Here is a 43,507-nt window from a genome sequence, read left to right on the forward strand (position 1 = left end):
GTGCTGGGGTTCGCGGGGGTGGCGCTGCTCAACCTGGGCGGTGACATGAGCGGCGGAGGCGTGGCGGCGCTGGCGGTGGTGGTGGCGCCGGCGGCGTGGGCCTTCGGGTCGGTGTGGAGCCGGCGGTTGCCGATGCCCGCGGGGTTGATGACGCCAGCGACACAGATGTTGAGCGCGGGCGTGATGATGATGGCACTGAGCCTCGCGTTGGGGGAGCGGATGGCGGACGCGGTGCCCCCGCGAGCGATGGTGTCGTTCGTGTATCTGGTGGTGTTCGGTTCGCTGGTGGCGTTCAGCGCGTATGGCTATCTGCTGAAGCACGCGAGGCCGGCGCTCGCGACGAGCTATGCGTACGTGAACCCGGCGGTGGCGGTGTTGCTGGGCGTGGTGTTCGCGGGAGAGACGCTGGGCCCCATGACCTGGGGCGCGATGAGCGCCATCCTGGTCGCGGTGATGCTGCTGGCCCGCGGGAAGCGGTGAGCCGGTTCAGCGTCCACAGCGGCTGATCTTGGAGATGCACATCGTCAGGGCATTGGCGAAGCCGTGGGCGTAACAGCTCTCGTGCCACGACTGGGCGATGAGCGGATCATTGACCTGGGTGGGCACGCGGGTCATCTGGAAGAACGAGCGGAGCTCGCCGCCATGGAGCTGGGGACCGTTGCGATCCTCGTAGTTGCGGGCGTAGTTCTCGAAGGTGATGCGGTCCGCTCCGCTCTCCGCGACCACTCCGCCCCAGTGATACTCCCACACCGGTTCGCAATAGACAGGCGGAGGAACGAGCGCCACCGGGCGGGGAGCCACCTCGTCCCGCATCCGCATCCAGTTGCGATTCTGGGCGTCCTGATAGCGCTCCATCGCGCCCACGGAGTACGTCTGGAACGCATCGCCCACCCGCGGGTCCGCATAGGCATTGAGGCCCAGACGGAAGAGGACCTGCTCGTAACGTGTGCGGAGCGTGAGCCCGTTGAGGGTGACGCCGTTGAGCGTCATCGCGGCATTGGCGCGGACCCGGTTCACCAGCCGGCCATAGTTGCGGCCAATGGGGCCGTTGAAGCCCGCGAGCGCCGCCATCTGGGCAACAGGGGTATTGGCGCCCGCCAGCGCGTGCTGCAATCCGACCTGGTAATCGTTGACCGCGCGTTGCCGGGCCGCGGCGGCGTTGGGGCCCTCTGCCTGTCCATGGAAGAGGAACGTGGTGAGGAGCTCCGCCAGCCGGAAGGGGATGTCGCCATGGGCCGGGAAGGCAGGGGCCCATCCTCCGAGCTGCCAGCGCGGTAGATTGAGGAAGAGCTGATTGCCGGACTGCGTGAGCCTCACGGTGCGCTGCGAGTCCTGCTGCTCCCCCATGACCTTGCCGGAGATTTCGTTGCAGTTCTGCGACACGGCGGGCTCGAGGTGCCCGTTCTCGGACATCGCCACCTGGAACAGACGCTTGGGTCCGGGGCCGCTCAGGAAGGGCAGACAGCCCGGCTGCGCGGGGGGCCCGATTTCAAGGTAGCGAGGCCCGGGGACCTTGGCGATGCGATAGCTGGAGCCCACGGACTTCAACGCGCGGTTGCACCGGGTGATGGCGCGCTCCGTGGCGAAGAAGTGCTTGGCCTGCTCGTGGCGGGGGTCGGTGTCCTCGATGGCGAGTTCGTTGTCATCCGAAACCCGGAGCGCGATCTGGTTGTGCGCCCGCACCATGACGTTCACCGTCCCCGAGTTGATGAGGAAGCTGTCCCCGTGCGTCTTCGGGTGGGGGTGGGGGCGCACGCCATCCCGCTGGGTCTCGAAGGTGGCGTTGTGGAGGTTGACGTCCTGGGCGACGAACTGGGCGTTCTGGATGACGTGGTACGCCTGAAGCGCGGGAGTGGGACAAGTCCCCGCCCAGGAAGCCGCGAGTTGCGCACGCCCACCCGAAAGGGCCTGTGCGGCCAGGGCCTCAGCCTCTGCTTCGAGGGCCTCATCCACGAGCAGCCCGGTCCCGCCGTTCCCATGAGGGACGCGTCCCGAGCGCTGTTGCAGCACATGCACCAGCTCATGCGCGAGGATCCGGGTCCCGCGAGACAGGTCGAGCTCCAGCGCGCCCGGAGCGAAGAGAATCTGCTCTCCCCAGCAGAGGGCCTTGGCCCCCAGCCTCGCGACCAGGGGATGCTCGTGCAGGCGCACAGCGCTCAGGTCGGCCCCGAAGGCGCGCTCGAACCGGACGCGCAACCGCCATGGGAGTGCCTGGCCCCGAGCGCAGGCCTGCGCCAGGAGCGAGGGGGTGATCCAACGGTGCCGAGCATCCAAGTTCCGTGCTCCCAATGTATCGGGGCGTGTCCCGTGAAGGGTCTATTAGACCAGGGCTCCCCCGCACACGCGAGCCGCTGACGACATCGCCAGAGGAGGCAATAGAGTCCGGCACGTGCGTCCCGTGACGAATCTCTGGATTGTCTGCGTCCTGCTGACGGCGTGTGCTGGCGGTTCCCGGCATTCCCGGCACGGAGAACTGGGATTCGTGGATTCGGAGACCGCTGGGAAGGCACGGCACGCGGCGTATGTGGCGGAGCAGGCCTCCGCGCGGGCCGCGACCCAAGCCATCGCCTCACCGTTGGTCAAGGCCATTCCTCCGGCCGTGCTCGCGCTGATGCAGCAGGACCATGACGCGGATGAGCTAGAGAAGCAGCTCGCCGAGTGCGCGGTCCAGGCGGAGCAGCTGGGGAACGTGCGCTACTTCCGCGACAGGCCTCCGACGCGCCAGGAGTGCGCCGAGGTAGTGGAGCAGGACCGCTGCGGCAAACCCGTGACGCGGGCCATGCAACTCGGCAAGCAGAAGCACGTGCTCGCCCTCCAGTGCGCTGAAGCGGTGTTGAAGGAATTGTGGCCCGCGCCCTACAGCATTGAGCAGCGCTACCGCTACTACCCGAACGCACGCTTCCTGGAGACCATCAGCCGGGAGAAGGAAGCACGACTCATCGCCGAAGGTTGCACCGAGGAACTCCGAGGCACCATCAAGCCGGACATCGTCCTGCACGGAGACCGCAACCTGCTCAAGTCCGCGCTCACCCTGGACTTCAAGTTCCCGTGTCCGGACACAAATGAGCCAGCCTGGGCAAGGTATGGCACGGGCACCTACGCCGGCATGTCTCAGCGGACCGTCTATGAGGAAGCCCTGGGAGGGCAGGCCTTGCTCATTTCGCCCCGCGCAGGAGTCAAAGAGGTGAAGCCATGACAAGGGAGTACCCTGCCATCCGCCTGTGGTCGAAAGGTTCACCTCCGATCGCCGCTGCCCGCGATGGCATCGGCCTCAGCTTCTTCATCCATCGCGACCACAAGGAGATTGCACCTGCGGTGTGGCGTGCCCTGCAAACCTATCTCCGCGCCATTCCTCCGGGCTCGCTGGGTTGGTACGGCACGGATGACGGAGACATCCTGGAACTTGATGACAAGGGCTGGGGGGTGGTTCGTCAGCAGATGCTTGAGCGCCCCTGGGGCTACAGCGGGAACGCGAACCTGTCGGAAAGCCCTGGTGGAGAAGAGATCTCCAGCGGCTACATTTTTGAGTACGAAGGCTGGTCTCCCGACAACCCTTTCGGGAATGCCCCCATCAACGCGGTGTCCTTCACCTTTCCCACAGACTACTTCCAGGAAAACGGTGCGGCCCACCTGCGCACACTGGCACTGGAGCTCGCTCGGGAGCTGCCCTTCAACTTCGGATACGCCAGCTTCGCCATCATTTCGTCCCACGGTATGTCGAGCGCGGCGAAGTGGTCCCTCATCGAATCACTCCTCGCGCGATATCCCGGCCTGGACCTCCATCACGGCACGGGTTTCAGCTCCAGATTGGGGACCCGCGCGCTGGGCCCCTACTGGCTCACCTTCCTGGGACAGCCTCTGCTCGGACAGATGGGCGGCATCGACGCGCTCCGGAACGCGCTCCCCTTCCCGGAGGTCTCCCTGCTCCCCATTGACGGAGACCGCGTCCTCGTCACCCTGGACGAATGGCCAGACCCCATCGACACACAGACGAAGGCCATCCCCCCCCAGTACCGCGCACTGGCCCGGCTGATGGAGCCCTTCCTCTTCCAGTACGAAGGAGAAGGGCTCCCTCTCTACCAACACGACACGAACCAGTGGCTCCGCCGGTTCCTCTAACCCTGCGGCCAGGGTGACAGCTTCTCCGCCTCGTACCGCCCCAGCAGCGCATGCGTCGCGCGCGCCGCCTCTTCCACCTCCACGCGGGACAGCCCTCGCGGCAGTGACGGAATCAGCGTCGGGAACGGCTGGTCGAAGACGAGCAGGTTCTCCATCTCCAGCGGATCCGTCTCCAGGGCATAGAGCTCCCACTGGTCCGCGTGCTCTCCGGATGGGTCAAACGTCCTCGCCAGCTTCCAGCGGGGCGTGCGCACGCAGCGGACGTGGTTGGGCTGGCACACCGCTCCAGGCTTCAACCCGGGCACCTTGCCCTGCTCCCTCAGCCGCTCCACCGCTCGCGTGTACACGGTGAACAGCGCGTCATCATGCATCTGGTGCGGGTCGCCCGTGCGCGGCAGCGGCTCTGTGATTTCGTCGTCCGTGATGAAGAGCACGCCTTCTCGCGGCATGCCGTTGGGCTCCATCACCGTGGAGGACTCTCCCCTCGCCAGCGGGCTCAGGTCCGCGCCCACGAACGGCGGCACCGGACGGTGGAGCCTCAGGTCCGTGCGGATCACCGCCTGCTCCTCGCGGGTAATCCCCGCCAGCCCCAGCACCGTGGGCACGATGTCCGCGTGACTCGTCAGCGCGTCGATGTATCGCGTCTTCTGCTCCTCGGAGAACTGCACCACCAGCGGCACGTGCAGCGCCTCCTGGTAGGACGTGTGCCACTTCTCCATCAGGTAGCCGTGCGCCGCGCCGTACTCGCCGTGGTCGGAGAGGAACACCACCACCGTGTTCTCCCGCAGCCCCGTCTCGTCCAGCGTCCGCAGCACCCGCTCGATGTGCCCGTCCACCAGGTGGATGAGCCACGCGTAGTACTGCTGGAAGCGCAGCGCCGCCTTCTCCGGGTCGTGCGTCAGCTGGAACGGGATGCCCGCGTTCAACGTCACCGTCACCGGGTCGATGTTCTCGTTCGCCTGGTGCATCGTCAGGCCCGTCTTCGACGACAGCGCGAGCCCCACCTTGTACGCATAGTCCCGCTGGCAGGCCGGCTTGTTCTCCAACGTGTCGTGCAGGTTCGACGGCACGCTCGCGTTGTCCTGCGGGAACCCCAGCGGGTTCAGCGGCACCGTGAACGTCCCCCCCGTGGGCGCCACCGACCGTCCCCCCGTAGGCACCATCAACGGCCCCACCTTGGGCCCCGCCGGATCCAACTGCCGCGGCAGGATGGGATACGTCGCGATGTCGTGCGGATTGGTGAACGACGCCACCGCCAGCCACGGCTGGGGCTCGCTCCCCGGCGCGGCGGCCCGGGGCGCCTCGTACGACTGCTCCGCCAGCGCCCGGTTGTACGGCTCACCCAATGCCATCCGCCGCAGGAAGCCGCACGCCAGGTCCGCGAAGCCTTCGTCACGGAACGCGCCCAGGTTGTTGATGGAGGCCCCGTGCGGCTCCGGATACGACAACTCCCAGTCGTCAAAGCCATACTGTTTCAGCGAGTGGTCCGGAGGATTGCTCACATGCCACTTGCCGAAATAGTGCGTGTGGTAGCCCGCCTTCTGGAACCAGTGCCCCAGCGTCGGAATCCCATCCGCTGACAGCCACGGGAAGGCCGCCGCGTCACCGCTCTTGAACAGGCCGTCCGTCTGCGTGACGCCCGTGCGCGTGCCGTACTGCCCCGTGTAGATGACCGCGCGGCTGGGAGTGCACGCCGACGCCGCGATGGTGTGGTTGCGGAACACCGCCGCGTTCTTCCGCAGCGCCGCGAAGCCGGGGAAGAACTTCCGGAACGGGTTGTCCTCCCCTCCCTCGTCCACGAAGCCCAGGATGTCCTTGATGGCCGGCAGGAAGCCGCCATCAGGCCCATAGGCGAACGGGGGGAACTGGAGCTGATCGACCGTCAGGATGAGGATGTTGGGCCGCGAGGGAGTGGACATGCCCCGTCCCTGAGCACGCGCCATACCAACGGCCTTCCCAGAGACACCGGCCCCACGCCCCGCGTCCCCGGGGAACGCAAGCAGCCCTCCGCCGCGTCCCCACCCGACGCGGAAGGTTCAGCTCGGCGTGCGCGAGGACTCCGTCGGCGTCGCCGCCTGGGCCTCCGTGCGCCGGGGCAGCCAGACGTTGAAGGTGGAGCCCTGGCCCACCGTGCCCGTGGACTCCGCCCAGATGCGGCCGCCGTGCTGCTCCACGATGCCCTGGCTGATGGTGAGCCCCAGCCCCAGCCCGCCGTACTTGCTGCCGTGCGCGCGGCCGAAGCGCTCGAAGATGAGGCGCTGTTTCTCGCTGGGGATGCCCACGCCCTGGTCCTTCACGGACAGGTGCACGCCGCTGTCGCCCTCCACCGCCAGGCGCACCAGCACCTGGCCGCCTTCGGGCGAGTAGCGGATGGCGTTGGACAAGAGGTTCGTCAGCACCTGGTCCAACCGCCCCCGGTCCCACGTGCCCTCCAGGCGCTCGGGGACCTCCACCTTCAGCTCGTGCGTCTGGGACAGCACCGCCATGCGGTCCCGCGTCTCCAGCACCAGCTGCGACAAATCAAACGGCTCCAGCTCCAATGACAGCCGCCCCGCCTGCAACCGGCTGATGTCCAGCAGGTCCTCCACCAGCTTCGCCATGCGGTCGATCTGCCGGTTGATGATCTGCAGCGACTTGCCGGGGCCGGCCTCCGTCTGCCCGCCCAGCTTGAGCAGCGCCAGGTGCGCGTGGCCCTTCGCCGCGGCCAGCGGCGTGCGCAATTCGTGGCTCGCGGCGGCGAGGAACGCGTCCTTCGCCTCGCTCGCCAGCCGCAGCGCCGTCTCCGCGCGCTGGCGCTCGGTGATGTCGCGCGCCACGGAGATGAAGCGGCCGGGGCCCTCCCCTTCCGCCACGTACTGGAGCACCACCTCCACCGGCACCTCCGAGCCGTCGCGGCGGCGGTGGTTGGTGGAATACGTCTGCGACGGCAGCGTGCCGGACATCAGCGGCGCCAGCAGCTTGCGGAAGCCCGTCTCGTCGAAGGCGCTCTCCACCTCCAGCACCGACAGGCCCACCAGCTCCTCCACGGAGGAGGACAGCTGCTTGGCCGCGCCCGCGTTCGCGTACGCGAGCGTGAGCGAGTCCGGGGTGAACATCAGGACGCAGTCCAGCGTGGCGTCCAGCGTCGTCTTGAAGCGCCCCAGCGCCTCCTCCGCGCGCCGCTTGTCGTCGATGTCCGTGGCGATGGCCAGCCAGCCCACCAGCTGCCCGTGCTCGTCGCGCTCCGGCACCGCGCGCGCCAGGTGCCAGCGGTAGACGCCGTCCTTGCGACGCAGCCGGAACTCCTGCGTGCTGCTCTGCACCTGCACCACCCCGTCGCTCCACACGCCGCGCATCCGCTCGCGGTCCGCCGGGTGCACGTCCAGGAGGAACGAGGAGAGCGACAGCTCATACCCCTCGTGGTGGCCGGTGTAGTCCCGCCAGGCGCGGTTGGCGTACGTCAGCGCCCCATCCGCGCGAGCCGCCCACATGGGCTCCGGCAGGGACTCCGTGAGCCGCCGGTAGCGCAGCGCGCTCTGGCGCTCCAGGGCCTCGCGGTCGCGCTGGCGCAGGAGGGCCGCCTGGCGCTGGAGCTGCTGCTCCTTGAGGAACAGGTCCACGAAGACGCTGACCTTCGAGCGGAGGATTTCCGGGTCGAAGGGCTTGAGCAGGTAGTCCACCGCGCCGTGCGCGTAGCCCTTGAAGACATGCGCCGCGTCACGGCTGAGCGCGGTGAGGAAGATGATGGGGATGGTGCGCGTGCGCTCGCGCTGCTTGATGAGCGCCGCGGTCTGGAACCCGTCCAGCCCCGGCATCTGCACGTCCATCAGGATGACCGCGAAGTCGCGCTGCAACAGCTGCTTGAGCGCCTCCTCGCCGCTGGTCGCCTTCACCAGGTCCTGGCCCAACGGCTCGAGGATGGCTTCCAGCGCCAGCAGGTTGGCCGGATGGTCGTCCACCATCAGGATGGCCGCGCGCGGGGTGGCGGCGGCTTCCTGGGGACGTTCCGGAGTGTGCTCTGTGGAGTTCATGTGCGCAGCGGGGGAGCGCGTGGGTCAGGGGACCCGATACACGGCGAACAAGGCTAGGGCTGCCCCCTTCCAGACGGAAGTGCCAAGGGGGCTCAAGGATGGATCGTCCTCGTTGAGTATCAAGCACTCACCCACAGCCGGACCAGTTCCAACAGCTTATCGGTATCCACCGGCTTGGGCAGGTAGTCACTCGCGCCGGCCGCCATGCACTTCTCCCGGTCGTCCTTCAGCGCCTTCGCGGTGACGGCGATGATGGGGAGGCTGGCGTACTTGGGGTCCTTGCGGATGGCACGCATGGTTTCATAGCCATCCATCTCCGGCATCATCACGTCCATCAGCACGACATCCACGTCGGGGTGCTGACCGAGCATCTCAATGGCAGCCCGCCCGTTCTCCGCGAAGACCACCTGCATGCTGTGATTTTCCAGCACGCTGGTGAGCGCGAAGATGTTTCGCATGTCGTCATCCACCAGGAGCACCTTCTTGCCGGCCAGCGGTGCGTCCTGGTCGTTGCGCTGCGCCAGGGCCGCGCGCGCGCGCGCCGGGAGGTTCTCGTCCAGGCGGTGCAGGAAGAGCGCTGTGTCGCTGAGCAGCTGGTCGGGGCTCTTCGCGCCGCTCTTCAGGATGACGCTGCCGGTGTAGCGCCGCAGACGGGCCTCGTCCTTGGGCGTCAATTCACGGCCGGTGTAGACGACGATGGGCAGGTCGCGGAAGCGCTGCTGCGTCTTCACCTCCTCCACCAGCTTGATGCCGTCCATGTCGGGCAACAGGAGGTCGATGACGAGGCAGTCGTACTCGTTCTCCTCCAGCTTCGCGAGGGCCTCCTGGCCGGACGCTACCGCGGTGACGACGACGTCACCGCCGTCGCTGAGCAGCTGGGTGAGGCTGTTGCGCTGCACGTCATCGTCTTCGATGACGAGCAGGCGGCGCTCGCGGCGCTCCAGGAAGCGCGACAGCTGTCCGAAGACGCGCTCCAGCCCCTCCTTGCTCACGGGCTTGGTGAGGTAGCCGAACGCGCCCTGGGTGTTGCCCAGGTGCTTGTCCATCACGCTGATGATGTGGACGGGGATGTGGCGCGTGCGCGGGTTGCGCTTGAGGCGGTCCAGCACGCTCCAGCCGTCCACCACGGGCAGCTGGATGTCCAGGGTGATGGCGTCCGGCTGGTACTCGTGCGCCATGGACAGGCCGCTGTCACCGCGCGTGGCGACCAGGGCCTTGAAGCCCTTCTCGCGCGCCATCTGCACCATGATGCGGGCGAACTTCAGGTCGTCCTCGATGATGAGCAAGGTGCGGTCGCCCTCGCGGATGAGCTCGCGGTCGTCCTCCACCACGACGGGCGTGTGCGAGCCCTCCACCTGCGGGGGCAGCGCGGCGTCCAGCACATGGGCCTGCGGCTCGGCCACCGGGGACGGCGGCGCGAGCGGCGTCGTCGCCGTGACGATGCCGGACGTGGACGGGGGGGCGTGCGTCTCCGGCAGGGCTCCCAGCGCGCGACTGGCCTCGTCGTTGCCCTGCCCGCCCTCCTCGTCCGCGCCCTGGTACTCCGGCGGCAGGTAGAGGGTGAAGGTGCTGCCCTTGCCCGGCTCGCTCTCCAGGCGGATTTCGCCGCCCAGCAGCTTGGCGATTTCGCGGCTGATGGACAGGCCCAGGCCGGTGCCACCGTACTTGCGCGCGGTGGAGCCGTCCGCCTGCTGGAACGCCTCGAAGATGATGCGCTGCTTGTCCTTGGCGATGCCGATGCCGGTGTCCTTCACGGCGAAGGCCAGCACGTGGCGCGAGCGGCGCAGCGCCTCGTGGTCGAAGCGGATGCCCTTGTCCGCCAGGCGCACGGTGAGCTTCACGCCGCCCTCGTCGGTGAACTTGAAGGCGTTGGAGAGCAGGTTCTTGAGCACCTGCTGCAGCCGCTGCGGGTCCGTGCGCACGTGGCGCGGCGTGCCCGTCAGCACCTCCACCTGGAAGGTGAGGCCCTTCTGGTCCGCCACCGGGCGGAAGCTGCGGTCGATGAACTGGTTGAGCTCCGTGAGGACGATGTCCCGGGGCTCCACCTGCATCTTGCCCGCCTCCACCTTGGACAGGTCGAGGATCTCATTGATGAGGCTGAGCAGGTCCCCGCCGGACGCGTAGATGGTGTTCGCGTACTCCACCTGCTTGTTGGAGAGGTTCCCGTCCTTGTTGTCCGACAGGAGCTTCGCGAGGATGAGCAGCGAGTTGAGCGGCGTGCGCAGCTCGTGGCTCATGTTGGCCAGGAACTCGCTCTTGTACTTGGAGATGATGGTGAGCTGCTCCGCCTTCTCCTCCAGGCTGACGCGCGCCAGCTCCACCTCGCGGTTCTTCTCCTCCACGCGGGTGTTCTGGTCCGCCAGCTCCTTCGCCTTGTCCTCCAGCTCGATGTTGGTGCGCTTCAACTCATCCTGCTGCTGGGTGAGCTCACGCGACTGGCTCTGGAGTTCCTGGGTCAGGCGCTGCGACTCGGAGAGCAGGGTCTCCGTGCGCATGTTCGCCATGATCATGTTGAGCACCACGCCGATGCTCTCCGTCAGCTGATCCAGGAAGATCTGGTGGATGGCGCTGAACGGGTGGAACGAGGCCAGCTCGATGACGGCCTTCACCTCGCCCTCGAAGAGGACGGGCAGGACGATGATGTTGAGCGGCGCGGACTCACCCAGCCCGGAGGAGATGGTGATGTAGTCCGACGGCACGCGCGTCAGCAGGATGGTCTTCTTCTCCAGCGCGCACTGGCCGACCAGTCCCTCGCCCAGGCGGAAGCGGTTCGCCAGGTGCTTGCGCTCCCGGTACGCGTAGGTGCTGGTGAGCTTGAGGGACGGCATGCCTCCCTCGGGGTCGGAGAGGAAGAAGGCGCCGTGGTGCGCGGACACCAGCGGGGTCAGCTCGCTCATGATGAGACGGCTGACGGCGTCCAGGGACTTCTGGCCCTGCATCATGCCGCTGAACTTCGCCAGGTTCGTCTTGAGCCAGTCCTGCTCCTGGTTCTTCTGCGTCGTCTCACGCAGGTTGACGATCATCTGGTTGATGTTGTCCTTCAGCGCCGCGACCTCGCCTTCGGCGACGACCGTGATGCTGCGGGTCAGGTCGCCCTTGGTCACGGCGGTGGCCACGTCGGAGATGGCGCGCAGCTGGCTGGTGAGCGTGCCGGCCAGCTGGTTCACGTTGTCCGTCAGCTGCCGCCACGTGCCGCGCGCGCCGGGCACGCGGGCCTGGCCGCCCAGCTTTCCTTCGATACCCACCTCGCGGGCCACCGTGGAGACCTGCTCCGCGAAGGTGCCCAGCGTGTCGGTCATGTTGTTGATGGTGTCCGCGAGCGCCGCCACCTCGCCCTTCGCGTCCACGATGAGCTTCTGGGTCAGGTCGCCGTTGGCCACCGCCGTCACCACGCGCACGATGCCGCGCACCTGGGTGGTGAGGTTGGAGGCCATGAAGTTCACGTTGTCCGTGAGGTCCTTCCACGTGCCGGCCACACCGGGCACGCGGGCCTGGCCGCCCAGCTTCCCTTCCACGCCCACCTCGCGGGCCACCGAGGAGACCTGCTCCGCGAAGATGCCCAGCGTGTCGGTCATGTTGTTGATGGTCTCCGCCAGGGCGGCCACTTCGCCCTTCGCGTCCACCACCAGCTTCTGCTTGAGGTCGCCGTTGGCGACGGCGGTCACCACCTTCACGATGCCGCGCACCTGCGTGGTGAGGTTGCGGGCCATGAAGTTCACGTTGTCCGTGAGGTCCTTCCACGTACCGGACACGCCCTTCACTTCCGCCTGACCGCCCAGCTTGCCTTCCGCGCCCACTTCACGCGCCACGCGGGTCACTTCGGAGGCGAAGCTGTTCAGCTGGTCCACCATCGTGTTGATGGTGTTCTTCAGCTCCAGGATTTCGCCCTTCGCGTCGACGGTGATCTTCTTGGACAGGTCACCGTTCGCGACGGCCGTGGTCACCAGCGCGATGTTGCGCACCTGGCTGGTGAGGTTGGACGCCATGCTGTTCACGTTGTCCGTGAGGTCCTTCCACGTGCCGGCGACGCCGGGCACCGCGGCCTGACCACCCAGCTTGCCGTCCGTACCCACTTCCTTCGCGACGCGGGTCACTTCGGAAGCGAAGGCGCGGAGCTGGTCCACCATCGTGTTGATGGTGCTCTTGAGCTCCAGGATTTCGCCCCTCGCCTCCACGGAGATCTTCTGCGACAGGTCGCCGTAGGCCACCGCCGTGGTGACCTTGGCGATGTTGCGCACCTGGTCCGTGAGGTTCGCGGCGAGGACGTTCACGTTGTCCGTGAGGTCCTTCCACACGCCCGCGACGCCGGGCACCGCGGCCTGGCCGCCCAGCTTGCCCTCCGTACCCACTTCCTTACCGACGCGCGTGACTTCCGAAGCGAACGCGCGGAGCTGGTCCACCATCGTGTTGATGGTGTTCTTCAGCTCCAACACCTCGCCCTTCACGCTCACGGTGATCTTCTGGGACAGGTCGCCGTTGGCCACCGCCGTGGTCACCTTGGCGATGTTTCGCACCTGGTCCGTGAGGTTGCCGGCGAGGACGTTCACGTTGTCCGTGAGGTCCTTCCACACGCCGGACACGCCCTTCACGTCGGCCTGACCGCCCAGCTTGCCTTCCGTACCGACTTCCTTCGCGACGCGCGTCACTTCCGCGGCGAACGCGCGGAGCTGGTCCACCATCGTGTTGATGGTGCTCTTGAGCTCCAGCACCTCACCCTTCGCGTCCACGGTGATCTTCTTGGACAGGTCGCCGTTCGCGACCGCCGTCGTCACCTCCGCGATGTTTCGCACCTGGGCCGTGAGGTTGTTGGCCAGCAGGTTCACGTTGTTCGTGAGGTCCTTCCACGTACCCGCGACACCCGGCACTTCCGCCTGGGCGCCCAGCTTGCCTTCCACGCCCACCGTGCGCGCGACGTCCGTCACCTGCTGCGCGAAGACGGACAGCGTCTGCGTCATCGCGTTGATGGTGTCCGCGAGCGCGGCGATTTCACCCTTGGCCTCCATCACCAGCTTCTGGGACAGGTCGCCGTCGGCGACCGCCGTCACCACCTTGACGATGCCGCGCACCTGGGTGGTGAGGTTGAAGGCCATGCTGTTCACGTTGTCCGTGAGGTCCTTCCACACGCCGGACACGCCCTTCACGTCGGCCTGACCACCCAGCTTGCCGTCCGTGCCCACTTCCTTCGCGACGCGCGTCACTTCCGAGGCGAACGCGCGGAGCTGGTCCACCATCGTGTTGATGGTGCTCTTGAGCTCCAGCACCTCGCCCTTCGCGTCGACGGTGATCTTCCGGGACAGGTCGCCCTTCGCGACCGCCGTCGTCACCTCGGCGATGTTACGGACTTGATCGGTGAGGTTGTTCGCCAACAGGTTCACGTTGTTGGTGAGGTCCTTCCACGTGCCCGCGACGCCCGGCACCACGGCCTGGGCGCCCAGCTTGCCTTCCACGCCCACCGTGCGCGCGACGTCCGTCACCTGCTGCGCGAAGATGGAGAGCGTCTGGGTCATCGCGTTGATGGTGTCCGCGAGCTCCGCCACCTCGCCCTTGGCCTCCATCTTCAGGCGCTGGGTGAGGTCGCCGTTCGCGACGGCGGTCACCACCTTGGCGATGCCTCGCACCTGGGTGGTGAGGTTGGACGCCATGAAGTTCACGTTGTCCGTGAGGTCCTTCCACGTACCGGACACGCCCTTCACTTCCGCCTGACCGCCCAGCTTGCCGTGCGTGCCCACCTCGCGGGCCACGCGCGTCACTTCGGAGGCGAAGCTGTTGAGCTGGTCCACCATCGTGTTGATGGTGTTCTTCAGCTCCAGGATTTCTCCGCGCGCGTCGACGGTGATCTTCTTGGACAGGTCACCGGTGGCCACCGCCGTCGTCACCAGGGCGATGTTGCGCACCTGGGTGGTGAGGTTGGAGGCCATGCTGTTCACGTTGTCCGTGAGGTCCTTCCACGTGCCGCCGACTCCGGGCACCGCGGCCTGACCGCCCAGCTTGCCGTCCGTACCCACTTCCTTCGCGACGCGGGTCACTTCCGCGGCGAACGCGCGGAGCTGGTCCACCATCGTGTTGATGGTGCTCTTGAGCTCCAGCACCTCGCCCTTCACGTCCACGGTGATCTTGCGCGACAGGTCGCCATTGGCGACGGCGGTGGAGACCTCCGCGATGTTGCGCACCTGGCTGGTGAGGTTGGACGCCATCAGGTTCACGTTGTCCGTGAGGTCCTTCCACGTCCCCGCGGCGCCGGGCACCTGGGCCTGGGCGCCCAGCTTGCCCTCCACGCCCACCGTGCGCGCGACGCTGGTCACCTGCTGCGCGAACACGTTGAGCGTGTCCGTCATGTTGTTCAGCGTGGCGCCCAGCGCGGCGATTTCACCCTGCGACGGCACCATCAGCTTCTGGGTGAGGTCACCGTTGGCGACCGCCGTCACCACCTTCACGATGCCGCGCACCTGCGTCGTGAGGTTGGACGCCATGAAGTTCACGTTGTCCGTGAGGTCCTTCCACGTGCCGGACACGCCGGACACCGCGGCCTGACCGCCCAGCTTTCCTTCCGTACCCACTTCGCGCGCGACGCGCGTCACTTCGGAGGCGAAGCTGTTGAGCTGGTCCACCATCGTGTTGATGGTGCTCTTGAGCTCCAACACCTCGCCCTTCACGTCCACGGTGATCTTGCGGGACAGGTCGCCGCGGGCCACCGCAGTCGTCACTTCCGCGATGTTTCGCACCTGCGCGGTGAGGTTGCCGGCGAGGACGTTCACGTTGTCCGTGAGGTCCTTCCACACGCCGGACACGCCCTTCACGTCGGCCTGGCCGCCCAGCTTTCCTTCCGTGCCGACTTCCTTCGCGACGCGCGTCACTTCGGCGGCGAAGCTGTTGAGCTGATCCACCATCGCGTTCACGGTGGTGCCGATGCGGAGGAACTCGCCCTTCACGGGCTGGCCGTCGATCTCCAGCGCCATCTTCTGGGTGAGGTCGCCTTCGGCCACCGCCACCAGCACGCGGGCGACTTCCGTGGTGGGCTGCACCAGGTCGCCGATGAGGGCGTTGATGGACTGGACGCTGGTGGCCCAGTCGCCGCGCACGTCGCCCAGGTTCACGCGCTCGCCCATGCGGCCTTCGCGGCCGACGACGCGCTCCACGCGGACGATCTCGTGGGTGAGCGTGGAGTTGAGCGTCACCACCGCGTTGAACGCGCGGGCAATCTCATCCATGACCACGTCCTGCGCGCCCGACGGCAGCCGCACGGAGAAGTCACCGCCCTGCACGGCCCGGAGCGCCGCCAGCAACTGCTGGAGCGGAGGAGGGCCACCGGGGCGCAGGCCGTCATCAGCGGCCGGGCGGCTGTTGCCGTTGCGGCTTCGCGAGGGAGCACGGCGGGCGGTCGCGGGCTCGGCACGCGTCGCCTCCACGTTGCTCAGCCGGTTGGCCGCGACGTTGCCCTGCGAGCGGGCGCCTGGAGGGCCAGCGTCCTGGCTTGCGGCGGTGGCGGCTGTCTTTCGGCCGTTGGCGCGCTTGCGGGGAGCGGAGGAGCTGGAAGCCTTGGTGTCGTCCACGAATGAAACCCCTGATCGGCGGAAGCGTTGCGACCGGTACTGCGAAACCGGCCCGCGATCCCAGGAACGTCCAATGAGTTCGCGGGTTTGTCGAATGTAAAGCTGGGGCGGAATGGCCCCAGCTGTCAGGCACTGAACGCCGTGCCTGGGCCTGAGCCCCACCAACCCCGAAAGCCCCGGGTCGCAGTCGCGGGCCCGAGGAGAAACCTCCCCATAACAGTTTCAGGGAGGCGAGGCGGTGCACGGGAAGCCATCGCACCCCTGCACATACAACGCCCGCCCCGAGAGCCTCCGGGCAGGCGCGCGAGTGCGTGCGGGCATCACTTCGCGTGCTCCCGTGCGGACATCGAAGCGCAGCGAGCCCGGCCCCGATGCGTCCGGGGAAGCAGTGGCGCCACAGGCGAGCAGGACCTGATCCGCGGTGTCGAGCCACCACAGGAACTCCACGGCGCACGGGGCTTCCGCCCGCACCAGTTCCAGGGTGCGCGCGTCGTAGACGATGACGCCGCCGCCCCACTCCACCGCCGCGAGCACGCCGCCAGGACCGATGGACAGACGGCCTCCTGGACCCGGCACCTGCGCCTGGCCCAGCACCTTGCCGTCCGGCGCCACGGAGACGAGCTGCCCGGTGGCATCCAGCGCGAGGACTCCGCCCGCGTGGCCGATCAGCCATTCCGGTGGAGTGATGTCGCCCACCGGCAGCAGCGCGCCGTCCCGCTCCCGCAGCAGGTGACCTCCGGCGGCGGCCCACAGACGGCGTGCGCCGTCGAAGGCGAGCGCGGTGGTGCCGGGGATCTCCAGCCGGGAGTGTGAACCATCCTCGCCGCAGACCGCGACGACGCGGGGCCCGAACACCGCCGCGCGCGACGCATCTGGCGCCACGGCCCAGCCCAGCCGCGTGACCCCTTCGAGCTGCCGCGCCAGACAGTCATTGAGCGCGCCCAGGTGCGCGTCTCCGGCGGGTGAGGCGATGAGGTACGGAAGGCTGGTGGTGGAGACGTAGAGCAGCAGGCCCAGGCCCGCGGCGATGACGAGCGTGAGCGGCCATGCACGGGCGCCCACGCTCCGCGCGAGGCGCGCGCTCTTGCGGCCCGCCGCCAGATGCCCTTCCCGTCCGCTCACGCACGCTCCTCCCGGGACCAGAGGACAGCACAGAAACGGGGCGGAGACTGCTCACCGCGACACGAATGCCCGCCTGCTGGACACCCCGGACGTGGCCCACGCCCTGCAATCCGTGGAGGGCATGCCTTTCTCATGGCGTTTCCGTCGGCGGATGCGGCTCGTGGGCCTCGGACTGTGCGCGTTGGGCCTCATGTTCGTGGGGCTCCTGGCCGCGATGGAGGGCATGTACCAGGTGCTGCTGCGAAGGCTTCCCTCGCTTCCCACTCCGCCAAGCGCCACCGACCGGCTGCCGGCGAACCTCGCCCGGGTGTACTGGAGCCTGTACGAGCCCGGGGGCTCGATGACGGTGAAGCCCGTGCGGCCCTGGACCGTCGCGTGGACCGTGACACGCACCATCGTGTCCAAACCTTCTCGGATGGATGTGCCTCCGGGATGGACGCTCGCGGACACGGTCGCCCGGCGTTGGCACCCGGAGGGGTCGGCTCGCCTGCTGTTGCATGAGCGATTGACGCTGGGCATCTGGCTCACGCGTCACTGGACGGCGGAGGAGCTGCTGGCCTTCGAAGCGCGGCGGATGCCGCTGGGACATGGCCTCCGCGACCTGCCCGAAGCGGCCCGGCACTACCTGGGAAAGGAGGCTTCGGACCTCACGCTGGCGGAGGCGGCGCTGCTCGTGACCATGAATGATGATCCACGGTGGCGGAAGCACCCCGAATGTTTCATCGACCGCCTTCAGCCGCGCAGGGATGGACGGCTGCGCCGCATGCGCATGGCCGGCTCGCTGACACCGGAAGAAGAGGCGGAGGCGCGTGCCTGGCCTGTCGTCCTGGATATCGCGCCCCTCGCACGACACCCCTGCCCACCGCCCTGAGCGCGCAGGGAGCGCGTGCGTGCAAGCCCTGTCCCGCGTGCTTCGTCCCATGAATGACCTGCGAGCTGGCGGCCTGCCTTGTGCCGGCTGGTCCTGACGGGTTGCCCTGTCCGGTGAAGCACACACCTTTACGCCTCAAGCGAGGGGAAAGGATTCCTGACATGCGACGCTCCATTGGCACCGCGGCACTGGCCTTCAGCTTCTTGCTCTCCACCAGCGCGCTCGCCCAGCAGGTAGGCGACGGTTCGAGCCCCGGGACGACCCCCGGCTCCTCGGGCGCTTCGCCAGAGATGATCAACAGCGGGCAGACAGGCACCGCTGGCTCGTCGGGCACGGTCACGCCCGGCACCAACAACTCCACGGGCGTGCAGACGGGCAACACCGCCACCGGCACGGGTGGCTCTGGCACCGGCGTGAACCCGACTCCGGGCACCACCGGCACCGGCACCACGGGCGGTAGCACTTCCGGTACCGGCGGCACCGGGACCAGTGGCATCGGCACGGGCACGGGCACCACCGGCTCCAGCACGGACACCTACGGCACCGGGAGCACCTCGCCGTCCACCGGCACGTACACGCCGCCCTCGACGAGCACCGGCACCTACGGCGGCGCGGGCACCAGCACCACCGGCGTCGGCAGCTCCGGTAGCAACGGCACCATTGGTGGCTCCGGCAGCACCGGCACCATTGGCGGCACGGGCACCGGCACCACCGGCGCCACCGAGCCCGGCAACGAGTCCAACGGCTCGACCGTCATCAACCCGGGCGGCACCGGTACGGGCGGCACCAGCGGCACGACTGGCACGGGCGGCGTCGGAGGCACCGGCACCAGCGGCTCCGGCGGCACCATGGGCGGCGTGGGCGGCACCGGCACCGGTGGCTCCAATGGCACCATTGGCGGCCAGTAGCCTTCAGCGAGCTGCATTTGCATGACAGCCACGGCCGCCAGCCCTTCGCTGGCGGCCGTCGCCGTGTCTGGCTTTACTTCGGCGCGTCCAGACAGGCCATGGCCCGGCCCACGTACTCCATGAGCTTCGGGTCGCGGCCCTGACGCTGGGCCATCCGCGGCTCCTGCTGGTGCATCGTCTGGAGCGACTTCTCCATGCCGGGGTTGCCGCCCGTGAAGGCGCGGACGAGCTCGCGCCAGCGCGTGGCCAGGGCCCGCACCGGCTCGGACGCGGGGTCGGCGCCCTGCTCCATCTGTTCGCGCATGCTCGCGATGAGGCGGGGCCACTCGGCCTCCACCTGCTTGATGGCGTCGTCACCCATCGCCTGGCGACGGGCCTCCAGCTCCTTCAACTGCTCCGGGGTGTAGTACTTCTCGAACATGGTCATGGCCTCGATGGTCTGTAGGAAGTCGTCGGCGGAGACCGGCTCCGCCGCGCGCAGCTGCCGTGCGAGGGAATCCAGGCGGTCGCAGAGCTGACGCTGTTCCGCCAGCTGCTCCCGGGCCCGCTGGAGCCGCAGCTCCACCACGCGCAGGGCGGAGAAGTCCGCCCGGCCCAGCGTCTCGGCAATCTCCTCCAGCGAGAACCCGAGCTGCTTGAGCGACAGGATGTGACTCAGGCGGGCAATGTCCTCCGCCGTGTAGAGCCGATGCCCCGACGCCGTGTGCGCCGAGGGCTTGAGCAACCCAATCTCGTCGTAGTGGTGCAGCGCGCGGATGGACAGCCCCGTGCGCCGGGCCAGCTCCCCGACCTTCAGCTCCGTGTGCTGCATGCCTCACCCCTTTCCAGCCACGGTCTTCGCGTGACTGGATGTCATGGGTACAACCTCACGTCGCGTGAGGTTCAAGGGGGAAAACGCACGGGGGTGGCCAGCGGCCGACAGGAATTGTTAGGGTCCCGCACGGAACGGCGATGACCGCCGGTGGTTCCACGCACCTTGAGGAGACCCGTCCTGATGACTCCGCCCCTTGTCGTCGTCGCGGCCCTGTCCGCCACGCGGGCGCCCATCCGCTGAGCCGGTCGCATCACCGTCGTCCGTCGCAGCGCGAGCCCCGCTTCCTTCACGCCCGGCGCCCCGGAGTCCTCTCCCCGCGCCCCAGGCATCGCTCTGCCCGGAGTTCCCCAAGTGTCACTTGAAACCCTCGGCTGGGGTCCCGACCTCGACCTCGCGCTGTCCAACACCGTCTCGCAGTCGTCTTCCTCCTCGTCCCTCGTCCCCGGGCGCGTCGTGCGCCAGCAGCGGGGACTGCTCACCGTGCAGACCGCCGGCGCGGCCTTCCTCGCGCGCGCCTCCGGACGCCTCCTCCATCAGGCCCAGGGCCCGGAGGCCCTGCCCACCGTGGGCGACTGGGTCCTCCTGCAACCGCCCGCGTCCGGTGACGGAGAGGCGCTGATGCACTCCGTGCTGCCCCGCCGCAGCCTCCTGAAGCGGCGCGAGGCGGGCAGCGAACACGACGGCCAGCTCATCGCCGCCAACGTGGACGTGGTGTTCCTCGTCGTGGGGTTGGACGGCAACTTCAACCCCCGCCGCATCGAACGGTCCCTCACGGTGGCCTGGAACAGCGGCGCCACGCCCGTCGTGCTCCTCAGCAAGGCGGACCTCGCGGACGACGCGGCCGGGCGCGTCCTGGAGGTGCAGGCCCTGGCCCCCGGCGTGGACGTGCTCGCGGTGAGCGCGCGAACGGGCATGGGCGTGGAGGACGTGCGCGCACGGCTTCCTCCCAGCAGGACTGGCGTGCTGCTGGGCTCGTCCGGCGTGGGCAAGTCCACGCTCGCCAACCGGCTGCTGGACGCCGCGCGACTCGTCACCCAGCCCGTGCGGCCGGAGGACGACAAGGGCCGGCACACCACCACGCACCGGGAGCTGTTCGTGCTGGAGCACGGCGGCCTCATCATCGACGGGCCCGGCATGCGCGAGCTGGGCCTGTGGGGCGACGACGAGGAGGGCCTGGCCAACGCCTTCGCGGACCTCCTCGCGCTGGCCACCGGCTGCCGCTTCAGCGACTGCGGCCACCAGGGTGAACCGGGCTGCGCGGTGAGGGCGGCGGTGGAGAACGGCACGATCCCCGAGGAGCGGCGCGCGAACTTCGCGAAGCTCCTGCGCGAGCAGGCCTTCCAGCACCGCCAGACGGACGCCACCGCGCAGCGCGAGCACAAGCGGGTGCAGCGCAACCAGTCCAACGAGGGCTGGGCCCGGACGCGCTCCAAGCGGCGCGGCGAATAGACAGACACCTCCGGGCGCGGCGCGGACACCTTCGCGCGCCGCGTCCGGATGTATTTCAGAGTCCGGGGCTCGAATCCGGCACGGAGCCGGGCGGCGGCAGCGGCGGCGGAGTCGGGGCGTCGAGCACCGGGACCTCACCCTCCTCCGGTGCGTTCACGGAGTCCGGCACGCGGGCCGGCGTCTCCGGGCCCGTGCCCAGGTCCTGCCGCGGATTGACGTTCTGGGACTCCGACGCGCAGGCGTAGGCCACGGTGCGCGAGCCCACCAGGAGCGTGGGCACCAGCAGACCAATCGCGGCGCAGTTGCCCTGTTCCTCGTCAGTGCGGTTGCCGCCAGCGCACACCGCCGACCCGATGAACGCGCCCGCCACCGCCAGGCCCGCCTGGATGAGGAAGTCGCTGGGGGTCGCGCGGCTCTGCGCCCACGCGATGCCGTTCTTGCACTCGCTGCCAGGGGGACTCGACACGGGCAACAGGCCCACCGCCGTGAACCACTGCCGGTCCTGGTGGACCTTGGGCTCCGGCCGCAGGTTCGTGACGATGCTCGTCCGATAGCAGCCCGTCTGCCCCAGCATCAGCGCCACCATCGACGCCGCCACCGCATGTGCCTTCCGCATCAATGCCCCCAATCCCGGTGAGTGACCGCATGCACCCGCGTTCAGGCCTCTGTGCCTAGCCTGAACGCGGGGGTCACCGGAAGAGGGGACGGCTCTAGCGACGGCGCTTCACCGGGGCGGGCAGATGTTCGAACGCCGTCTCCACCATGCCGCGCAGGCTGGCCTCGTCCATGCCCGCCTTGCCCACGGCCTCCAGCCCCCGGAAGACCGCGAGCAGCATGGCACCCAACCTCTGTGAGTCAGCGTGGGCGGCAAGGTCCCCATGTGCCCGGGCCTGCTCCAGGCAGCGAACGAACGCGGCCTCCAGCCCCCGGAAGGTCTCCAGTGCCCGGTCCGCCACGTGCGCGTCCTGCGCCGCCAGCTCCGACGTGCCTCGCGCCAGCAGACACCCTCGCCGGTTCGCGGGCGCCGCGGACGCGGTGGCAACGCCCAGCATGTACTGGCGCAGCCGCTCCAGCGCTCCTGCGTCCGGCCCCTCCAGCGTCTTCTTCACCGACTCCACGGAGCTCACGCAGTACGTGTCGAACACCTTCAGGAAGAGCTGATGCTTGTCGCCGAAGGCTCCGTAGAGGCTGCCCTTCCCCAGCCCCGTGGCCCGCATCAGGTCGTCCATGGACGTCGCCGCGTAGCCCTTGTTCCAGAACTGGTCGCGCACCGCCCGCAGCACCTGCGCTTCATCGAATGTCCGAGGCCGAGCCATGCCCGGAAAATAAAAGTTATTGACCGTTCGGTCCACCATTCTTAGATATGGACCACGAAGTCCATAACCAAGGAGTGGGACGATGGGCAGGCTCGACGGGAAGGTGGCAGTCGTCACGGGTGGAACCACGGGCATCGGCTTCGCGTCCGCGAAGCGCTTCGCGCAGGAGGGAGCGAAGGTGTTCCTCACCGGCCGCCGGCAGGCGGAGGTGGACCGGGCGGTGCAGGAGATTGGCCACGGCGCGGTGGGAGTTCGCGGGGACGTGTCCGTGATGGCGGACCTGGACCGGCTCTACGCGCGGGTGAAGGAGGAGTCGGGGCACCTGGACGTGGTGTTCGCCAACGCGGGCGGCGGCGAGTTCGCGGCGCTGGGCTCCATCACGGAGGCGCACTTCGACCAGACGTTCAACGTCAACGTGAAGGGCACGCTGTTCTCGGTGCAGAAGGCGCTGCCCCTGTTGAAGGACGGCGGCTCCGTCATCCTGACGGGCTCCACCGCGGGCTCGGACGGCTCGGCGGCGTTCAGCGTCTACGCGGCGACGAAGGCGGCGATCCGCTCGTTCGCGCGCACCTGGGCAACGGACCTGAAGGGGCGGCGCATCCGGGTGAACACGCTCAGCCCGGGCCCCATCGACACGCCGGGACTCAACGGGCTGGCGGCCGACGCGGCGGGGGCGAAGCAGATCAAGGAGTACCTCACCAGCCTCATCCCGCTGGGACGCATGGGGCAGCCGGACGAGGTGGCGAAGGCGGCGCTGTTCCTCGCGTCGGACGACAGCAGCTTCGTCAACGGCGCGGAGCTCTTCGTGGACGGCGGCGCCGGGCAGGTCTGAGCGGCCCGGCGAGGAAGGACCGCGTCAGTCTTCCTTGCCGTCCGGGTTCGACGCGGCCAGCTTGCGCATCTTCGCGGCGAAGGGGCTCTCGCCGTTCACCGGCAGCGGGCCGCCGGCCATGCGCTGGCGGCGGTCCATGGCGAGGTGGCCCTCGGGAGGACCTTCCAGGGCTTCCTTCTCGAAGCGGTCCTGGCCGCTCAGCACCCGTCCCACGGGACGGGACGAACCGACGCGACGAAAGGGATCCACGGACATGGTGCCGACCTCCGGATGACGCCCCTGTTCTACCGCGCTTCGGTCCCCGGTGCATCCCACCCCCGGGGATCCTCCAGCGCTCCGCCGATGTGCCGAAGCACCCGCGCGGCCAGGTCCACGTCGATGAGGCGCGCGTCCCAGGTGCAGGTGAGCGTCATGGCCTTGCCGGGCACCAGCGCTCCGTCCTGCACCACGGGCACGTCCCGCACCAGCCCGGGCGCCAGCAGGAGCGGCACGCGGGTGTAGGGCACCATCGCGACGAAGCCCCGCTCCAGCCCCAGCGAGCCCAGGTTCGTCACCGCCACGGAGCCGAACGGGTCGAACGGCATGCCCACGCGGCGCAGGTTCACGTTCAGGCCGTACCAGACGAAGGACAACAGCCGCAGCGCGGGGCCCATCAGCCAGCCGGGCAACAGCGACGAGCGGCGCTTGCCCCGCTCAATCTCCACGTCCTCACGCGCGCGGACCCGCGACACCCGCGACTCCATGGCGTCCGCCAGCGCCTCCAGCGACTTCTGGTCCGCGCGGTGCACGGTGGCGGTGGTCAGGTCCACGCGCGACGCGCCGCTCGCTGGCTGCACCACCAGCACGCAGACGCCCACGTCCTCGCGCAGCCACGGGCGCTGGCCGCGCAGCACGACGTTGGCCTCCGGGTAGCGGCGCAGCGCGTCCGCCGCGGCCTTCGCCACCAGGTGCGTCACCGTCAGGCGGCGGCCGGTGAGCGTGCGGTGCGTGGCCATGAACGCGAGCGCCGGCTCCATGCGGACCTCCAGCGCCGCGTAGGCGGTGGGGTCGCGGGGCGCGCGCCACGTCCCCAGCGCGAGCTTGCGCAGGGCACTGGCCGGAGACGCGGGATGGAGGTCCAGGTTCATGGAAGGTTTCTCAAGCCTTTGCACGGTGGGAGGACCGCGCGCAACCGGGACGGGCACCTGTTAGACATTGGCCCCAGCGCCCCTGCCCCTCCCGTCCTTCGAGGCCCATCCGCATGAGCACCCTCGCCCTGGTCCTGTCCCTGGCATTACAGGCCTCGCCGCCCGCGACGAAGCCGCTCCCGAAACCCGCCGCGCAGGCGGAGAAGAAGGCCCCCGCGGAGGACGTCGCCGCCGCCACCCAGGCGTGGCACGCCGAACGGCTGCAACGCCTGCAATCGCCAGACGGATGGCTGACGCTGGTGGGGCTCACCTGGTTGAAGGAGGGCGAACAGACGGCCGGCTCCGCTCCCGACAGCGCGGTGCCACTGCCCTCGTCGGCGCCGGCCAGGGCGGGGACCTTCGTGCGCAAGGGTGACACCGTGAGCTTCCAGCCCGCGCCGGGTGTGGCCTTCACGCTGGAGGGCAAACCCTTCACCGGCGGCGCGCTGAAGACAGACGAGAAGGAAGCGCCGGACGTGGTGCGGCTGGGCACCGTGAACTTCCAGATCATCCGCCGGAAGGACCGGCTGGGCGTGCGGGTGAAGGATTCAGAGGCGGCGACGCGCAAGCAGTTCCACGGCATCCCGCTGTATCCGGCCAGCTCGGACTGGAAGGTGGAGGCGCGGCTGGTGCCGGACGACAAGCCGCGCATGCTCAGCGTGCCCACGGTGCTGGGGTACGCGGAGGAGATGAAGTCCGCCGGCACGCTCGTCTTCAAGGTGGCGGGCAAGGAGTACCGCCTGACGCCCGTGGGGGAAGAGGGCTCGGACGAGCTGTTCATCGTCTTCGGCGACGAGACGAACCGCGACACGACCTACGGCGCCGGCCGCTTCCTCGAAGCGCCGCTGCCGGACAAGGACGGGCGCGTCGTGCTGGACTTCAACCGCGCCTACAATCCGCCGTGCGCCTTCTCTCGCTTCGCCACCTGCCCGCTGCCTCCGCGCGGCAACCGCCTGTCCCTGCGCGTGGAAGCCGGTGAGAAGCGCGCGGGAGAGCACTGACCCCACCAAACGCCTCCGCCCGCTTCCCTCCAGGAGGGAAACGGGCGGCGTGGGGGCGTCATCAAGCTGAAACCTCAGAGCTGGATGTTCTTCTCCACTTCCGCCATGCGGAAGCGCGCCATCGCCAGGTTCGCGTTCGCGCGGTGCAGCGCGATGTAGAGGAACAGGCCTTCGCGGGCCGCGAGCGGACGGATGATGTGGTACTGCTCGCCCAGGGTGATGAGCATGTCCTCGATGCGGTCCTTGATGCCCAGGGCCTTCATCGTCTTCAGCTTGGCGCGCATCACCTCCGTGTTGCCCGCCGCCGCCGCCTCGACGTTGAACCCCGCGGATCCGACACTTCCCAATGTCATCCCGCTGTTGGCATCCGCGAGACAGACCGCGAACGCCCCTTCAATCTTCATCGCCTCTTCCAGCGCCTGCTTCACGTTCGCCATGACTTCACCTTCCAGTAGGACGGGGGGACCGGCTGGGGACTGCGACTGCGGAACGGCAGGCTGCGTCTGCGTGGTTTCGGCCGTGAGCTCCGCCAGGTCGAACGTCAGCTGGCTGGAGTAGGAGCGCGGCTGCGGCACGAAGAGGGCCTGCGCCTCCGTCAGTCCGCAGAGCGTCTCCAACTGCACCGCCAGGTGGCGGCACAGCACGTCGCGCAGCGTGTCGCGCGGCACCAGGCCCCACGCCACCAGCGTCTCGCAGAAGTTGCCGCCACTCTTGCGGCACTCCGCCATCACCTGCTCGACGTCCTCGCGGCTCACCAGCTTCGCGTCGATGAGCGCCGTGGAGAAGCTGCGCGAGCCCGGGCCCGTGAGCACCGTCCACGCCACCTTGCGCTCCACCACGAAGATGCGCCCGGAGACCGTGGTGGACTTCACCACCACCTCACCGCCCAGCTTGCTCTCCAGCGCTTCGTTCAACACCGCCCGGACGACCTGACGGGGCTGGGACACCACGTTTCGGGGAGCCGGATTCATTCGGGAGTCACAGTGACCGTCAGTGTTGGCGCGGTCCGTCAAGGGGGCGGGGCTGGCGAAACAATAAGCAACTACGCTGCATAATGGCAACCCAGCTGTAAAATTCAGGGATTTTATGACTCCCCTGGGGTTGGTGGAACCCCGTACAAACGTCTGAGTGTCTTGTATCGAAGAACCAAAGACAACGGAACAATGCCAGCGCAGCAAAAACCCGGCGCATGCGTCCGACAGCGCAATGCGTCGAGGGGATGCGGGGTTGTCCCCTCAACATTTTCCCTCTGAAGCAGGGGCAGGCAGGCCTCTCCCCGGGGGGAAAATCCGATGCTCCGCGCGGCACGTAGAACCCCCCAGAGCGCGTGAAGCACCCTGGGGGGCTGGGTCCTGTTGGACCATGTTTCGCCCTGTTGGCCGCTCAGTGCACTGGGGGTGCGCGGTCCGCGGTGGCTTGCGGGGCCAGGGGCGACTCCAGACGTGGGGCGATGCCGTCCTTCAGCTGACGCAGCACGGCGGCGCAGAAGGCCTCCAGGTCATCCGGCTTGCGGGACGTGATGAGGTTGCCGTCCTCCACCACCTGGCGGTCCACCCAGCGCGCGCCGGCGTTGATGAGGTCCGTCTTGATGGAGGGGAACGAGGTGACGGTGCGCTCGTCCGCGATGTCCGCCTCCACCAGCATCCACGGCGCGTGGCACACGGCGGCGATGGTCTTGTCCGCCTTGAAGAAGTCGCGCACGAAGCCGACCATGGCGATGTCCATGCGCAGGTGGTCCGGCGAGTAGCCGCCGGGAATCACCAGCGCGGCGAAGTCCGCGGCCTTCACCTCCTTCACCGCCTTCTCCGTGCGGATTTCCGCGCCCTTCTTCCCCTTGAGCGTCTTGCCGGCCTCCACGCCGATGACGACGGGCTCGTGGCCCGCCTGCTTGAGCGTGTCGAAGGGCACCTGGAACTCGGAGTCCTCGAAGTCGTTCGCCACGATGAATGCGATGCGCGCCATGGAACTGCCTCCCGCTGGGCATTGGTGTCGTTGAACCCGCCCGAGCAAGGTGCCCACGACAGGGGCCGCGACAACGCCACCCCGCACCGTCTTCCAGTCCCGAATGCGCTCGGCTGCCCCCCTTCCAGGTCGGTAGGCCGCGTTCACCAACGCTAGATTGACGCCATGCGCTCCCGACGCCTGCTCCTGCGCGTCCGGCGTTAGCTCACGCTCTCCGCGCTGTAGCGGGCCAGCAGGCCCGTGCGCACCGCGTAGCGGTAGACCCGCTGGAACACCCAGCCCGCCAGCACGATGTCCAGGAGCGCCAGCGCGAAGCCCCAGCCGAGCGTGGCGCCGGAGAACTCACCGCCGGCCACCAGCGTGCGAACGCCCTCGAAGACGTAGGACGGGGGCAGCAGCTTCGCCACCCACTGCATCCACTCCGGCAGCGTGGACAGCGGGTAGAAGACGCCCACGAACGGGGACAGCAGACTGGGGATGGGCCAGACGAACCACTCGGACGCGGGGCCCAACCTCAAGACCATCGCGCTGCTGAGGATGCCCAGCGCGATGCCGAAGAGGAACAGCACCATCACGAAGGGGATGAACATTGCCCCGTAGGCGGCGAAGGACAGGCCGAACACCGTGGTGGACAACAGCAGCATGACGACGAGGCCAATGGCGCTGGTCACGATGCTCGTCAGCACCAGGCCGCTCACGTACTCCGTCAGCGTGAGCGGCGTGGCGAAGACGTTGAGGAAGTTGCGCGACCAGACGTCCTCGAAGAAGCCCGTCGTCAACCCCTGCATCACGCGCGCGAAGAAGTCCCAGAGCAGCACCGCGCCCAGCAGCGCCGGCACGAAGTCGTAGCCGGAGGACGTGACCTGGTTGAGGTACCGGGTCATGAAGCCCCACAGCACCATGTCCACGGCCACCCAGGCGAACAGCGGCACCACTCGCGCGAAGTTGCCCCTGTAGAGATAGAACTGGCGCAGCGCGATGCCCGCGACGTGGTTCAGGTTCATGGCGCTTCGTTCCTCTCCAGCGCCAGCGGCTCGTTGGCCACGGCGATGAACAGCTCCTCCAGTGACGCCTTGCCGTGCTCGCGGGGCAGCGTCTTCGGGTCGCCCTCCAGCAGCACCCGTCCGCGCGCCAGGAAGAGGACGCGGTCGCAGACGGACTCCACCTCGTACATGTTGTGGGACGTCCACAGCACGCCGCTGTTGCCCTTCGCGGCGAAGTCACGGATGCGGGTGCGGATGTCCAGCGCCGTGGCCGGATCCAGCGACGCGGTGGGTTCGTCCAGCAGCAGCAGCCGGGGCTCGTTGAGCATGGCCTTGGCCAATGACACACGGGTCTGCTCGCCGGAGGAAAGCACGCCGCACTTGGTGTCTCGGAAGCGCTTCAGGTCGTACTCCTCCAGCAGCGTCTCGATGCGGGCGGACAGCCCCTTCACGCCGTAGATGAGGCCGAAGACGCGCAGGTTCTGGGCCACGGTGAGGTTGCCGGGCAGGGGCGAGTAGACGGCGGCGAAGTTGGTGCGGGACAGGGCCTTCACCCGCTGGGTCTCCAGGTCGGTGCCTTCGATGGCGATGGTGCCGGAGGTGGGCTGAAGCACGCCCAGGAGCATGTTGATGGTGGTGCTCTTGCCCGCGCCGTTGGGTCCCAGGAGCCCCACGATTTCGCGGCGGCGCACGTGGAAGGAGATGCCGTCCACGGCCGTGTGGGCACCGTAGGTCTTGCGCAGGGCCGTGACGGAGAGGACCAGGGTGTCCAGCGAGCCGGATTTCATCTGGGTGCTTGCTGTACCACGCGGACGTCTCGCCGCCAGGGCGCACTTCCGGCGGGAGGCAGGCGGGCGGGGCCTCGGGGCCCGGAGACGAAAAGCGGACGGTGCCCGTGCACGGTCCACGCGAATCTGGAAAGCTTCGCGCCCCTTCCTGGCCCCAGTGGAGTCGCCGTGCTGCTGGAAGTACCTATTTTAATAGGCCTAATGGTGGCAGCCATCGCGCTTGCCATCGCCGCCAAGCGGGCCAGCGTGCCGTACAACGTCGCGCTGGTGCTTGGTGGCCTGCTCATCTCCGTCGCACACCTGCTGCCGGGCGTGCCCCCGCTCAACCCGCAGGTGGTCTTCCTCATATGCCTTCCGCTGCTGCTCTTCGAGGGCGGCATCATGGCGGACCTCAATGGCATCCGCGCGAACGCGGTCCCCATTGGCCTGCTGTCCACGCTGGGGATGGTGCTCGCCATTGGCGCCACCGGCGCCGCGCTGCACTGGATGCTGGACCTGGCGTGGGGGCCCGCGCTGCTGCTGGGCTCCATCCTCGCGGTGACGGACACGGTGTCCATCCTCTACGCCTTCCGTCGTGCGCCAGTGCCCGGGCGGCTGGCGGGCATCATCCAGGGTGAGAGCCTCTTCAACGACGGCACCGCGCTGGTGGCGTACACGGCCATCGCGGCGGTGGTGGCGGGCGGTATGGCGCCCTCGCTGGGGTCGCTGGGCGGCCATGTGCTGCTCGCGTCGGTGGGCGGCGCGGTGGTGGGCCTGGCGCTGGGCCTCCTGGGCGGCTTCATCATCCGGCGCGCGGAGGATCCGCTCGCGGAGATCATGGTGACGACGGCGGTGGCGCTGGCGTCCTACGTGATGGCGGAAGAGGTGCACCTGTCGGGCGCCATCTCCGCGGTGGTGGCGGGGCTCGCGGTGGGCGTGACGCTGCGGCGGGAGGTGCCGCCGCAAAGCCAGGTGGCCATCCACTCCTTCTGGGAGTACGCCACATTCGGCGTCAACACGTTCCTCTTCCTCTCTGTCGGTCTGGACACGCGGCCGGAGGCGCTCCAGGGACACCTGCCGGGCGTGGGCATCGCGGTGGTGGCGGTGGTGCTGGGGCGCGCGGTGGCCATCTACCTGCCCTTCCTGCTGCTGCGTCTGTTCAAGCCCGCGGAGACCATCCCGCTGCGCTGGCAGCACGTGTTCCTGGTGGGCAACATCAAGGGCGCGCTGTCCATCGGTCTGGCGTTGGGTCTTCCGGAGAATACGCCCGCGCGCGAGCAGATTGTCTCCATCGCGTTCGGCGTCACGCTGGTGTCCATGGTGGGCCAGGGGTTGATGCTCACGGGCGCGCTCAAGGCGTTGGGGCTGTTCCAGCAGGACGCGGTGGCGCTGGAGATGGCGGAGCAGCGCGGGAAGCTCATCGCCAGCCGCGCGGCGCACGTGGAGCTGGAGGCGTTGCATTCGCAGGGCCTGTTGCCGCGCGCGGCCTATGAGCACCTGCGCAGCGAGTACCAGGTGAACATCGCCCGGGCGGAGCGGGAGCTGCGGCGCATCAGCGAGCAGCACCTGGCCGAAGGGGCGAAGGACCTCTTGAGCACGCGGCGGCGGCTCATCGACGCGGAGCGCACGGCGTTGCAGGGCGCGCGGCGCAACGGGCTGATTCCGGAGGCGACGGCGGAGGAGATGCTGGCGCAGTTGGACGCGCGGATGTTGGGCCTGGAGAAGGTGCTGCACGGCGGGCACGCGAATTCGGAAGGCAAGGAGCACAAGGCGTCATGAAGATCGTCATCGCGGGGGGAGGACGGGTGGGCGGCGCGCTGGCGGCGCGGCTCGTGTCGGAGCAGCACTCGGTGACGGTCATCGAACGCGACGCGGGCATCTGCTCGCGCCTCTTCGAGGAGGTGGGCGTGGTGACGGTGTGCGGTGACGCCACGAATCCGCGCGTGCTGGAGGCGGCGGGCATCGGGACAGCGGACGTGGCGGCGGCGGTGCTGGCGCACGACCCGGCGAACCTGGCCTTCGCCATGCTGGTGCGCGCCACGTCCAGCGCGCGCCTGATGGTGCGGATGCTGGACACGAACTACCGCGACGCGTACCGGCTGGCGGGCGTGAAGGAGCTGGTGGCGGAGGCGGACGTGGTGGTGGCGAAGATGACCACCGCCATCGACTTCCCGCAGGTGTCCGGGTCGCTGCCGCTCAGCAGCGGCGACGCGCTCCTCTTCGAGCTGGCCATTCCCGCCCGCGCCCGGGTGGCAGGGCAGACGGTGGCGCAGGTGCGCGGCATGGAGGGCTTCCCTCGCGAGTGCATCTTCATCGCGCTGGTGGATCCACAGGGCCACACGGCGCTGCCGGAGGGCAACACGCAGCTGAAGGCCGGGCACAACGTCATCCTCGTGGCGCGCCGCACGCAGGTGGCGACGGCGGTGGAGTTCCTCACGTCGGAGCCGCCGCTGGGCGAGGGCCTCGCTTCGACGCTGGCGAAGACGCTGCGCAAGCTGGACTTCCTGGCGCCCCTGAATGACGACGAGTTGGAGGCGGTGGCGCGCGGCGCGGAGCTGCTCCAGACGCCCGCGGGCACGGAGCTGTTCCGCCAGGGCGATGCGGGCGAGACGTTCTACGTGGTCATCTCCGGCGAGGTGGCGATGAAGGACGGCTCACGGCAGACGGTGGCCACGGTGAAGCAGGGGGGCTTCTTCGGAGAGCTGGCCCTGCTCACGGGCGAACCACGCAACGCCACCGCCGTCACCGCCACACCGTGCGAGCTGGCCGCCGTGGGCCGCGAGGACTTCCGCGGCGTCATGATGGCCAACCCCGCCGTCGCGCTGGAGATGAGCCGCATCCTGGGCCAACGCCTGTCACGCCTGGGCGGACAGGTGCAGTCGACGAAGCGGCGCGGGCTGTTCGGCCGCTGAGAAAGACTGGTGCGCTACGTGGACCGCCTGAGGCGCCCGCACACCGCGGACGCCGCCAGGAAGCCCACGCTGAAGGCGCTGCGGAAGCGGTCGTAGAGCGCGCCGACTCCGGGCACGTTGGCGATCATGTCGCCGAAGCTCCACATCTCCTCGTGCGCGTGGATGAGCGGCAACACCTCACCGCCGTCCTCGCCGCGCTGGAGCGTGAAGTCGTACACGAGCAGCGTGCGCAGCGGGTACGTGTAGAGCCACGCGAACTGCTTGAGGTTCATCACCCCGTCCACGATGGCCCGCCCGCTCTTCCCATCCGGCTCCAACTGGACGTTGAGCTGGAAGATGTCGAAGTCGAAGTGGAACATGCAGTGGAAGCCCGCCGCGCCCTTGCGGTACGTCTCCTTGCCGCCCCCCTTCTGCCAGGGGTCGGTGAAGGTGACGTCCTCCGCCATCATCGGCAGCAGCTCCGCGTCCAACACCGACGCGGGGATGGACGTCGTGTAGAGCAGCCGCGTCACTTCCCGGAAGCGCGCTTCCAACTGCTCGATCAATGCCTGCTCCGCCTTGCGCATACGTCCCCCCTGCCCGCTCTCGGACCGCGCCTGAAGGTAGGCACGGGCCTGGGACAGGGGAAGACGGGGTGCGTCAGCCGCTCAGCTCCGTGAGGAGCTGCGCCGCCTGGTCCTTCACGGTGGCGTCCGCCGTGCCCAACGACTGCGCCTGCCTGGCGTGCCGGGTGGCTTCCGCTCGGTCGAACGGTTGGGTGGCGCGCGCCAGGTTCAGGTGCGTGAGCGCGTCCTGGGGGTTCGCCTCCAGCACCCGCTCCAGCAGCACGCGGGCCCGCGCGTGGTCCTGGTCTCCCATCAGCAGGCGAACCAGGTCGTTGGTCGGGCCGGGCTCGTGGGGCACCACCGCCACGGTCTCCTCCAGGAGCTTGCGGGCCTCGGCGCGCTCACCCAGCGCCTCGTGCGCCTGCGCCAGCGAGTGACGGATGTCCCACTGATTCGGAGCGCGCTCGAGGGCCTCCGCGAAGAGGACCTTCGCCTCCGCCAGCTCCCCGGCCAGCATGCTCGCCAGGCCGTGCAGGTGGACGTAGCGGACCTGCGCCGGATCCAGCTCGCGCAGCTCCAGGATGGTGCGGCGGGCCGAGTCCTTGCTGTTGGCCTGGAGGTAGAGACGGAAGAGATCCTGCAACACCGCCACGCGCGTGCGGCCCTGCGCGTTCTCCAGCGCCCGCGTGGCCGCCGCGATGGCCGCCCCGATGGCGCCGTTCGCCGCATGCGCGCGCGACAGCATCAGGTGCGGCAGGGCCTCCTGGGGCGCCAGCGCCGAGGCCTGCTGGAAGTGCGTCACCGCCGCCGCCGTGTCCCTGCGCTGCACCGCGATGCGGCCCAGCTCGAAGTGCGGGTAGACGCTGTGGGGCGCCACCACCTGCGCGGCCTCGAAGGCGGCCTTCGCGCCCTCCAGGTCGCCGCGCTCGGCCAGCAGCGTGCCCAGGTTGAAGCGCTCGAAGTAGCCGGCGGTGGGCGCGGCGGCCAGCGCCTTGAGCGTCACCAGCGCCACGGGGTCTCCGGCCTGCGCCTTGAGCATGGCCAGGTGCGCCTGCGCCTCCGTGTTGTCCGGCTGCACCTGCAGCAGGCGCGTCACGGCGCCTTCCGCCTCCTTCGCGGCGCCGGTGCTCAGGTGGGTGCGCACCAGGCCCATCAGACAGTCCACGTCCTTCGGGTCGATGGAGAGGCCCTTCTGGAAGCTCTTCACCGCCTCCGCCGGCTGACCCTGCTGGAGCGACTGCCCACCCTCTTGCGCGTACCTGGATGCCATGGTCCCCCTTAACTACCACGAGCCTCCAGAATCCCCGCCTCCCCGCCTGCCCCTACCGGCGCAGCGCGGCCAGGGCGACACCAGGGACCTTCCACCAGGACGGGGACTGCTCGAATTCCACCAACCGGCGGCCCAGCGCCGCCACGCCCTTGTGACCCGGCACCCACGGAGGCGAGGGCAGCGACGTGAGCGGGGCGCGCAACACCGCCTTCTCGATGGACTCCAGCATGAACGTGTTGTGCACCCAGCCCTGCCCGCTCTGGATGTCCCGGGCCGACGCGGACGGATGGCCACCCCAGGGCATGCTGCCCAGCGCATACGCCGCCGCGGGCCAGGTGTTGAGGGCCACCGTGCCGTAGCGCAAATCGCGCACCGCCTTCTCCACAGCCGCGCGCACCCTCGGGTCCCGCATCGTCTTCGGGTGGACGATGAGCGTCACGTTCAGCGTGCCCCACACCTTCTCGTTGAGGAACGCCACCGCGGCCTCCAGGAAGGTCACCGGTTCGTCGGAGCCCGGCAGGCCCGTCTCAGACAGCACCGTGCACCAGGGCTCGTTGCGGAAGACGCGGTCGTCCGTCTTCGAGGGATCCACGTCTGGAATCAACGCGTAGGCCAGGTCGCCCTCGCCGGGGTTGCCCACCAGCCGCAGGTTGGGGCGCGCGTCCGTGAACTGGTGCCAGCGCTCCTGCGCGCCCGGGTAGTACGCGCGGCGCACGGGCGCATGGCCCAGGCTCGCCTGGATGCGGTCCATCAGCGTGCCGCGTTGGAGCCAATCCTTCGGCTGCACCAGCAGCTTCGCCGCGTTGCAGTTGAAGGACGCGTTGTTGGCGACCATGCCGGCGATGTCGTCCGCCTGGAAGCGCAGCTCGCCGTCCGAGTACGGCCCCGGCACCACCACCACGGGGGAGATGTTGCCCAGCTCGCTGGAGACGTGCTTCGCGAGCAGCGGTTCGTTCTTCCGGCGGCGCTCGTCGGACTCCGGGCCGGGCGGGCCCCACACGAGCGCGTCGTGGGTCTTGTCGCTGCCGGTGATGTGCAGTTCGTCCACCGCGTCGTGGTGGACCAGCTGCGCGCCCTCCTCCGCGCCGCCGTACATGATGGCCAGCGCGTCGCGAGCGATGAGCGGGGCGAAGGCCTGCTCCAGGAACGGGCCCAGGTACGCGTTGACGGGGTTCATCTTGAGCACGCAGGCGGTGCCCTCGACGAAGAGCTTGTAGAGGCAGTCCATGGGCGGGATGGAGTTGACGTTGCCGCCGCCCAGCACCGCGCAGACCCGGCCCTTGTGGGGCTTTCGGTAGAAGGACGCCTGGTGTTCACGCAGGTTGGCCGCGGTGACGCCAGGCTGGAAGTAGACCTCGCCCGTGGTGCCGGGCAAGAGCATCCCCTCCAGCCTGTCCCGGGGGAACAACCGCGCGGCGAGCCGCCCGTCCTCCAGCGTGCGCAGGTGCTTCGCGGGGATGACGGGCGCGCCGTGCTTCTGGATGTCCTTCAGCGCGTCCGAGAGCAGGCGCAGGTTGCGCACCACCACCATGGGCCCGGCGAGCCACTCCTCACCCGCGAGTGGACCGCCGGGGTCGATGCCCTTCGCCTCGCAGGCCGCGCGCACGCTCGGCTCCGCGATGGCGACGTACGCGTCGCGCAGGTCCCCCAGGAGCCGGATGCGCTCCGGCAGAGGGAGCTTCGCCCACGCGCTCGAGCCCTCACGGACCCGGCGCACCAGGATGTCGATGGTGGTGCGTGACGTGTGCTGCGGGACGGCGGCGGACATGGCGACCTCCGAGACAGGCTTCACACCGGGTCCCGGTATAGGGAACCCCCGCGTGCGCCGTCACCGAGGGGCCGCGCCCTCCGTCCTCAGGAGGGCAGAGGCTCGGCCAGGCCCTTGCGGATGGCCTCGTCGATGACGGCCATCACCTTCTTCATGCTCTCGCGGCTGCGCGCCGCCTGCTGCTCGCCCAGCTTCCCCTGCTGCTCGCCGAGCTTCCCCTGCTGTTCACCCAGCTTCGACTGCTCCTCGCCGAGCGCCTCCATCTTCTGGCTGAGCTCCTCCTGCTGCTTGTCCAGGCCCTCCAGCTCCTGGTCGAAGGACGCGTCGCGCTTGTCGAGCTCCGCTTCCTTGCGGTCGCGCTCGGGGCCGTCCGCGAGCGAGTGGAGGCGGGCGCGTTCCATGGCGATCTCCGCGCGCTTCGAGGCGATGGCGGCGTGCTTCGCGGCGATCTGCGACATGGGATAGCCAAGCTCCGCCTGCTTCTGGCCCAGCGCGGCCTGCTGCGCGCCCAGGGCCGCCTGCTTCTCACCGAGCGCGCTCTGCGAATCGCCCAGCTTCCGGTCGTCCTCCATCAGGTTGCGCACCTGCTCCAGCGTCTTCGCGTCGCGGATCAGCATGGGCTTGTTGTCGCGGCGCACGAAGAGCAGGTCCTTGCCCTTCTGCTTGAAGGTGCGCGCCAGGTACAGGTCGTCCGTGCTGCCGGCCATCATCGTGCGGCCGTCGGAGAGGTACGCGAAGGTGTCGCCGTCCTCGATGCCCATGTCCGGCGGAGGCGCGGGCGGTGCGGGAGGACGCGGCGCGGCCGCGAGCATGGGGGCCATGGGCGCCACCGGGGGCACCGCGCTCCGGACCGGAGGCGCGGGCGGCACCGGCGGGGTGGGCCTGCCACCGACCGGGGGCGCGGGCGGCGCGGGCGGCACCGGAGCCAGCCTGTCATTGGCCGGGATGGGCGCGGGCGCGGTGGGAGGGACGTGCGTGGTGAGCTGCGTGGACCGCGTCGCCCCCGGCGTAGGAGGAGGCAGCGCGGGCAGCGGAGGCAACGGCGGTGCATCCGCGGGCGTACCGGGCGCCTTCGCGCTGTGCTCCATCACGGTGGGCTTCGCATCGGGGGCAGGCGTCGTGGTGGAGCGAGAAGCGACGGTCGGCCTGGAGGCCGGCGCGGCGTCCTCGGGCAGGTACCGGACGGTGCCCACCCGAACGGGGGCGGGGGTCGCGTCCTTCGCGGCGGGAGCGGTGCTCTCCGCGGGCGCCTTGGCGACGACCTGGAAGGGCATCAGGACGACGGCGCCGAGGGCGAACAGCGCACCCTTCAGCCACCGGCGGGGTTGCGTGGGGACGACGTCGACATGTTCCAGCATGCGGAGCCTCCTGTGCAGCGCGTGAAGGTGGGCCGACGCCCCGAGCGCCGCTGCGCTGCGTGGGGGCCGGGTGATGCCAAAGGCGATGAGCAGCTCGCCGTAGTCCGCGGGCTCCGCGCCGGTGAGGCGCAGCGCCTCCGCGTCGCACGCCTCTTCCCGGGCGAGCGCGTACTCACGGGCCGCCTGGCGCGCGAGCGGGTGGAAGAAGAGGACCGTCTCCGCCAGCGCCGGCACCCAACCCAGCCACAGGTCCCCGCGCCGCAGGTGCGCCACTTCGTGCGCCAGCGCCATGCGCAGCGAGTCCTCCGGCAAATCACGCAGCGCCTTCGCGGGCAGCACGATGACCGGCGACACCAGCCCCGCGGCCAGCGGGCTCACCACCTCGTCCGACACGAGCAGCGTGGGCGGACGGCGCAGGCCCGCTTCATTCGCGAGGAACTCCGCCTCCTCCTCCAGCACCGGGTGACGCAAGGGCCGCGCGCGCTCCCGCATGCCCTGCACCTGACGCCACGCCAGCACGTGGCCCCGCACCTTCCACGCCACGCCCGCGCCCCACAGGACGAGCAGCGCCCACACCCCGCCCACCGTCCACGAATGCGCGCGGAGCGACTCCACCGCGCTCTTGAAGAACGAGGCGACCCGCGCCCCGGCCGAGGGGCCCTCCACGGGAGCCGGTGTCTGCCCTTGCGGCGACACCCGCATGAGCACGTCCGCATCGGGGGCCGTGAGCACCATGACCGTCCGCCCCGGCGTCTGGGATTGAGCACCGTCCACGCGGACCGTCTGGGATTGCGCGGTCGTGGACTCCACGGGCAGCAGCGCCAGCGGCATGGGCTTGGGCCAGCCCAGCGTGAGCACGAACTTGAGCGCCACCAGCCACCAGAGTCCGGCGCGCAGGGCCGCGGGCAGGCGAGGCAGCGTCCGGGCCAGCAACCAGACGGCCAGCGCGCACAGCGCCCCCTGCCACGAGGCGCGCCACACCGACTCCGACCACGACGACCACCACGGCGAGGTCATGAGAGTCATCACGGGGCTTACTCCTTCCGCTTCTGGCGCAGGCGCGCCACGACGTCCTGGAGCTGCTTCAGCTCTTCGTCGGACACGTCCTCCGTCTCCGACAGGTAGGTCACGAACGGCGACAGGGACCCGGAGAGCGTGCGCTGCACGAAGTTCCCTACGACGTCGCGCAGCAGCTCTTGCGTCGCCACCGGAGAGGCGTACTGGAACACCCCGTCCACCTTGCTCCGGGTCAGGTACCCCTTCAGCCGCAGCCGCTCCATCACCGTCAGGATGGTGGAGCGCGCCAGGCCCTGCGCCTCACCGAAGCGCTCGGCCACCTCGCCCACCGTCGCCGGACCGTGCTCGGCCACGTACCGCAGCACCGCCAGCTCCTGCTCTCCCACCGGCTTCTTCATGCGCCCTGCCCTTCGTGACGACAGCTGTAGTCAGAAAGCAAGGTACGCCTGACTACAGCCGTAGTCAAGCGGGTGTCCCGGACAGGCATCAGGGATCTCCCGCAGGGACAGGCAGCCTCTAATTTCCTAGTCTCCCCTCTCCCCCATGACGCACCCCGCCATCCCTCCGGCCGGGCGCGTCAACGAAAGGCAGTCGAAGATGAAAGGCATTGGCCCCAAGCTGAGCCAGACGCAGTTCAAGGTCGGCAACAACAACACGAAGGTGGGCGAGCAGGTGAAGTACGGCCCCACCGCGGACCTGAACGCGAAGCAGCAGCAGAAGCTCACCGACCACTACGGCGAGCACGGCACGGCGAAGACTCCGCAGAACTCGCTGAACCGCCTGACCCAGTACAGCGATTCACACACCACGTACACGAAGGCGGCGACGGCCTCCGGGCGTCCGCTGACGGAGCAGGAGGCGCTGGTCGCGGGGAGCGCGAAGAACAAGGCGCCCGCGTCCAGCATCAACCACGTCATCGCCTCCGGCACCGGCCAGAACGTCCTCAACCACGAGACGCTCCAGTTCAAGGAGGGCGTGAAGAACGCGAACGAAGGCGCCCAGAAGCTGAGCACGGCCTCCACTCCCAAGGAGAAGGCCGCGGCCCAGAAGCAGATTCAGCAGGGCCTGGCGCAGCAGGCCGCGGGCGTGGGCCGCATGCAGGGCTACTCGCGCGCCACGCTCGCCGAGCGCCAGGGCGAGCTGACTCCGGCGCAGGTGCAGGGGAAGCGCAACGGCGCGCTCCAGAACACCCTCACCGCGATGCAGGGGCCTGATCAGGACACGCGCTTCGGCGCCTACAAGGACGTGCTGAAGGACACCTTCGACTCGCCGGGCAACCTGCGCCTGGGCAACCGGACGCAGAACACGAAGATCAGCACCGGCTTCGACACGCCGCTGGACGCGAAGGGCAAGCCCACGGAGCGCGCCGAGCGCCTCTTCCAGGCGCATCAGACCTTCGGCCCGGACCGGCTCCTCACCAAGGAGCGCCTCTTCACCCTGGATGACAAGGGCGAGGCCATGTCCAGCAGCAAGGAGACGGCGCAGGTCGGAGACAAGCGCAAGGCGGACGCCGCCGACACCGACCCCGGACCGTCCTCGTCGAAGAAGCGCAAGAAGGCCTGAGTCAGCCAACCGGCACCTGAGCGCCCGCTCGCCCGGTCGCTCAGGTAAGGGTCGGGTAGCAGAGGACCGTGTGTGTCCTTGTCTCTGTCGGAAGGGCAACCAGATTTCTGGCAGCCGACTTCAAACCCGACACACACGGAGATTTCCCATGAAGCTCCCTCTGTTCGCGGCGATCGCCGCCCTGTCGCTGTACGGTTGCGCCAGCCACAACGCCACCACCCGCGAGGCCTCGTCACCGGAAGCCGGTGCCGTGGGCGGCTCGGGCAGCGCGGGCACCACGTCCGCCAACCCGGACACCACGGATGGCACCAGCGGGAGCATCGACCCCGCTGACACCTCACGCTCCACGGAGCTGCCCGGTGAGACGGGCAACGTGAGCGACCTGGAGAAGCGCGACCGCAAGGACGCGCCCACCGTCTACGACGGCGAGGCCACCGGTGGCTCTGGCGCCGCGCACGAAGCCGTGAAGACCGGCGACGGCCAGAAGTGGGACGTCCAGCAGAACACGCCCACCGACCTGGGCGACGCGCAGGTGCCCGCTGGCGCGGTGAACCAGAACCGCAACCCCAGTGAGAAGGGCAACCTGGGCACCGGCGGCTCCGGCGACCTGAGCACCGACGGCAAGAGCGATGTGAGCGAGGAAACCGGATCCGGCGCCCTCGACAGCGACGTGGACGCCCCCAGCACGGACAGCTCCAAGGTGGACACGGACGCCACGCCGGATCCCACCCATTAGTCATCGCGCCCCACGCGAGGGCGGATACCCGGGAAAGCCCGCTCACGGGCCGTCCCGGGTATTCGTCTGTCCAGCCCGCGCCGCGCCAACTAGAGTGAGCACCAATGACTGGTGCTCCCTTCGTGGCCCTCATCGCGCTGCTTCACTCCCAGTCCTCCAGCATCGAGGAGGTCCCCAATGATGCGCAGCAGGAGACGTACTCCGCGCCGGAGTCGTCGGGGAGCTCGGGAGGTTCCTCGGAGGGAATCGGCTTCCGGGCGCTCCTGGAGGTGGGGCCGCTGAGCTTCCCGTCCGGGACGCGAGGTGGGGAGCAGGACCTGTTCGGCTACGCGTACCCGTCCCTGGGCGTGGATGGGGGCGAGGACTTCGCCTTCATGCTGGGCGCGCCGCTGCGCTTCCGGCTGCTGGACAACGAGCCGAAGCAGAAGGACGACGACTACGGCGCGTGGCTGCGGCGCGAGGACTGGGACGAGCGCAGTGACTACGGCCAGGTGGTGCGCCTGCTGCGCATTGGCGACGAGTCCGGCCGCTTCGGCCTGCGCGTGCAGCCGTTCCTGGAGGAGTCGCTGGGGCGCGGCTACCTGGTGAACCGCTACGACAACCAGCTCAACCCGAACTACCACCCGGCGGGCGGCACGCTGTCGTTCACCGCGGGGCCCGCGCGCGTGCAGCTGCTGGCCAGCGACGTGCTCGCCGCGCGCATCTTCTCAGGCGAGCTGCTGTTGGACATCGGCCGCATCGCCAGCGACAGCGAGGGGAACTTCGACCGCTACCTGGTGCGCGCCTCGGCGGCGCACGACTTCGGCGAGGCCGGCGGAGTGACGCCGGAGGCCACGGTGGCGTCGGTGGGCGGCGAGTTCGCCATGTACAAGGGCGAGCGGCTGCGCTCGTGGGCCCTGCTCGCCGGCGGCGCGCGGCTCAATGATGGCGCGCAGGACGTGGGAGGCATGCTGGGCGTCGCGTTCGAGGGCAACTTCAAGGGCACGCAGCTCAGTGTCACCGTGCAGGGGCGCCGGCAGGGCGGAGGCTTCCGCTTCGGCTACTTCGGCGCGGGTTACGAGCTGTCGCGCTTCTCCGCCGTGGGCCTCTCCGAGGAGCCCCAGGCCGACCAGCGCGTGCCCAAGGACTTCTCCGGCTACCTGGAGCTGTCCGTGGCGCGGGGCGACGGACCGGACTCTCCGGAGGTCGTGGCCAGCGGCGCCGTGGAGTACTCCGCCTTCGGCCGCGCGGACGGCGACCTGTCCCTGAGCTTCAGCACCCCGGGCGGCGAGTCGCGAGGCATCGCGCGCCTGGTGGTGGTGGGCCTGGGCGACAAGCCCCGCTACTCGGTGGCGGCGGAGTTCCGCCAGCGCGTGCTGCCCGCCATGTACATCTGGGGCGCCGGCGCCACGGTGACCTTCCCGCAGCCGGACGGCACGCTGGTGCAAGGCGTGAGCGCGGGCGCGGGCGTGGGCGTGGACTTCGCCCGCCGCTAGTTCCCCACCGTCCCGCCCTCTTCCTGGGCGGGAGCGCAGGGCAGGATGGCGCTGTGCCGCCGGGCCGTCTCGCACGACTTGCCCACCAGCCAGCGCGACAGCAGGCGCACGCCGGAGGCGAAGAGGCCGTCGTCGCCCTTGTGCAGGGCCTCGAAGAGGGACTCGTCCAGCACCGACTCCTCCGGGTCGATGAGGAACTCCTCCGGCTCCAGCGGCTTGAAGAGCGGGTTCTGGTCGAACACCGTCTCCAGCGGGTGCGGACGCAGCCGGTGCTGTCCCTCGTGGGCCAGCCCGTCCAACGTCTCCACCATGTGCGTCGCGTCCACCAGCGGGCGCAGCGCGGCCACGCCAGCCAGGCCTGCCTGCTCCGCCATCAGCGACACGCGCACGCGGCGGATGGCGCGCGACACGGCGTCGCCGGGCGCCTCCGCCTCCCAGCTCAGGTTGAGCTCCGAATCCAACCCCAGGCTGCGGTTGGTCGTGTTCGCGGAGCCAATGGTCATGAAGGTGTCATCCACGATGAGCACCTTCGAATGGATGTACGTGAAGACGTCCGAGCCGTCCTCGTCCTTCGCCGCCGAGCCGTACACCGCGAAGCCGTGGCCCGTTTCGGAGGCCACCTCGCGCAGCGCGCGCAGCAGGCGCACCTGGGCCACGCCCATGGCGATCTGCTCGCGCAGCGCTTCCGGCTGACGGGGCAGCACCAGCATCACCTGGAGCCGGGGCCGCCCGGCCGCGCGCATGCGTTTGACGAGCGCGTCGTAGATGGCGCGTGAGGAGAAGTACTGGTTCTCGATGTAGATGAAGCGCTCGGCCGCGTCGATGGCGTCCACGTACAGCGCGCGGATCTCCTGCACCTCCGCTTGCGGAGGCAGCAGCGTCTTGCCGAAGGTGCGGCTGATGGCCACCGGGCCCGGAGGCGCGGGCATCGTCGCTTCGAAAGTCATGTCGTCGCGGTTCACGGGCTCCAGGTGGAGCTCGCCTCCGCCCGAGTGCGCCCAGCGCGCCTCGAACAGCTCCGCGAGCGGCTTCACCGCGGGGCCCGTCAGCACCGTCTGCACGTCGTGGTACGGCCCGTGCGGGTCGCGGCCGGAGTCGCAGCGCAGCTTCGAGCGCGCGGGGTGGTCCCGGTCGTCCCAGCGACAGTCACACACGTCCATGCCGCCGGTGAACGCCATCACGCCGTCGATGACGACGAGCTTCTGGTGATGAGCGCCGTAGAGCGGACTGGAGGAATCGAAGCGGAAGCGCAGCCGCTCGTTCGTCGTCCAGTTGAAGAGCAGGTTCTGCATCCACTCGCGCTCCATGGCGAGCAGCATGCTGAAGTCCCACGCGAGGATGTAGACGTGCAGCTCCGGGTTCTCCCGGCACATCTCATCCAACAGTGGCAGCAGCCGGACTTCTCCTCCCTTGGCCTCCTCCAGGTCCTCACCGCGCAGCAACGTCACGTCGCTGTCGAACTGCCAACCGGTGATGACGATGGAGCGGCGGGCCTTCCGGATGGCCCTGTACAGCTCACGGTAGTAGTCCCGGGCGTCCACCAGCACGCCCGCGTCATGCGTATCCGTCCGCGTCCAGCAATTGCGTCCGGGATTGAGAATGGGTTTCACGTCATTCACCTGGCCCTGGAGTGGATCCCTGTTGTCGTCCGCGCCCGGCCGGCGGAAGCATCATCACCCCACGAACACAATGTGCTTTCCGGTCGCCAACGTCATGTCGGTGGACGAGACCACCCTGGCCACCTTGCGAGCCTCGCCCCCCACGGTGTCGAAGGCCGCGGCGATCAGATCACCGAGCGTCACCTGCACGCGCTTCGCCTGCTTGCCGGCGCTGGACACGGCCTTCACCGTCTTCGCCTTCATCTGACGGGCCTTGCGCTGGATGGTCTGCTTCTGGGTCTTGGTCGCCATGGTCTTCGTTCTCCGAGGATGAAGTGTCTGCGTGATGCGCCGTACCGCCCCGTACCGCCCGTCCTGCCGTGCTGCCCCGACCC

At 69.1% G+C, this 43,507-nt stretch carries 34 protein-coding genes; 13 read left to right on the plus strand and 21 right to left on the minus strand.

Features of this window, described 5'->3' with window-relative positions; all coding sequences use genetic code 11:
* Positions 1-480, plus strand: a 480-nt coding sequence (locus tag D7Y15_RS17435) for an EamA family transporter (RefSeq protein WP_148712798.1), incomplete at its 5' end; no start/stop codon positions are given.
* Positions 481-486: 6 nt separating this feature from the next.
* Here the strand turns inward: D7Y15_RS17435 and D7Y15_RS17440 are convergent.
* Positions 487-2,274, minus strand: coding sequence for a DUF4157 domain-containing protein (locus D7Y15_RS17440; RefSeq protein ID WP_158629064.1), 1,788 nt, complete (start codon positions 2,272-2,274; stop codon positions 487-489).
* Positions 2,275-2,482: 208 nt separating this feature from the next.
* Here D7Y15_RS17440 and D7Y15_RS17445 point away from each other — a divergent pair, with 208 nt between their 5' ends.
* Complete coding sequence (locus D7Y15_RS17445) at positions 2,483-3,196, plus strand: hypothetical protein (protein ID WP_121753294.1); 714 nt, start codon at positions 2,483-2,485, stop codon at positions 3,194-3,196.
* A complete protein-coding gene (locus tag D7Y15_RS17450; RefSeq protein ID WP_121753295.1) occupies positions 3,193-4,119 on the plus strand; it encodes a type VI immunity family protein in 927 nt (308 codons plus the stop codon). Before D7Y15_RS17445 ends, D7Y15_RS17450 begins: the two co-directional genes overlap by 4 nt.
* Here D7Y15_RS17450 and D7Y15_RS17455 read toward each other — a convergent pair.
* From D7Y15_RS17455 to D7Y15_RS17470, 4 genes are all read right to left on the minus strand, one after another.
* On the minus strand, positions 4,116-6,038 hold the full coding sequence (locus tag D7Y15_RS17455; protein WP_121753296.1) for a sulfatase-like hydrolase/transferase: 1,923 nt from the start codon (positions 6,036-6,038) through the stop codon (positions 4,116-4,118). The two genes, D7Y15_RS17450 and D7Y15_RS17455, sit on opposite strands and share 4 nt — an antisense overlap.
* Positions 6,039-6,155: 117 nt before the next feature.
* On the minus strand, positions 6,156-8,129 hold the full coding sequence (locus D7Y15_RS17460; protein ID WP_121753297.1) for an ATP-binding protein: 1,974 nt from the start codon (positions 8,127-8,129) through the stop codon (positions 6,156-6,158).
* A 119-nt stretch (positions 8,130-8,248) separates the two neighbouring features.
* Positions 8,249-15,679, minus strand: coding sequence for a HAMP domain-containing protein (locus D7Y15_RS17465; protein WP_120578959.1), 7,431 nt, complete (start codon positions 15,677-15,679; stop codon positions 8,249-8,251).
* Between the two features lie 222 nt (positions 15,680-15,901).
* Positions 15,902-16,801, minus strand: a complete 900-nt coding sequence (locus tag D7Y15_RS17470; protein ID WP_121753298.1) for a hypothetical protein — start codon at positions 16,799-16,801, stop codon at positions 15,902-15,904.
* A gap of 160 nt (positions 16,802-16,961) precedes the next feature.
* On the opposite strand from D7Y15_RS17470, the gene D7Y15_RS17475 reads away from it, so the two are divergent.
* Both D7Y15_RS17475 and D7Y15_RS17480 read left to right on the plus strand, forming a co-directional pair.
* Positions 16,962-17,672, plus strand: a complete 711-nt coding sequence (locus D7Y15_RS17475; RefSeq protein WP_158629065.1) for a transglycosylase domain-containing protein — start codon at positions 16,962-16,964, stop codon at positions 17,670-17,672.
* Between the two features lie 161 nt (positions 17,673-17,833).
* Positions 17,834-18,580: a hypothetical protein gene (locus D7Y15_RS17480; RefSeq protein ID WP_120578956.1), complete on the plus strand. Its 747-nt coding sequence runs from the start codon at positions 17,834-17,836 to the stop codon at positions 18,578-18,580.
* Positions 18,581-18,653: 73 nt separating this feature from the next.
* Here D7Y15_RS17480 and D7Y15_RS17485 read toward each other — a convergent pair whose 3' ends face one another.
* Positions 18,654-19,391 (minus strand): MerR family transcriptional regulator, encoded by a 738-nt coding sequence (locus D7Y15_RS17485; protein ID WP_121753300.1) that lies wholly within the window; start codon positions 19,389-19,391, stop codon positions 18,654-18,656.
* 354 nt (positions 19,392-19,745) lie between these two features.
* On the opposite strand from D7Y15_RS17485, the gene rsgA reads away from it, so the two are divergent.
* Positions 19,746-20,843 (plus strand): ribosome small subunit-dependent GTPase A, encoded by a 1,098-nt coding sequence (gene rsgA / locus D7Y15_RS17490; protein ID WP_120578954.1) that lies wholly within the window; start codon positions 19,746-19,748, stop codon positions 20,841-20,843.
* A 55-nt stretch (positions 20,844-20,898) separates the two neighbouring features.
* Here rsgA and D7Y15_RS17495 read toward each other — a convergent pair whose 3' ends face one another.
* The gene (locus D7Y15_RS17495; RefSeq protein ID WP_121753301.1) at positions 20,899-21,459 is read right to left on the minus strand and encodes a hypothetical protein; all 561 of its coding nucleotides are present in this window, start codon (positions 21,457-21,459) and stop codon (positions 20,899-20,901) included.
* A gap of 94 nt (positions 21,460-21,553) precedes the next feature.
* Positions 21,554-22,159, minus strand: coding sequence for a TetR/AcrR family transcriptional regulator (locus D7Y15_RS17500; protein WP_167548267.1), 606 nt, complete (start codon positions 22,157-22,159; stop codon positions 21,554-21,556).
* 82 nt (positions 22,160-22,241) lie between these two features.
* On the opposite strand from D7Y15_RS17500, the gene D7Y15_RS17505 reads away from it, so the two are divergent.
* Positions 22,242-22,991 (plus strand): glucose 1-dehydrogenase, encoded by a 750-nt coding sequence (locus D7Y15_RS17505; protein WP_121753303.1) that lies wholly within the window; start codon positions 22,242-22,244, stop codon positions 22,989-22,991.
* A 24-nt stretch (positions 22,992-23,015) separates the two neighbouring features.
* On the opposite strand, the gene D7Y15_RS17510 is transcribed toward D7Y15_RS17505, so the two are convergent.
* Together D7Y15_RS17510 and D7Y15_RS17515 are read right to left on the minus strand one after the other, a co-directional pair.
* Complete coding sequence (locus D7Y15_RS17510; RefSeq protein ID WP_120578950.1) at positions 23,016-23,246, minus strand: hypothetical protein; 231 nt, start codon at positions 23,244-23,246, stop codon at positions 23,016-23,018.
* A 29-nt stretch (positions 23,247-23,275) separates the two neighbouring features.
* Positions 23,276-24,118, minus strand: coding sequence for a 2-oxo acid dehydrogenase subunit E2 (locus D7Y15_RS17515; RefSeq protein ID WP_121753304.1), 843 nt, complete (start codon positions 24,116-24,118; stop codon positions 23,276-23,278).
* Positions 24,119-24,231: 113 nt separating this feature from the next.
* Here D7Y15_RS17515 and D7Y15_RS17520 point away from each other — a divergent pair, with 113 nt between their 5' ends.
* Complete coding sequence (locus tag D7Y15_RS17520; RefSeq protein ID WP_121753305.1) at positions 24,232-25,158, plus strand: DUF1684 domain-containing protein; 927 nt, start codon at positions 24,232-24,234, stop codon at positions 25,156-25,158.
* 74 nt (positions 25,159-25,232) lie between these two features.
* On the opposite strand, the gene D7Y15_RS45790 is transcribed toward D7Y15_RS17520, so the two are convergent.
* The 4 genes from D7Y15_RS45790 to D7Y15_RS17540 form a co-directional block, all read right to left on the minus strand.
* A complete protein-coding gene (locus tag D7Y15_RS45790; RefSeq protein ID WP_121753306.1) occupies positions 25,233-26,129 on the minus strand; it encodes a hypothetical protein in 897 nt (298 codons plus the stop codon).
* A gap of 412 nt (positions 26,130-26,541) precedes the next feature.
* A complete protein-coding gene (locus D7Y15_RS17530; protein WP_120580685.1) occupies positions 26,542-27,120 on the minus strand; it encodes a type 1 glutamine amidotransferase domain-containing protein in 579 nt (192 codons plus the stop codon).
* A gap of 200 nt (positions 27,121-27,320) precedes the next feature.
* Positions 27,321-28,124: an ABC transporter permease gene (locus D7Y15_RS17535; protein ID WP_121753307.1), complete on the minus strand. Its 804-nt coding sequence runs from the start codon at positions 28,122-28,124 to the stop codon at positions 27,321-27,323.
* Positions 28,121-28,891 (minus strand): ABC transporter ATP-binding protein, encoded by a 771-nt coding sequence (locus D7Y15_RS17540; protein WP_120580687.1) that lies wholly within the window; start codon positions 28,889-28,891, stop codon positions 28,121-28,123. Before D7Y15_RS17540 ends, D7Y15_RS17535 begins: the two co-directional genes overlap by 4 nt.
* A 201-nt stretch (positions 28,892-29,092) precedes the next feature.
* Here D7Y15_RS17540 and D7Y15_RS17545 point away from each other — a divergent pair, with 201 nt between their 5' ends.
* Complete coding sequence (locus D7Y15_RS17545) at positions 29,093-30,649, plus strand: cation:proton antiporter (RefSeq protein ID WP_211486885.1); 1,557 nt, start codon at positions 29,093-29,095, stop codon at positions 30,647-30,649.
* On the plus strand, positions 30,646-31,782 hold the full coding sequence (locus D7Y15_RS17550; RefSeq protein WP_120580689.1) for a cyclic nucleotide-binding domain-containing protein: 1,137 nt from the start codon (positions 30,646-30,648) through the stop codon (positions 31,780-31,782). Before D7Y15_RS17545 ends, D7Y15_RS17550 begins: the two co-directional genes overlap by 4 nt.
* Before the next feature lie 14 nt (positions 31,783-31,796).
* Here D7Y15_RS17550 and D7Y15_RS17555 read toward each other — a convergent pair whose 3' ends face one another.
* The 5 genes from D7Y15_RS17555 to D7Y15_RS17575 all read right to left on the minus strand — a co-directional run bounded on the left by D7Y15_RS17555 (position 31,797) and on the right by D7Y15_RS17575 (position 38,138).
* Positions 31,797-32,348 carry a hypothetical protein gene (locus D7Y15_RS17555; protein WP_120580690.1) on the minus strand — a complete coding sequence of 184 codons (552 nt, stop codon included), beginning with the start codon at positions 32,346-32,348 and terminating at the stop codon, positions 31,797-31,799.
* Between the two features lie 73 nt (positions 32,349-32,421).
* Positions 32,422-33,597: a tetratricopeptide repeat protein gene (locus D7Y15_RS17560; RefSeq protein ID WP_121753309.1), complete on the minus strand. Its 1,176-nt coding sequence runs from the start codon at positions 33,595-33,597 to the stop codon at positions 32,422-32,424.
* 52 nt (positions 33,598-33,649) lie between these two features.
* Positions 33,650-35,365, minus strand: coding sequence for an aldehyde dehydrogenase (locus D7Y15_RS17565; RefSeq protein WP_120580692.1), 1,716 nt, complete (start codon positions 35,363-35,365; stop codon positions 33,650-33,652).
* Between the two features lie 86 nt (positions 35,366-35,451).
* Positions 35,452-37,749, minus strand: coding sequence for a M56 family metallopeptidase (locus D7Y15_RS46585; protein WP_199745939.1), 2,298 nt, complete (start codon positions 37,747-37,749; stop codon positions 35,452-35,454).
* A gap of 8 nt (positions 37,750-37,757) precedes the next feature.
* Entirely contained in the window at positions 37,758-38,138 is a 381-nt protein-coding gene (locus tag D7Y15_RS17575) for a BlaI/MecI/CopY family transcriptional regulator (protein WP_120559023.1), read from the minus strand.
* Between the two features lie 199 nt (positions 38,139-38,337).
* On the opposite strand from D7Y15_RS17575, the gene D7Y15_RS17580 reads away from it, so the two are divergent.
* From D7Y15_RS17580 to D7Y15_RS17590, 3 genes are all read left to right on the plus strand, one after another.
* Positions 38,338-39,303: a hypothetical protein gene (locus D7Y15_RS17580; RefSeq protein WP_120581275.1), complete on the plus strand. Its 966-nt coding sequence runs from the start codon at positions 38,338-38,340 to the stop codon at positions 39,301-39,303.
* A gap of 148 nt (positions 39,304-39,451) precedes the next feature.
* Complete coding sequence (locus tag D7Y15_RS17585) at positions 39,452-40,039, plus strand: hypothetical protein (RefSeq protein WP_121753312.1); 588 nt, start codon at positions 39,452-39,454, stop codon at positions 40,037-40,039.
* Positions 40,040-40,143: 104 nt separating this feature from the next.
* Positions 40,144-41,514, plus strand: a complete 1,371-nt coding sequence (locus D7Y15_RS17590; RefSeq protein WP_120581273.1) for a hypothetical protein — start codon at positions 40,144-40,146, stop codon at positions 41,512-41,514.
* Here the strand turns inward: D7Y15_RS17590 and D7Y15_RS17595 are convergent.
* Positions 41,511-43,124 (minus strand): phospholipase D-like domain-containing protein, encoded by a 1,614-nt coding sequence (locus tag D7Y15_RS17595; RefSeq protein WP_172815012.1) that lies wholly within the window; start codon positions 43,122-43,124, stop codon positions 41,511-41,513. The genes D7Y15_RS17590 and D7Y15_RS17595 overlap by 4 nt on opposite strands.
* A gap of 63 nt (positions 43,125-43,187) precedes the next feature.
* Positions 43,188-43,424, minus strand: a complete 237-nt coding sequence (locus D7Y15_RS17600; RefSeq protein ID WP_120561048.1) for a chaperonin — start codon at positions 43,422-43,424, stop codon at positions 43,188-43,190.
* Positions 43,425-43,507 lie beyond the last annotated feature (83 nt).

This window comes from Corallococcus sp. AB030, from assembly GCF_003668965.1.
Classification (GTDB): Bacteria; Myxococcota; Myxococcia; order Myxococcales; family Myxococcaceae; genus Corallococcus; species Corallococcus exiguus.

Excerpts from the sequence above, each read along its gene's own strand:
- D7Y15_RS17450 (WP_121753295.1), top strand. The coding sequence starts at position 3,193 with ATGACAAGGGAGTACCCTGCCATCCGCCTGTGGTCGAAAGGTTCACCT.
- D7Y15_RS17455 (WP_121753296.1), bottom strand. The coding sequence starts at position 6,038 with ATGTCCACTCCCTCGCGGCCCAACATCCTCATCCTGACGGTCGATCAG.
- D7Y15_RS17460 (WP_121753297.1), bottom strand. The coding sequence starts at position 8,129 with ATGAACTCCACAGAGCACACTCCGGAACGTCCCCAGGAAGCCGCCGCC.
- D7Y15_RS17480 (WP_120578956.1), top strand. The coding sequence starts at position 17,834 with ATGCGACGCTCCATTGGCACCGCGGCACTGGCCTTCAGCTTCTTGCTC.
- D7Y15_RS17485 (WP_121753300.1), bottom strand. The coding sequence starts at position 19,391 with ATGCAGCACACGGAGCTGAAGGTCGGGGAGCTGGCCCGGCGCACGGGG.
- D7Y15_RS17495 (WP_121753301.1), bottom strand. The coding sequence starts at position 21,459 with ATGCGGAAGGCACATGCGGTGGCGGCGTCGATGGTGGCGCTGATGCTG.
- D7Y15_RS17500 (WP_167548267.1), bottom strand. The coding sequence starts at position 22,159 with ATGGCTCGGCCTCGGACATTCGATGAAGCGCAGGTGCTGCGGGCGGTG.
- D7Y15_RS17505 (WP_121753303.1), top strand. The coding sequence starts at position 22,242 with ATGGGCAGGCTCGACGGGAAGGTGGCAGTCGTCACGGGTGGAACCACG.
- D7Y15_RS17510 (WP_120578950.1), bottom strand. The coding sequence starts at position 23,246 with ATGTCCGTGGATCCCTTTCGTCGCGTCGGTTCGTCCCGTCCCGTGGGA.
- D7Y15_RS17515 (WP_121753304.1), bottom strand. The coding sequence starts at position 24,118 with ATGAACCTGGACCTCCATCCCGCGTCTCCGGCCAGTGCCCTGCGCAAG.
- D7Y15_RS17520 (WP_121753305.1), top strand. The coding sequence starts at position 24,232 with ATGAGCACCCTCGCCCTGGTCCTGTCCCTGGCATTACAGGCCTCGCCG.
- D7Y15_RS45790 (WP_121753306.1), bottom strand. The coding sequence starts at position 26,129 with ATGAATCCGGCTCCCCGAAACGTGGTGTCCCAGCCCCGTCAGGTCGTC.
- D7Y15_RS17530 (WP_120580685.1), bottom strand. The coding sequence starts at position 27,120 with ATGGCGCGCATCGCATTCATCGTGGCGAACGACTTCGAGGACTCCGAG.
- D7Y15_RS17535 (WP_121753307.1), bottom strand. The coding sequence starts at position 28,124 with ATGAACCTGAACCACGTCGCGGGCATCGCGCTGCGCCAGTTCTATCTC.
- D7Y15_RS17540 (WP_120580687.1), bottom strand. The coding sequence starts at position 28,891 with ATGAAATCCGGCTCGCTGGACACCCTGGTCCTCTCCGTCACGGCCCTG.
- D7Y15_RS17545 (WP_211486885.1), top strand. The coding sequence starts at position 29,093 with ATGGTGGCAGCCATCGCGCTTGCCATCGCCGCCAAGCGGGCCAGCGTG.
- D7Y15_RS17550 (WP_120580689.1), top strand. The coding sequence starts at position 30,646 with ATGAAGATCGTCATCGCGGGGGGAGGACGGGTGGGCGGCGCGCTGGCG.
- D7Y15_RS17555 (WP_120580690.1), bottom strand. The coding sequence starts at position 32,348 with ATGCGCAAGGCGGAGCAGGCATTGATCGAGCAGTTGGAAGCGCGCTTC.
- D7Y15_RS17560 (WP_121753309.1), bottom strand. The coding sequence starts at position 33,597 with ATGGCATCCAGGTACGCGCAAGAGGGTGGGCAGTCGCTCCAGCAGGGT.
- D7Y15_RS17565 (WP_120580692.1), bottom strand. The coding sequence starts at position 35,365 with ATGTCCGCCGCCGTCCCGCAGCACACGTCACGCACCACCATCGACATC.
- D7Y15_RS46585 (WP_199745939.1), bottom strand. The coding sequence starts at position 37,749 with ATGACTCTCATGACCTCGCCGTGGTGGTCGTCGTGGTCGGAGTCGGTG.
- D7Y15_RS17575 (WP_120559023.1), bottom strand. The coding sequence starts at position 38,138 with ATGAAGAAGCCGGTGGGAGAGCAGGAGCTGGCGGTGCTGCGGTACGTG.
- D7Y15_RS17580 (WP_120581275.1), top strand. The coding sequence starts at position 38,338 with ATGAAAGGCATTGGCCCCAAGCTGAGCCAGACGCAGTTCAAGGTCGGC.
- D7Y15_RS17585 (WP_121753312.1), top strand. The coding sequence starts at position 39,452 with ATGAAGCTCCCTCTGTTCGCGGCGATCGCCGCCCTGTCGCTGTACGGT.
- D7Y15_RS17590 (WP_120581273.1), top strand. The coding sequence starts at position 40,144 with ATGACTGGTGCTCCCTTCGTGGCCCTCATCGCGCTGCTTCACTCCCAG.
- D7Y15_RS17600 (WP_120561048.1), bottom strand. The coding sequence starts at position 43,424 with ATGGCGACCAAGACCCAGAAGCAGACCATCCAGCGCAAGGCCCGTCAG.